Annotated in this window: 53 protein-coding genes (2 of these 53 only partly in view); 29 read left to right on the top strand and 24 right to left on the bottom strand. The window is 61.5% G+C overall.

Annotation, left to right across the window (positions count from 1 at the left end; translation table 11 throughout):
- Window positions 1-647 carry the 5' end (the start) of a long-chain-fatty-acid--CoA ligase FadD2 gene (gene fadD2, locus BLO97_RS16215; protein ID WP_063322625.1) on the bottom strand. 1,042 nt of this gene lie to the left of the window's left edge, so only the first 647 of its 1,689 coding nucleotides appear in the window; the start codon lies at window positions 645-647; its stop codon lies off the left edge, out of view.
- A gap of 224 nt (window positions 648-871) precedes the next feature.
- Here fadD2 and BLO97_RS16210 point away from each other — a divergent pair, with 224 nt between their 5' ends.
- Both BLO97_RS16210 and BLO97_RS16205 read left to right on the top strand, forming a co-directional pair.
- The gene (locus BLO97_RS16210; protein ID WP_092144256.1) at window positions 872-1,816 is read left to right on the top strand and encodes an alpha/beta hydrolase; all 945 of its coding nucleotides are present in this window, start codon (window positions 872-874) and stop codon (window positions 1,814-1,816) included.
- A 44-nt stretch (window positions 1,817-1,860) separates the two neighbouring features.
- A complete protein-coding gene (locus BLO97_RS16205) occupies window positions 1,861-2,331 on the top strand; it encodes a MaoC family dehydratase (protein ID WP_014336929.1) in 471 nt (156 codons plus the stop codon).
- A 160-nt stretch (window positions 2,332-2,491) separates the two neighbouring features.
- Here BLO97_RS16205 and BLO97_RS16200 read toward each other — a convergent pair whose 3' ends face one another.
- From BLO97_RS16200 to BLO97_RS16185, 4 genes are all read right to left on the bottom strand, one after another.
- On the bottom strand, window positions 2,492-3,355 hold the full coding sequence (locus BLO97_RS16200) for an efflux RND transporter periplasmic adaptor subunit (RefSeq protein ID WP_092144254.1): 864 nt from the start codon (window positions 3,353-3,355) through the stop codon (window positions 2,492-2,494).
- Window positions 3,356-3,364: 9 nt separating this feature from the next.
- The gene (locus BLO97_RS16195; RefSeq protein WP_003198565.1) at window positions 3,365-3,571 is read right to left on the bottom strand and encodes a DUF1656 domain-containing protein; all 207 of its coding nucleotides are present in this window, start codon (window positions 3,569-3,571) and stop codon (window positions 3,365-3,367) included.
- Window positions 3,558-5,558 carry an FUSC family protein gene (locus BLO97_RS16190; protein WP_092144252.1) on the bottom strand — a complete coding sequence of 667 codons (2,001 nt, stop codon included), beginning with the start codon at window positions 5,556-5,558 and terminating at the stop codon, window positions 3,558-3,560. Before BLO97_RS16190 ends, BLO97_RS16195 begins: the two co-directional genes overlap by 14 nt.
- A 406-nt stretch (window positions 5,559-5,964) precedes the next feature.
- The gene (locus BLO97_RS16185) at window positions 5,965-6,429 is read right to left on the bottom strand and encodes a PA2169 family four-helix-bundle protein (RefSeq protein WP_063322630.1); all 465 of its coding nucleotides are present in this window, start codon (window positions 6,427-6,429) and stop codon (window positions 5,965-5,967) included.
- A gap of 206 nt (window positions 6,430-6,635) precedes the next feature.
- Between BLO97_RS16185 and BLO97_RS16180 the strand changes: the two genes are divergently transcribed.
- Window positions 6,636-6,872: a DUF3820 family protein gene (locus BLO97_RS16180; RefSeq protein WP_014336924.1), complete on the top strand. Its 237-nt coding sequence runs from the start codon at window positions 6,636-6,638 to the stop codon at window positions 6,870-6,872.
- Window positions 6,873-6,889: 17 nt separating this feature from the next.
- Window positions 6,890-8,077: an aminotransferase class V-fold PLP-dependent enzyme gene (locus BLO97_RS16175; RefSeq protein ID WP_092144250.1), complete on the top strand. Its 1,188-nt coding sequence runs from the start codon at window positions 6,890-6,892 to the stop codon at window positions 8,075-8,077.
- A 250-nt stretch (window positions 8,078-8,327) separates the two neighbouring features.
- Here the strand turns inward: BLO97_RS16175 and BLO97_RS16170 are convergent, their stop codons facing one another.
- The 3 genes from BLO97_RS16170 to zwf are packed head-to-tail and all read right to left on the bottom strand — an operon-like array spanning window position 8,328 to window position 11,180.
- Entirely contained in the window at window positions 8,328-8,993 is a 666-nt protein-coding gene (locus BLO97_RS16170; RefSeq protein ID WP_013692437.1) for a bifunctional 4-hydroxy-2-oxoglutarate aldolase/2-dehydro-3-deoxy-phosphogluconate aldolase, read from the bottom strand.
- A gap of 17 nt (window positions 8,994-9,010) precedes the next feature.
- On the bottom strand, window positions 9,011-9,724 hold the full coding sequence (gene pgl / locus BLO97_RS16165) for a 6-phosphogluconolactonase (protein ID WP_092346775.1): 714 nt from the start codon (window positions 9,722-9,724) through the stop codon (window positions 9,011-9,013).
- Window positions 9,711-11,180, bottom strand: coding sequence for a glucose-6-phosphate dehydrogenase (gene zwf / locus BLO97_RS16160; protein ID WP_092346772.1), 1,470 nt, complete (start codon window positions 11,178-11,180; stop codon window positions 9,711-9,713). Before zwf ends, pgl begins: the two co-directional genes overlap by 14 nt.
- Before the next feature lie 196 nt (window positions 11,181-11,376).
- On the opposite strand from zwf, the gene BLO97_RS16155 reads away from it, so the two are divergent.
- Window positions 11,377-12,237 (top strand): MurR/RpiR family transcriptional regulator, encoded by an 861-nt coding sequence (locus BLO97_RS16155; RefSeq protein WP_170842276.1) that lies wholly within the window; start codon window positions 11,377-11,379, stop codon window positions 12,235-12,237.
- A gap of 58 nt (window positions 12,238-12,295) precedes the next feature.
- On the opposite strand, the gene BLO97_RS16150 is transcribed toward BLO97_RS16155, so the two are convergent.
- From BLO97_RS16150 to edd, 11 genes are all read right to left on the bottom strand, one after another.
- Window positions 12,296-13,150: a D-hexose-6-phosphate mutarotase gene (locus BLO97_RS16150; RefSeq protein ID WP_092223144.1), complete on the bottom strand. Its 855-nt coding sequence runs from the start codon at window positions 13,148-13,150 to the stop codon at window positions 12,296-12,298.
- A gap of 278 nt (window positions 13,151-13,428) precedes the next feature.
- Window positions 13,429-14,775: a carbohydrate porin gene (locus BLO97_RS16145; protein ID WP_092144244.1), complete on the bottom strand. Its 1,347-nt coding sequence runs from the start codon at window positions 14,773-14,775 to the stop codon at window positions 13,429-13,431.
- A 130-nt stretch (window positions 14,776-14,905) separates the two neighbouring features.
- Window positions 14,906-16,066: an ABC transporter ATP-binding protein gene (locus BLO97_RS16140; protein WP_072348860.1), complete on the bottom strand. Its 1,161-nt coding sequence runs from the start codon at window positions 16,064-16,066 to the stop codon at window positions 14,906-14,908.
- A 2-nt stretch (window positions 16,067-16,068) separates the two neighbouring features.
- A complete protein-coding gene (locus BLO97_RS16135) occupies window positions 16,069-16,914 on the bottom strand; it encodes a carbohydrate ABC transporter permease (RefSeq protein WP_003198539.1) in 846 nt (281 codons plus the stop codon).
- Window positions 16,907-17,815, bottom strand: coding sequence for a carbohydrate ABC transporter permease (locus BLO97_RS16130; RefSeq protein ID WP_003198535.1), 909 nt, complete (start codon window positions 17,813-17,815; stop codon window positions 16,907-16,909). Before BLO97_RS16130 ends, BLO97_RS16135 begins: the two co-directional genes overlap by 8 nt.
- Window positions 17,816-18,022: 207 nt before the next feature.
- Window positions 18,023-19,324 carry an ABC transporter substrate-binding protein gene (locus tag BLO97_RS16125; RefSeq protein WP_092346769.1) on the bottom strand — a complete coding sequence of 434 codons (1,302 nt, stop codon included), beginning with the start codon at window positions 19,322-19,324 and terminating at the stop codon, window positions 18,023-18,025.
- A 116-nt stretch (window positions 19,325-19,440) separates the two neighbouring features.
- Window positions 19,441-20,700, bottom strand: coding sequence for a D-mannose isomerase (locus BLO97_RS16120; RefSeq protein ID WP_092346766.1), 1,260 nt, complete (start codon window positions 20,698-20,700; stop codon window positions 19,441-19,443).
- A 210-nt stretch (window positions 20,701-20,910) separates the two neighbouring features.
- Complete coding sequence (locus BLO97_RS16115) at window positions 20,911-22,380, bottom strand: ATP-binding protein (protein WP_092144238.1); 1,470 nt, start codon at window positions 22,378-22,380, stop codon at window positions 20,911-20,913.
- On the bottom strand, window positions 22,370-23,101 hold the full coding sequence (locus BLO97_RS16110) for a response regulator (protein WP_003184616.1): 732 nt from the start codon (window positions 23,099-23,101) through the stop codon (window positions 22,370-22,372). The genes BLO97_RS16115 and BLO97_RS16110 overlap by 11 nt, the downstream gene beginning before the upstream one ends.
- Before the next feature lie 184 nt (window positions 23,102-23,285).
- Window positions 23,286-24,245 carry a glucokinase gene (locus BLO97_RS16105; RefSeq protein WP_092223150.1) on the bottom strand — a complete coding sequence of 320 codons (960 nt, stop codon included), beginning with the start codon at window positions 24,243-24,245 and terminating at the stop codon, window positions 23,286-23,288.
- The gene (gene edd, locus BLO97_RS16100) at window positions 24,242-26,068 is read right to left on the bottom strand and encodes a phosphogluconate dehydratase (protein WP_063322641.1); all 1,827 of its coding nucleotides are present in this window, start codon (window positions 26,066-26,068) and stop codon (window positions 24,242-24,244) included. Before edd ends, BLO97_RS16105 begins: the two co-directional genes overlap by 4 nt.
- A 218-nt stretch (window positions 26,069-26,286) precedes the next feature.
- Here edd and gap point away from each other — a divergent pair, with 218 nt between their 5' ends.
- From gap to BLO97_RS16065, 7 genes are all read left to right on the top strand, one after another.
- Window positions 26,287-27,288, top strand: a complete 1,002-nt coding sequence (gene gap, locus BLO97_RS16095) for a type I glyceraldehyde-3-phosphate dehydrogenase (RefSeq protein WP_092346763.1) — start codon at window positions 26,287-26,289, stop codon at window positions 27,286-27,288.
- A gap of 247 nt (window positions 27,289-27,535) precedes the next feature.
- Window positions 27,536-28,057: an RNA polymerase sigma factor gene (locus tag BLO97_RS16090; RefSeq protein ID WP_092223156.1), complete on the top strand. Its 522-nt coding sequence runs from the start codon at window positions 27,536-27,538 to the stop codon at window positions 28,055-28,057.
- A gap of 99 nt (window positions 28,058-28,156) precedes the next feature.
- Complete coding sequence (locus BLO97_RS16085; RefSeq protein WP_092223158.1) at window positions 28,157-29,119, top strand: FecR family protein; 963 nt, start codon at window positions 28,157-28,159, stop codon at window positions 29,117-29,119.
- Between the two features lie 119 nt (window positions 29,120-29,238).
- On the top strand, window positions 29,239-31,833 hold the full coding sequence (locus BLO97_RS16080) for a TonB-dependent receptor (protein ID WP_092346760.1): 2,595 nt from the start codon (window positions 29,239-29,241) through the stop codon (window positions 31,831-31,833).
- 140 nt (window positions 31,834-31,973) lie between these two features.
- Window positions 31,974-32,564, top strand: coding sequence for a biliverdin-producing heme oxygenase (locus BLO97_RS16075; RefSeq protein WP_092223162.1), 591 nt, complete (start codon window positions 31,974-31,976; stop codon window positions 32,562-32,564).
- A gap of 116 nt (window positions 32,565-32,680) precedes the next feature.
- On the top strand, window positions 32,681-33,121 hold the full coding sequence (locus BLO97_RS16070) for a YbaN family protein (RefSeq protein WP_092346757.1): 441 nt from the start codon (window positions 32,681-32,683) through the stop codon (window positions 33,119-33,121).
- Between the two features lie 34 nt (window positions 33,122-33,155).
- On the top strand, window positions 33,156-34,502 hold the full coding sequence (locus tag BLO97_RS16065) for a CoA transferase (RefSeq protein ID WP_092346754.1): 1,347 nt from the start codon (window positions 33,156-33,158) through the stop codon (window positions 34,500-34,502).
- Window positions 34,503-34,691: 189 nt separating this feature from the next.
- Here BLO97_RS16065 and arcD (BLO97_RS16060) read toward each other — a convergent pair whose 3' ends face one another.
- Window positions 34,692-36,119 carry an arginine-ornithine antiporter gene (gene arcD, locus BLO97_RS16060; protein ID WP_092223166.1) on the bottom strand — a complete coding sequence of 476 codons (1,428 nt, stop codon included), beginning with the start codon at window positions 36,117-36,119 and terminating at the stop codon, window positions 34,692-34,694.
- Window positions 36,120-36,514: 395 nt separating this feature from the next.
- On the opposite strand from arcD (BLO97_RS16060), the gene arcD (BLO97_RS16055) reads away from it, so the two are divergent.
- From arcD (BLO97_RS16055) to BLO97_RS31645, 6 genes are all read left to right on the top strand, one after another.
- The gene (gene arcD / locus BLO97_RS16055) at window positions 36,515-37,942 is read left to right on the top strand and encodes an arginine-ornithine antiporter (protein WP_092144219.1); all 1,428 of its coding nucleotides are present in this window, start codon (window positions 36,515-36,517) and stop codon (window positions 37,940-37,942) included.
- Between the two features lie 31 nt (window positions 37,943-37,973).
- Complete coding sequence (arcA, locus tag BLO97_RS16050) at window positions 37,974-39,230, top strand: arginine deiminase (RefSeq protein ID WP_092346751.1); 1,257 nt, start codon at window positions 37,974-37,976, stop codon at window positions 39,228-39,230.
- 71 nt (window positions 39,231-39,301) lie between these two features.
- Complete coding sequence (locus tag BLO97_RS16045) at window positions 39,302-40,312, top strand: ornithine carbamoyltransferase (protein ID WP_014336901.1); 1,011 nt, start codon at window positions 39,302-39,304, stop codon at window positions 40,310-40,312.
- Between the two features lie 148 nt (window positions 40,313-40,460).
- On the top strand, window positions 40,461-41,390 hold the full coding sequence (arcC, locus tag BLO97_RS16040) for a carbamate kinase (protein ID WP_063322652.1): 930 nt from the start codon (window positions 40,461-40,463) through the stop codon (window positions 41,388-41,390).
- 65 nt (window positions 41,391-41,455) lie between these two features.
- Window positions 41,456-41,815 carry a DUF5064 family protein gene (locus BLO97_RS16035; protein WP_072349103.1) on the top strand — a complete coding sequence of 120 codons (360 nt, stop codon included), beginning with the start codon at window positions 41,456-41,458 and terminating at the stop codon, window positions 41,813-41,815.
- Between the two features lie 290 nt (window positions 41,816-42,105).
- Window positions 42,106-42,282 (top strand): hypothetical protein, encoded by a 177-nt coding sequence (locus tag BLO97_RS31645; protein ID WP_162843733.1) that lies wholly within the window; start codon window positions 42,106-42,108, stop codon window positions 42,280-42,282.
- Between the two features lie 7 nt (window positions 42,283-42,289).
- On the opposite strand, the gene BLO97_RS16030 is transcribed toward BLO97_RS31645, so the two are convergent.
- Window positions 42,290-43,183, bottom strand: coding sequence for a helix-turn-helix domain-containing protein (locus tag BLO97_RS16030; RefSeq protein ID WP_063322654.1), 894 nt, complete (start codon window positions 43,181-43,183; stop codon window positions 42,290-42,292).
- Window positions 43,184-43,358: 175 nt separating this feature from the next.
- Here BLO97_RS16030 and pobA point away from each other — a divergent pair, with 175 nt between their 5' ends.
- Complete coding sequence (gene pobA, locus BLO97_RS16025) at window positions 43,359-44,549, top strand: 4-hydroxybenzoate 3-monooxygenase (protein ID WP_092346748.1); 1,191 nt, start codon at window positions 43,359-43,361, stop codon at window positions 44,547-44,549.
- Between the two features lie 51 nt (window positions 44,550-44,600).
- Window positions 44,601-46,136: an MDR family MFS transporter gene (locus BLO97_RS16020; protein ID WP_092346745.1), complete on the top strand. Its 1,536-nt coding sequence runs from the start codon at window positions 44,601-44,603 to the stop codon at window positions 46,134-46,136.
- A gap of 200 nt (window positions 46,137-46,336) precedes the next feature.
- On the opposite strand, the gene BLO97_RS16015 is transcribed toward BLO97_RS16020, so the two are convergent.
- Window positions 46,337-47,686: a spinster family MFS transporter gene (locus BLO97_RS16015; RefSeq protein WP_092346742.1), complete on the bottom strand. Its 1,350-nt coding sequence runs from the start codon at window positions 47,684-47,686 to the stop codon at window positions 46,337-46,339.
- Window positions 47,687-48,038: 352 nt separating this feature from the next.
- On the opposite strand from BLO97_RS16015, the gene BLO97_RS16010 reads away from it, so the two are divergent.
- Entirely contained in the window at window positions 48,039-50,216 is a 2,178-nt protein-coding gene (locus tag BLO97_RS16010; RefSeq protein ID WP_092144205.1) for a hypothetical protein, read from the top strand.
- Window positions 50,217-50,514: 298 nt separating this feature from the next.
- On the opposite strand, the gene BLO97_RS16005 is transcribed toward BLO97_RS16010, so the two are convergent.
- Window positions 50,515-50,820, bottom strand: a complete 306-nt coding sequence (locus BLO97_RS16005) for a DUF2288 domain-containing protein (protein ID WP_092223176.1) — start codon at window positions 50,818-50,820, stop codon at window positions 50,515-50,517.
- Complete coding sequence (locus tag BLO97_RS31640; protein ID WP_158265818.1) at window positions 50,817-50,978, bottom strand: hypothetical protein; 162 nt, start codon at window positions 50,976-50,978, stop codon at window positions 50,817-50,819. The genes BLO97_RS16005 and BLO97_RS31640 overlap by 4 nt, the downstream gene beginning before the upstream one ends.
- Window positions 50,979-51,159: 181 nt before the next feature.
- On the opposite strand from BLO97_RS31640, the gene BLO97_RS16000 reads away from it, so the two are divergent.
- The 8 genes from BLO97_RS16000 to BLO97_RS15965 all read left to right on the top strand — a co-directional run.
- The gene (locus BLO97_RS16000) at window positions 51,160-52,287 is read left to right on the top strand and encodes a branched-chain amino acid ABC transporter substrate-binding protein (RefSeq protein ID WP_092223178.1); all 1,128 of its coding nucleotides are present in this window, start codon (window positions 51,160-51,162) and stop codon (window positions 52,285-52,287) included.
- A gap of 229 nt (window positions 52,288-52,516) precedes the next feature.
- Window positions 52,517-53,440 carry a high-affinity branched-chain amino acid ABC transporter permease LivH gene (livH, locus tag BLO97_RS15995; RefSeq protein ID WP_014336891.1) on the top strand — a complete coding sequence of 308 codons (924 nt, stop codon included), beginning with the start codon at window positions 52,517-52,519 and terminating at the stop codon, window positions 53,438-53,440.
- Window positions 53,437-54,693: a high-affinity branched-chain amino acid ABC transporter permease LivM gene (locus BLO97_RS15990; RefSeq protein ID WP_063322661.1), complete on the top strand. Its 1,257-nt coding sequence runs from the start codon at window positions 53,437-53,439 to the stop codon at window positions 54,691-54,693. The genes livH and BLO97_RS15990 overlap by 4 nt, the downstream gene beginning before the upstream one ends.
- Complete coding sequence (livG, locus tag BLO97_RS15985; RefSeq protein ID WP_063322662.1) at window positions 54,690-55,457, top strand: high-affinity branched-chain amino acid ABC transporter ATP-binding protein LivG; 768 nt, start codon at window positions 54,690-54,692, stop codon at window positions 55,455-55,457. The genes BLO97_RS15990 and livG overlap by 4 nt, the downstream gene beginning before the upstream one ends.
- Window positions 55,458-56,159, top strand: a complete 702-nt coding sequence (locus BLO97_RS15980; RefSeq protein ID WP_063322663.1) for an ABC transporter ATP-binding protein — start codon at window positions 55,458-55,460, stop codon at window positions 56,157-56,159.
- A gap of 277 nt (window positions 56,160-56,436) precedes the next feature.
- The gene (locus BLO97_RS15975) at window positions 56,437-56,742 is read left to right on the top strand and encodes a BufA1 family periplasmic bufferin-type metallophore (protein ID WP_063322664.1); all 306 of its coding nucleotides are present in this window, start codon (window positions 56,437-56,439) and stop codon (window positions 56,740-56,742) included.
- Between the two features lie 27 nt (window positions 56,743-56,769).
- Entirely contained in the window at window positions 56,770-57,639 is an 870-nt protein-coding gene (locus tag BLO97_RS15970; RefSeq protein ID WP_092144203.1) for an MNIO family bufferin maturase, read from the top strand.
- Window positions 57,636-57,671: the 5' portion of an HvfC/BufC N-terminal domain-containing protein gene (locus BLO97_RS15965; RefSeq protein WP_092223180.1), read on the top strand. Its footprint extends 723 nt past the window's final position; the window shows 36 of its 759 coding nt (coding positions 1-36); it begins with the start codon at window positions 57,636-57,638; its stop codon lies beyond the right edge, outside the window. The genes BLO97_RS15970 and BLO97_RS15965 overlap by 4 nt, the downstream gene beginning before the upstream one ends.

Genomic DNA, 57,671 nt, shown 5'->3' with positions numbered 1-57,671 from the left:
CCGGTGTATTGCAACACCGCAATATCGTCGAGGCTGACTTTCAGCGGCTTGATGCCCTGGCCGCGTCCCAGGCGCAAGGCGCTCTTGAAGGAAATGGCCTGGGGCAGCGAATAGGCCGGGACCATTTTCTTGACCTTGCTCACCATCGTGTTGACCAGCCAGCCCTTGGCGGTGGGCATCAGGTCGCCCATCTTCGCTTCGATCAGGTACTGCAGGTCCGTATCGGGCAACACCTCCTGGACTTTCTGCCCGAACATGTTCAGGTACACCAGCGCCCGGGCACCGGAGTCCTTGAACTGATGACGCATTTCCCGCGCGGTGTACAAAGGGTTGGTGTTGACCACGATCAGCCCGGCGCGCAAGGCACCGAACACGGCGATCGGGTATTGCAGGATGTTGGGCATCTGCACCGCGATTCGATCACCTGGCGCCAGGTCGGTATGGGCTTGCAGGTAGCCGGCGAAAGCCGCGCTGTAGCGCTCCAGCTCGGCATAGGTGAGGGTCACCCCCATGTTGCTGAACGCCGGACGGTCGGCAAATTTCTTGCAGGAACGTTCGAACACCTCGATCACCGACTTGTAGGCCCCAAGGTCAACATCCAGGGGCACCCCGGCCGGGCGTTTGTCATTCCAGAAATCAGGCTGCATTGTTTTTGTCCTCTTTACCTGAGCATGTCCGGGCCGCCTCTGTATCGCTTGCAGAGGCGGAGCTCCTGGGACACTAGCAGCTATGGCCAATCAGGCAAATATGGCAACCTGCGTCATAGATTGTGTGAATCTTCTTGCCATGGCATAGCCTGATCAGGCGAGACGCAGCGGATGCGCTATACAATGCAGCGACGCTGCGTCTGACTTTGTGCAAAGGAATCGCCATGATCCACCAAACGTTCTGGCTGACCGCGACCGACCACAGCCGCCTGTTCGTCAACCAGTGGCTGCCCGAAACCGCCCCTTTGGCGGTGATCATGCTGGCTCACGGCATGGCCGAACACAGCGGCCGCTACGCCCGCCTGGCCCAGGCACTGTGCGACGAAGGCTATGGTGTCTGCGCTGTGGACCTGCGCGGCCATGGCAAGAGCGGCGAGGAAGCGATTCTCGGCCATTTTGCCGACGAGGACGGCTGGACCAAGGTCGTGGGCGACCTGGCCAGCCTCAACCACCATATCGTCCAGCAATATCCCGATACCCCCATCCTGCTGCTGGGTCACAGCATGGGCAGCTACATCGCCCAGGGTTACCTATTGCATCACAGCGCCAGCCTGCACGGGGCGATTCTCAGCGGCTCGAACTTTCAGCCGGTGACGCTCTACCGCAGCGCTCGCCTGATCGCCCGCTTCGAACGCTGGCGCCAGGGTGCCACGGGGCGCAGCGCGTTGATCGAGTGGCTGTCGTTCGGCAGCTTCAACAAGAAATTCAAACCCACGCGCACCCCCTTCGACTGGCTCAGCCGCGACCCGGTCGAAGTCGACAAGTACGTCCACGACCCGCTGTGTGGCTTTCGCTGCACCAATCAACTGTGGGTCGACCTGCTCGGCGGGTTGCAGCAAATCAGCAAAGCGTCCAATCTCGCCCAGATCGATCCGGGCCTGCCCCTGCTGGTGATCGGTGGCGAATGTGATCCGGTGAGCGAAGGCAAGCGTCTGAAGGATCTGGCCGACGCCTTGCGTGACGCCGGCATCCGGCACCTGCAATTGACGATTTATCCGCAGGCCCGACACGAACTGTTCAATGAAACCAACCGCGATGAAGTGACCGCCGACGTGCTGGCCTGGATTGCCCAGGCCCTGAGCCACAAGCGGCCGCCACGCAGCGAGTAGGCTTGCAGCATTTATCCTTTACTCCTTCACAGGATTTGAAACAAATGACCCAGGTTACCAACACCCCTTACGAAGCCCTCGAAATCGGCCAGACCGCCAGCTACAGCAAGACTGTCGAAGAGCGTGACATCCAGCTGTTCGCCGCGATGTCGGGCGATCACAACCCGGTGCACCTGGACGCCGAGTTCGCCGCCGCGAGCATGTTCAAGGAGCGCATCGCCCATGGCATGTTCAGCGGTGCGCTGATCAGCGCGGCGGTAGCCTGCGAGTTGCCTGGGCCGGGCACGATCTATATCGGCCAGCAGATGAGCTTCCAGAAACCGGTGAAAATCGGCGACACCCTGACCGTGCGCCTGGAGATCCTGGAAAAACTGCCGAAATTCCGTGTGCGCATCGCCACACGTGTGTTCAACCAGCGCGACGAGCTGGTGGTGGACGGCGAGGCCGAAATCCTCGCACCGCGCAAGCAGCAGACCGTGACCTTGCCGACGTTGCCGGCGATCACCGTCGGTTGATTCAAACTCACTTGTGGCGAGGGAGCTTGCTCCCGCTCGGCGGCGAAGCCGTCGTAAAAAAAGCGACCGCGTTTGAGCAGTTCAAATGCGGTGGCTTTTTTGGGGGGCTTCGCCCCCAGCGGGAGCAAGCTCCCTCGCCACAGGGAACGCGGCGCGGCAATTACTGATGGTCTTCACGCACCTGCACGCTCGCCGTCATCCCGGCGCTCAGGTTCACACCCTCCGGCACCTTGTCCAACTTGATCCGCACCGGTATCCGCTGGGCCAGGCGCACCCAGTTGAAGGTCGGCTCAACCTCCGCCAGCAACTGCGCATCGGGATTGGTGTTGCGGTCGGTAATGCCACGGCTGATGCTTTCGACATGGCCCTCCAGCGCATGGCCGGCGCTCATCAGCCAGATCTTGACCGGATCGCCTACGCGGATCCTCGGCAGCTTGGTTTCTTCGAAATAGGCCTGCACATAGAACGTCGAGTCGTCGATCAGCGCCATCACCGGCTGCCCGGCATTCACGTAGTTGCCTTCGGCCAGGCGCAGGTTGGTGATGTGGCCGTTGCGTGGGGCCAGGACCTGGCTGCGCGCCAGGTTCAGTTCGGCGACCTTGGCCTCGGCCTGGGCTTCGCGCAGTTCGCCTCGGGCGATGCCGGCGTTGATCTGGGCGTTTTCCCGCAGCTCGGCGCTGATGGCCTGAGGCCCAAGGGCGGCGCGGCGGCTGGCTTCGTGCTCGCGCAAGCTCAGTTGCTGCTGACGCGTCTGCACCACCGCCCGAGCCTTCTCCAGGGCCGCCTCGAAACGCTCACGGTCGATATTCAGCAACACATCGCCGGCCTTGACCTGCTGGTTATCCACCGCCTTGAGCTCGCGCACCCAACCCGACACGTCGGGTGCAATCACCACTACGTCGGCGCGGATCCGCGCATCGCGGGTCCAGGGTGTGAGCATGTAGTACTGCCACAAGTGAAACCCGGCGAAGATCGCCACGGCCACCATGCACAGCGTGACGGCGACACGTACGGATGTACGCATGTTCAACTCCTATAGCGGCCCGAGGACCACGGTAATAACGGTCAGGACACAGACATACAGGGCGCAGTCGAACAAGGCTTCATGCCAGATCCAGCGCCCGGCCGGCACCAGGCTGAGCAACAGGCGCAACGCACCGGTCACCAGCAACGCCAGCACCACATAAATCAGGAACGGGCTAAGCAACACCCCGCCAATCGACCACTCACGCAAGCCCATGGCTGTGCTCCCGTCGTTCAGGTTCGTGCTGGTGGCACCAGGCGCGCCAGCTGTTTTGCAATTGCACCACCGCGCCCTGGGCCAGCTTCAATGCATCACCGGGCGGCTGGGTCGACAAGACTTTCAGGAACTCGGCGCTCGCTGGGGCCAGCGCATCGGCCTGGTCACCGGTCGGGCCGTGTTCGAGCACCTGTTCCAGCGCTTCGAAATAACGACGCTGAGCCCGGGTATCAGGCACTTGGGCGACGGCCAGGCTCAGGCGCAAATGCAACAGTTCATCGCCAATGTCCAGGCCAAGCAAACCATCATCCCAGCGGCTGCGCGCCTGCACCGGCAATTCAGGGTAATGCCGCGCCAGTTGCAGCAGCCGGTCGGCCATGCGCCCGCCGAACCAGCTCTCGGCGCCACGCAGGCTGCGATGGGTCAGGCGCACCAGATCGTGGAGGGTCGCGGCCAGCAGGCGGCGGCTGTGCCAGGCCGGGTTGCGCAAAATCAGCAGATTGAAGGCCAGTACCGCAGCGCCCACGCCAATCATCATGGCCTGGGCGTTGTTGAAGAACGCCGCGACGTCGTACTTCATGGCATTGAGCGGTGAGATCAACACCACGAAATGCAGGCAGAACGACGTCGCCGTGGCGAATATCTGCGGCTTGGCCATACCCAGCGCGCCGAAAAACAACGGCACGCCCATGGCCATGCAGAGCATCGCGAAACTGCTCCATTGCGGGAGCAGGAGCTCACCGATCACGAACGCCGTCGGCACGGCCAACAGAATGCCCCGTAGAAAACTCATGCCGATCTGCGCGCCGTTTTCGCGACTGGCAAACAGGCTGCACACCACGCACGTCAGCACCAACGCGCCCGAAGCGGCGGGCCAGGCTGTCGCCAGCCAGAAACAGGCCACCGCCAGGAACGCCAGCGCGCTGCGAGCACCAAAGACCATGGCCAGGGACAGATCACGATGAGGCGCCAGGGTTCGCGGTGGATCCGCCGCCTCCCGGCCCTCCTGCACCGCCGTCAGGGCTGCGCAGGCGGCCAGGGCGGTATCGAGCAACAAGGCGAACCGCGCCAGGCAGTAGCTTTGCGCCGAGCTGATCTGCGAATCGTGAGACGCATTCCATACCCGGGGGCGCAAGGCTTGCAGGGTCGCACTGTCGGCGTCGAGGGCCTGCTGTACCTCGTTCATCCATGGCTGGAGAGCCTCGGCCTCCTCGGGATCGAGCTGTTTCCACTGCCGCCGCACCGAGCGCGAAAGGCGCAGCAGCATCAGCAATTTCTGGCTCAAGCCGCTGATGGCCCGGGCTCGCTGTCGGCCACGGCTGCCTTCGAACCAGGCATGTTCGCGCTGGGCATCCACCGCGACGATCCTGCCCAGAATTTCCAGCAACCCTTTTCGCGCCTGGACATCACCAGCCAGGGTCGCACGGGCGGCCTGCATGCCGCTCTGCCAGGCAGCAAGGGCCTGACCGGCCAGTTGCCGCTCGACCCGCAACGGCCAGAGCAAGGCACTGGCCGCCGTGGCGCAGACAATGCCCAGGCTGATCTCGGTGCAACGCGCCACCGCCTGGTCGAACACACCCAGCGGATGGGAAATGGCCGGCAAGGCAATGATCGCCACCGTGTAACCGGCCAGCACGAACGAATACGACCAGGCGCTGCGCAGCAACGTCGAACAGGCTGTGCACAACCCCAGCCAGAGCGCCAAGGCCAGCAGGAACAACCAGGGCGCCTGGGCAAACAGGCCCATGAACACCACCGACATGACGGTGCCTACCAGCGTGCCGACCAATCGTGCCAACCCCTTCTGCACCACCATCCCGGACAGTGGCTGGGCGACGATGATCGCGGTCATCAGCGCCCATGACGGCTGCTCCAGCCCCCAGCGCAGCGCCAGCCACAACGCCAGCCCAGCGCCAAGCACCGTCTTGATGGCGAACTGCAAAGCGAGACGGTCGGGGGCAAACAAGGCCTGGAAGGTAATGGGCACGTAAGAGGCTCTTCTGGGGGACGCAATAACGATAGATGCAATATGGGGTGGTTGGCAGGCGCCAATTATTAGCTAGCTAACTATGCGAGTCCAGAGGTGATTTCTGGCGAATTCAACAACACACTCTTTCAGGCCAGATACTCAGTTGAAGGGAATCATTGCAGCATCGACAGGGCTGAAGAGAACGCTTTTGTGGCGAGGGGATTTATCCCCGCTGGGCTGCGCAGCAGCCCCTAAAACCGACACCTCGGTATATCAGGTGTATTGAGTGGGGCTGGTTTGGGGCTGCTTCGCAGCCCCAACGGGGATAAATCCCCTCGCCACAACGGTGTTCACTTTCGATCTGAATAGCCTCCCATGAAAAAACGCCAGGCAAGCTGGCGTTTTTTCAGGTCAGGGCCCGTGTTTAGCTGGCGCGCGCCTGGTTACGCAGGGCCTTGACCTGGTCATGGTTGCGTTGAACGCCATGGTACTGACGCTCGACCAGGTCACGAATACCGACCAGGTTGTGCTTGGTGATTTTTTCCAGCGCCTCCTTGTAAGCCTTGAGCGCATGGTCTTCACCACGCTCGGCTTCGTTGAGCACGGCTTCTTCATCCTTGCCGGTGAACATGGATTTCACGTCGACCCAGCGACGGTGCAGGTCACCGGCAACGCTGGTGGAGGTTTCCGGATCGCCGCCCAAGGAACGTACGGCCGCTTGCAGCTCGGCTGCCGCAGTCGCGCAATCGGCGGCACGCTTGACGAACAGATCCTTGAGTTCTGGATGCTTGATGTCTTCAGCGCAGGTCTTGAAGCCTTCCTGGCCATCTTTGCTGGTCTCGATCAGGTCGTTCAAGACGGAGATGGATTCTTTGTTGATGTCAGTCATTTTTCAGTTCCTTTGCTTGGTGAATAAAAAACCTGCAAGGGATGTTGCATCGGCCATGCCAGTCAAAGAATCTCGTTAATTTCCTTTAAAATCAGTCAGTTGACAAAAAACAAGAAAACTGTATCCGCGTTATTTGCATGATCTGTCATTTGGCCTGCATGCAGAATGCCTGTATTTTCGAGGCAGATTTGAATCAGACGATTGCCATGAACCCGGAAAAGCTCGAATTGCTCATCACGCGTCAAATGCCGTTCGGCAAATACAAGGGTCGAATCCTGGCTGACCTGCCCGGTCAATACCTGAACTGGTTCGCCCGCGAGGGTTTTCCTCACGGTGAACTGGGGGGGTTGCTGGCACTGATGCAGGAAATCGATCACAACGGGCTGTCGGACCTGCTCGATCCCTTGCGTGCCAAACACGGCAAACCCAAGCCTCGCCCCTGACCAGTTGAGCCCCTGTCATGCCCGAAAACACGCTACGCGCCCATGATGAAGCCTTTTGGCAGACGTTTGTCGGCCGCTACGACATCGATCCCGCCGGGCCGCTCAACCTGGAAAACGGTTACTTCGGGCGTATGTCCCGCACCGTGGTGGAGGAGTACCAGCGCAACATCGAGTTCATCAACCGGGGCAACTCGGTGTACGTGCGCCAGCATTTCGACCGTGAACACGGCGAAGCCATTCGTCGACAGGTGGCCCGGCTGATCCACGCATCCCCCCAGAGCGTGGCATTGGCCGGTAGCGCGGTGGATGCCTTGCAGACGCTGATTCGCAACTACAACGGCCTCAAGCCAGGCGATCAAGTGCTGATCTGTGACCTGGAATATGCCTCGGTCAAGAGCGCAGTGCGCTGGCTGGCCCGCCAGCGTGGTGTGGAGGTAATCGAGATCGTCCACCAGCACCCTGCCAGTTTCGAAAGCCTGGTGGGCACTTATCGCGAAGCGTTCATTCGCTACCCTCGCATCAAGTTGATGGCGCTGACTTACGTCAACCACCTCACCGGACTGGTGATGCCGGTCCAGGCCATTGCCGAGAGTGCCCGCGAGTTCGCCGTCGATATCATCCTCGACGGTGCCCATGCCCTGGGCCAGATCGATTTCGACCTGAAGAAGCTCGGGATCGAATTCGCCGGTTTCAACCTGCAGAAGTGGATCGGCGGGCCCCTCTCCCAGGGGTTTCTGTACATCGCCCCGCAGCGCTTGGCCGACATCGACCCGGACATGGACGAAGACAGCTACCCCGCCACCGACGTCCGCTCGCGCACGCCCCACAGCACACCCAACATCCCTGCCTTGCTCACCCTGCCGCTGGTCTTCGAAGAACACCAGGCCCTGGGTGGCGCTTCGGCCAAAGGCGCGCGCCTCTGTTATCTGCGTGACCTGTGGGTGAGCGCCGTGCGCGATGTGCCGGGCATCGAAGTCATGACTCCGGATGACCGGCGTCTCTATTGCGGGATCACCGCGATGCGCTTCACCGCCCAGGCCGATCAACGGGCGATGGCCGATCGATTGCTCAACGACCATGGGATCTTCACCGTGGTACGCAATACCAGCGTCGGACCGTGCATCCGCATTACCCCAGGATTGATGACCTTGGCGAGTGATATCGAGCGGTTGACCCAGGCACTGATCCATCTGAGCCGAACATAGTTGAGCTTTTGAGCTTTTGTGGCGAGGGAGCTTGCTCCCGCTGGGCTGCGCAGCAGCCCCCTCTCAAGCTCACTCAATCAACCTGATCCACCGCGTCGCCGGACTCCAGGGCTGCTGCGCACCCCAGCGGGAGCAAGCTCCCTCGCCACCGGAATTTTGTGCTGCCATAAAAAACCGGGCAAAAAAAAACGGCGCGCCGACCAAGCGCACCGTAAAACCGTAGAACACCCAACGAGGTTCGGTAAAACAATCAGTCCAGCAGTGCCAAGGCCTCGGCAGTGCATTCCTGAATGCGGGCCCAGTCGCCGTTCTTGATCCATTCAGGATCAAGCATCCAGCTTCCGCCCACGCACATCACGTTTTTCAACGCCATGTAGCTCTTGATGTTGGCCGGGCTCACGCCGCCGGTCGGGCAGAATTTCACTTCGCCAAACGGGCCACCCAAGGCCTTGATGGCCGCGACGCCGCCGCTGACTTCGGCCGGGAACAGTTTGAAGCGACGATAGCCCAGGCTGTAGCCTTCCATGATGCCCGAGGCGTTGCTGATGCCGGGCAGCAGCGGGATAGGGCTGTAGACGCTGGCCTCGAGCAGATCACGGGTGATGCCCGGAGTGACGATGAACTGCGAACCGGCGGCCTCGGCGGCGTCCAGCATGTGACGGTCAAGCACCGTGCCGGCACCGGTCACCAGTTCCGGACGCTGCTCACGCAGCACCTGGATGGCCTTGAGGCCGTATTGGGAACGCAGTGTCACTTCCAGCGCCGTCAGGCCACCGGCAGCCAGGGCATCGGCCAGTGGCAGGATGTCCTGTTCACGGGCGATGGTGATCACCGGCAGGATCCGCGCCTTGGCGCAGAGGCTGTCGATCAGGGCAACTTTGTCCGCCATGGAAACGGTCGGGGATGGGTTTGTCATAGCGGCTGATCCTTGGTTCATGGGCACCAGTAAATCTCTAACGTAGGTTGCAAGAACGCGCGGATCGGCATTTTGGCGACATCGTCACCTGCCACCGCAGCGTTCAAGGTGGTCAATTTCGACTGACCGGAAATCGACAACACTTTGTGTTGCGCCGAAGCCAGCAAGGCGCGGCTCATGGTCAAGCGCTGGTGCGGCACGGTCGGCGCCAGCATCGGCCAGCAGCGACGTGTGCCATTGGCATCCAGTGCCTGGGCCAGGTTCGGGCTGCCAGGGAACAGCGAGGCGGTGTGTCCGTCATCGCCCATGCCCAAGACCAGCACGTCGATGGGCGGCAGCTCGGCCAGCAAGCGATCCGCCTGTTCGGCAGCCGCTTCCAGGTTGCTGCTGGCGCTGTAGAGGCTCAGGAACTGGGCCTTGGCCGCCGCGCCTTGCAGCAGGTAACGCTTGAGCAGGCCGGCGTTGCTGTCGGCGTGTTCAACCGGAACCCAGCGCTCATCGGCCAGGCTGACCACCACTTTGGACCAGTCCAGCGCCTGCTTGGCCAGGTGCTGGAAAAACGCCACCGGGCTGCGGCCACCGGAGACCACCAGGGTCGCCGCACCGCGTGCGTCGATTGCATTGCGCAATTGCTCGGCCACGTTCAGCGCCAGCCCTTCGGCCAGCACCACCGGGTTCTTGAACTCATGGGCGCTAACGCCCTGCGGCAGTTTCACTTCAGATATCGCCATACCATGACCTCCCATCCCGCGTGATCAGTGCAATGGAGCTCATCGGCCCCCAGGACCCAGCCGCATACGGCTTGGGCGCATCGCCGGATTTCTTCCATCCGGCGATCAACTGGTCACACCACGTCCACGCGGCTTCAATTTCATCTTTACGGACAAACAGGTTCTGATTGCCGTTCATGACTTCCAGCAACAACCGCTCGTAGGCATCGGGTATCCGCGCGCTGCGATAGGTATCGGAGAAGTTGAGTTGCAGCGGACCGCTGCGCAATTGCATGCCCTTGTCCAGGCCTTGCTCCTTGGTCATCACGCGCAAGGAAATCCCTTCGTCCGGTTGCAGGCGGATGATCAGCTTGTTGCTGATCTGCAAGCGCTGCTCGGGCGCGAAGATGTAGTGGGACGGTTCCTTGAAGTGAATGACGATCTGCGACAGCTTTTGCGGCATGCGCTTGCCGGTACGCAGGTAAAATGGCACCCCGGCCCAGCGCCAGTTGCGGATGTCGGCGCGCAGGGCGACGAACGTCTCGGTGTCGCTCTGGGTGTTGGAGTTGGGTTCTTCGAGGTAGCCAGGCACCGACTTGCCCTCGCTGTGGCCGGCGATGTACTGGCCGCGCACCACCTGGGTGGTCAGGCCTTCCGGGCTGATGGGCGCCAGTGCCTTGAGCACCTTGACCTTCTCGTCACGGATGCTGTCGGCAGACAAGTCGGCCGGTGGGTCCATGGCGATCAGGCACAGCAACTGCAACAGGTGGTTCTGGATCATGTCCCGCAGTTGGCCAGCCTTGTCGAAATAGCCCCAGCGGCCTTCGATACCGACCTTCTCGGCCACGGTGATTTCCACGTGGGAAATGTAATTCTGGTTCCACTGGGTTTCGAACAGGCTGTTGGCAAACCGCAGCGCGATCAGGTTCTGGACCGTCTCTTTGCCCAGGTAATGGTCGATGCGATAGGTACGGTTTTCCGGGAAGAACTGCGCCACGGCGTCGTTGACCTTGCGCGAAGACTCCAGGTCCGAGCCGATGGGCTTCTCCAGCACGACACGGGTGTTTTCGCTCAAGCCAACCTTCGCCAGGTTCTCGCAGATCGCCCCATACACCGCCGCTGGGGTGGCGAAATAGGCAATGACCTGTTGGGTCGAACCGGCTGCTTCGGCCAAGGCGACGTAATCGTCGGCCTTGAGGAAATCCACGTGCAGGTAGGTCAATCGTGCCAGGAAGCGCTCGAGTACGGCTTCGTCCAGGTCTTTTTCACCGACGTAGCGACGCAGTTCGGCGGCGATGAACGCCAGGTGCTGCTGCTCGCCGCCGGGTTCACGGGCCAGCGCCATGATTCGCGTGTCCTCGTGCAACAATTGGGCGCCATCGAGCTGATACAGGGCAGGAAAGAGCTTGCGCAAGGCCAGATCGCCCAACGCGCCGAACAAGGCAAAGGTGCACGGTTCAACCGTAATCGAAGGCATGATGTTTGTTCTTTTATCAAGTTAAACTACAAATACCTTTTTTCAAGGTATCACTCAAGGAAAAATGTAGTAATAACCACAACATTTTTCGAAAACACCGATTCCGAGTGGTGGTCCGTCGGAGCCATCAGTAGGATAGGCCACCGCAAAGGGTCGTATCAAAGACCCGTCTTCCTAGGAATCTTGTATGGACCGCGTGCGAAATTTACTGGAACAGATCCAGAGTCGCCTTGAAGACCTGAACAAGGCCGAACGCAAGGTGGCCGAGATCATCCTGCTCAACCCGCAGCAGGCGACCCGCTTCAGCATCGCCGCCCTCGCCCAGGCGGCCTCGGTCAGTGAACCGACCGTCAACCGTTTCTGCCGCTCGTTCGGCGTCAGCGGTTACCCGGAACTCAAGCTGCAACTGGCCCAAAGCCTGGCCAGTGGCGCTGCTTATGTGAGCCGTGCGGTGGAAGCCGACGACAACCCGGAAGCCTATACCCGGAAAATCTTTGGCAGTGCCATTGCCTCATTGGACAGCGCCTGCCAGGCCCTTGATCCCAATTTGATCAGTCGCGCCGTGGACCTGCTGATCCAGGCCCGGCAGATCCACTTCTTCGGTCTCGGCGCCTCCGCCCCGGTAGCGTTGGATGCCCAGCACAAGTTTTTCCGCTTCAACCTGGCAGTGACCGCGCACGCCGACGTACTGATGCAGCGCATGATCGCGTCCGTGGCCCATACAGGTGAACTGTTCGTGATCATTTCCTACACCGGTCGTACCCGTGAGCTGGTGGAAGTGGCGCGCATCGCCCGGGAAAACGGCGCGTCGGTGCTGGGCCTGACCGCCGAAGGCTCGCCACTGGCCAAGGCCAGCACCTTGAGCCTGAACATCCCCCTGCCCGAAGACACTGATATCTATATGCCGATGACCTCACGGATCATCCAGCTCACCGTACTGGACGTGCTCGCCACCGGCATGACCCTGCGTCGGGGCGTGGACTTCCAGCCGCATCTGCGCAAGATCAAGGAAAGTCTGAATGCCAGCCGGTATCCGGTGGGGGATGAGTTCAACTGAACCGATCCAGAAGCCTCGCTGCCTGATCGTTCCCACTCCGCGTGGGAACGATCCAGAGTTAAGCCCCCATCCGTGCCTGCAAACTCAGGTGCGCCCGCTCCCCCGGCGCCAGGCACAGGCTGTCGGTGCCGCCACTGGCCGCTTCGACGCAGACGAATTCACTGACCTCATCCCAACTCACCCCCAGCAACGGTCGCGCGCCGGGATGCCAGACCACGGTGTCGGCGCTGTCGCCGGTGTCGATGCGCAGTTCGCGCTGCCAGGCGTGGTCCTTGAGCTGCAATTCCCCCTCATGCTGGAACACCCGCTGGCAACCGCCCTCGACCCGCAACTCGCCTTCCTGCTGGCAAACCGCACGGTTCAACTGGTCGTAGCCCTGTGCGCCCTCCAGGCCAGACAGCGCTACCTCACCGACATCACCAATACGCCAATAGGCGTGCAAGGCCTGGCTCAACTGGCATGGCAGGCTGTCCTGGTGCTCGGTGCTCAAGCGCAGTTCCATCCTTTCACCCAGATCGGCATGCAGGTCCACCTGCCAGTCGCACAGTTGCAACTGCCAATGCAGGTGTACGCCCTCGTCATCACTGCGGCTGTCGAGCAGTTTCCAATCGATCAGCCGCGCCCAACCATGGGACGGCCAGGCATTTTCGCTGGGATGCCGACCATACCAAGGCCAGCACACCGGTACCCCGCCGCGTATCGCACCGACTTGCGGCCACTTGGCCGCGCACCACAACCAGGGCTTCTGGCCTTTGGGCTGAAAATGCAGCAACTGTGCGCCCTGGCGACTGAACACCGCCTGGCACAACGGGTGATCGATCACCAACACATCGCGCTGCCGATAGCGCTCCCACGCGAACACCGGGCGTTCGCGCAAGGATCTGAAAAAGCGTTGTAGCGGATGCTCATGCATGGGCCGCGGTCCTGGAGATCATTGAATACTCAACTATGTACGACACTATTTTGTGGCGAGGGAGCTTGCTCCCGCTCGACTGCGAAGCAGTCGTAAACGAGGCAAATGCGGTCTGGCTGACGCACCGCAGTGAATGGTTTTGGGGTCGCTTCGCAACCCAGCGGGAGCAAGCTCCCTCGCCACAGGCTTCGCACTGACCCTATGCTCCCCAAAAAAAAGCGGACAGCCATGGCCGTCCGCAAATATGCGCACATAGAGAGGAGCTTATCGCAACAGCGTTAGAACACCGACTGAATTTTCAGGCCGGCCACCAGCGCGTTGTCGACTTCATCCACACCGCCCGGGTGAGTGATGTATTGCAGGTTAGGACGCACAGTCAGCCAGTTGGTAACGTGGACACCGTAGTTGAGTTCGTAGTTGTACTCAGTGCTACGCAACGGTGCGAACAGCGGATCGTTGTAATCGGTGACACCATTGGCCGCGTTGGTCAGCTCGGCGTTTTTCTTCACGTCTTCGTTGACATGGATGCGGGAAAAACCGATGCCGATGTCATCTTTTGGACGCGCATCGAAGGGCCCCTTGTACACGAACATCAGCGACTGGTAGTTGTCGACGATGTTGGTGTCCTTATCGTGGAAGGTCGCGTTGGCGGCGATGTTCAGGCCGCGGGACGCGTCACCGTTGTGCGTGGTCAGTTGTTGCTGTGCCACGAACCAGTAGCCGTGCTTGCTATCGTGGCTGCGATAGGCGTTAAGGGTGGTCGCGGCATCGTCACCGTTGTCGTCTTCACGGACGTCATTGGCATCGGCCGTGCTCTTGTAGTAACCCACACGGTACTCACCCGGCAGGTTGTTGACCTTCGGCGACCAGACCAATTCGACCGGAATCACGGTGCCCTTGGTACCACTGCCGCTGAGTTTGAAGCCGTTGCCGTGTTCCAGTTGCGAGGGGTTCTGGTTGTATGCGCCGATCTGCGCATAGAACTCAGGCGTGAGGTTGTACTTCACGCGGATCGCGGCCTGGCTGACGGGCCAGTTGTACCAGATGCCGGTCGCCCAGTTACCCACTTGGGAACCGCAGAAGGCCAGGTTCTGGAATTCACAAGGGAAGGTGTTGAAGTCTTCGCCTTCGCCGAAGTAACCGGCCTTGACGTCCAGCTTGCCGTCGAGGAACTGGTGCTTGATCCACAACTGGGTCAGACGGACCATGTGGCCACGGCCGTAGACTTCCTGGGAAGAACTCAAGGTGCCGGCACGCGGGTCGCCGACACGGTCGTTGGAAATGTTTTCACCGTTACGGTTGGTGAGCTGGATCTTGGCCTGGGTGTTATCCCAACCCCACAGCTTTTCCAGGTCCAGCGCCACGCCCAGGCCAAACTGGTCGGAATAACGCGCGGTCTTGTCGTTGTTGTAGCCGCCATGCAGGTTGCCACCGACTTCACCGACGTAGTCGGCCTTGATGTCGATACCCTGCTCGATCAGCTCGGTACGCTTACCACCCCAGTCACCCGTCATCCACGGCGAATCGGCGCTGAAGGCGTCGGCAGCCTGTGCGCTACCGGCCAGCATCATCGCCGCAACGGCTGACAACTGGCAGATAAGCTGGGCGTTATTTTTCTTCTTCATCCCTACATCCTCGTCTTTATTGTTATTAACTGTTTTTATCTAACGCGGTTTACAACGATTGCGGCGGGTGGTCCCCCACTCACCGCATACTCCTTCTTTGTGGGAGCACGTTGACTCCCTCATTTGTTCTTCATCGGCCTTTGAACTGCGCCACGTTCGCCGACCGAGCATCGGCTTGCGGCTGGCCAGCCACGCCCAGGCGTTCACCGGACTGCGCGTCGAACAGCAGCACCTTCGACGGATCGAATTGCAGCGTCAGGGTTTCCCCCGGCTGCGGTGCCACGTCCGGCGCCAGGCGGCAGCAGACCTTGGTGTCGTTGAGATTGACGAACACCAGGGTGTCCGGCCCGGTGGGCTCGGTGACCTGGACTTCGGCGCGAATGGTCGGCAAACCGTTGGGCTCGCTGCCTGCCAGCATGATCTGCTCCGGACGCATGCCCAGGATCACTTCGCGGTCTTCCAGGCCGGCGTCCTGCATACCCATTGGCAACTCGCAACGGGCCTGGCCGCTGTCGAGCAGCGCCAGCAGGCGACCGTCCTTGCGTTGCAGGCGCAGCGGGATGAAGTTCATCGGTGGCGAACCGATGAAGCTCGCCACGAACAGGTTGGCCGGGTTGGTGTAGATGTCTTTCGGCGTACCGAACTGCTGGATGATCCCGTCCTTCATCACCGCCACTTTGTCGCCCAGGGTCATGGCTTCGATCTGGTCGTGGGTCACGTAGACCGTGGTGGTCTTCAGGCGCTGGTGCATCAGTTTCATTTCGGTGCGCATCTCGACCCGCAGCTTGGCGTCGAGGTTGGACAGTGGTTCGTCGAACAGGTAGATCTTCGGCCGCCGCGCCAGCGCCCGGCCCATGGCCACGCGCTGTTGCTGGCCGCCGGAAAGCTGGCCGGGCTTGCGATTGAGCAGGTGTTCGATCTGCAGCAGCTTGGCCACGCGGGTGACTTCTTCGTCGATGGCGGCCTGGTTCATCTTGCGGATTTTCAGGCCGAACTCGATGTTCTCGCGCACGCTCATGGTCGGGTACAGCGCGTAGGACTGGAACACCATGGCGATGTCGCGATCTTTCGGGCTCATGCCGCTGACATCCTGGTCGCCGATCATGATCGCGCCGCCAGTGATGGTCTCGAGGCCGGCGATGCAGTTCATCAGCGTCGACTTGCCACAGCCCGAAGGTCCGACCAGGATCAGGAACTCACCGTCCTTGATCGACAACTCGATGTTCTTCAGGGTGTCCGGCAGGCCGGCGCCATAAGTCTTGTTTACGTTGCGAAGTTCAAGCGTTGCCATGATTACCCCTTGACTGCGCCGGCCGTCAGGCCGCGCACGAAATACTTGCCTGCGACCACATAGACCAGCAGGGTCGGCAGCCCGGCGATCATCGCCGCCGCCATGTCCACGTTGTATTCCTTGGCCCCGGTACTGGTGTTGACCAAGTTGTTCAGCGCTACCGTGATGGGTTGCGAATCACCGCTGGAGAACACCACGCCGAACAGGAAGTCGTTCCAGATCTGCGTGAACTGCCAGATCAGGCAGACCATGATGATCGGGGTGGACATTGGCAGGATGATCCGCCGGAAAATGGTGAAGAACCCCGCACCGTCCAACCGCGCAGCCTTGACCAGCGCGTCGGGAATGCTGACGTAGTAGTTGCGGAAGAACAGCGTGGTGAATGCCAGGCCGTAGACCACGTGCACGAACACCAGGCCCGTGGTGGTGCTGGCCAGGCCCATCTTGCCGAGGGTGAACGAGGCCGGCAGCAGGACGGTCTGGAACGGCAGGAAGCACCCGAACAGCAACAGACCGAAGAACAACTGCGAACCGCGAAAACGCCACATCGACAACACGTAGCCGTTCAAGGCACCGATGGCGGTGGAGATCAGCACCGCCGGGACGGTGATCTTGATCGAGTTCCAGAAGTAGCCGTCCACCGTGGCCCAGGCCTTGACCCAGCCGATGCCGCTGACCACGGTCGGCCAGCTCAGCAGGTTGCCGGTGCTGATGTCTTCCGGCGTCTTGAAGCTGGTCAACAGCATGACCACCAACGGCACCAGGTAAAGCAATACGGCGAGGATCAGCACCGCGTAGATGGCGATGCGACTCAGGCTGATGGAAGGTTTGGCAGCGAGACTAGTCATGACGCTTGGTCCTCAGCTCGGAGTACAGGTAAGGCACGATGATTGCGAGGATCGCACCAAGCATCAGGATTGCACTGGCCGAGCCCATGCCCATCTGGCCGCGACTGAAGGTGAAGGAGTACATGAACATCGCTGGCAGGTCGGAGGAATAACCCGGGCCACCGGCCGTCATCGCGGCCACCAGGTCGAAGCTCTTGATCGCGATATGCGCCAGGATCATCACGGCACTGAAGAACACCGGGCGCAGGCTCGGTAGCACCACTTTCCAGTAGATGCGCGGCATGCTCGCGCCATCGATCTGCGCGGCACGGATGATCGATTGATCGACACCCCGCAGGCCGGCCAGGAACATCGCCATGATGAAGCCCGAGGCCTGCCACACCGCAGCGATCACCAGGCAGTACACCACGCGATCCGGGTCGATCAGCCAATCCAGGCGGAAGCCTTCCCAACCCCAGTCACGCAACAATTTGTCCAGGCCCATGCCCGGGTTGAGCAGCCATTTCCAGGCTGTACCGGTGACGATCATCGAGAGCGCCATCGGGTAAAGGTAAATCGTGCGGATAAAACCTTCGCGGCGAATGCGCTGGTCAAGGAACACCGCCAGCAACACGCCGATCACCAGGGTGATACCGATGAACAGGCCGCCGAACAATGCCAGGTTCTTGCTCGCCACCCACCAGCGATCGTTGTCCATCAGCCGGGCATATTGCGCCAGGCCTGCCCACTTGTAGTTCGGCAGGAACGTCGAAGTGGTGAACGACAGGACGAACGTCCACAAGATATAGCCATAGAAGCCCACCAGGACGATGAACATACTCGGCGCCAGCACCAGTTTTGGTAGCCAGCGCTGCAATGCATCGAACGGCGAGGCCTTGCTGAACACAGCAACAGAACTCATGGGAAGATCCAAAACAAGGTTACAAGGGCATCCCTTTGTGGGAGCGAGCTCTGTGGCGAGGGGATTTATCCCCGATCGGCTGCGAAGCAGCCGCAAAGCCATTGCATGCGGTGTTTCTGACACTCCGCCATTGCGACTTTTCGGGGCGGTGCGACGTTTCGCTAAATCCCCTCACCACAAAAGCTCCCACAAGGGAAGCGGCGCTAATTACTTCGCAGACTGAACCGCAGCGCCGAGTTTCTTGGCGGCATCGGCCGGGTCGGCTTTCGGGTCGTTGATGTAGTTGGTCACCACGTCAAAGAACGCACCCTGTACCGCCAACGTGGTCGCCATGTTGTGCGCCATGCTCGGTTGCAGGCCGCCAGACTTGGCGTCCGTCAGGAAGTCCTTGGCAGCGGTCTGGGCGCAGGAATCGAAACCGTACTTGGCCATGTCGGCCAGCATGTCGTTACGAACCGGGATCGAGCCTTTGTTGATGCTGAAAACTTTCTGGAAGTTCTCGCCCAATACGACCTTGGCGATATCCTGCTGACCGGCCGCAGTGCCTTTGTCTTTCTGCTTGAACACCGCCAGGGAGTCGATGTTGTAGGTGAAGGCCTTGTCGGTGCCCGGGAAGGCCACGCACTCGTAGTCCTTGCCGGCGACTTTCTTCGCCGCGGTCCACTCGCTCTTGGCCCAGTCACCCATGATCTGCATGCCGGCCTTGCCATTGATGACCTTGGCCGCTTCCAGGTTCCAGTCCTGGCCCTTGCCGTCGGCGTCCATGTAGGTCGCGACTTTCTTCAGCTCGGTCAGTGCCTTGATCATCTCCGGACCGGTCAGGGCCTTGTTGTCCAGGTCGACCAGGGCTTTCTTGTAGCCATCAGCGCCCATGACCGAGAGCACCACGGCTTCGAACACGGTGCTGTCCTGCCAAGGCTGGCCACCGTGGGCGAGCGGAATGAAGCCCGCGGCCTTGAGCTTGTCGCCGGCTGCATAGAATTCTTCGAGGGTGGTCGGGTTCTTGGTGATGCCGGCTTTCTTGAAGACCTCCGGGTTGATCCACAGCCAGTTGACGCGGTGGATGTTCACCGGCACGGCGACGTAGTCACCGTCGTACTTCACGGTATCGGAGACTTTCTTGTCGAGCAGGCTGTCCCACTTCTCGGCCTTGGCAACATCTTTCAGGATGTCGGTGTCGAGCAGCCCGGTGGACGCCCATTCCTGGATGTCCGGGCCCTTGATCTGGGCGACGCCAGGCGGGTTACCAGCCACGGCACGGCTCTTGAGCACGGTCATGGCAGTGGAACCGCCACCACCGGCGACAGCGCCGTCCTTCCAGGTAAAGCCGTCTTTTTCTACCTGGGCCTTGAGCACATCGACCGCGGCTTTTTCACCACCCGACGTCCACCAGTGGACGACTTCCACGGAACCTTTGGATTCGGCGGCAAGGGTAGTGACAGGGAAGGCTGCGACGGGAAGCAGGGAAGCAAGAGAAATGACAGTAGCGAGGCGAGAAATCGCATTCATCTAGAATTACCTTTCTTGTTGTTATGCATGCAAGTCTGGTGCTTGCGCTGCATGGATTCTAATCAGAGGGAATCCCTTCGCAGGTAACGAAGGGACGTGCAAATGTCACGACATGGTTACACAGGCGAAGGACTGGATAACCGCGCCAGGGCTGACGCCATGCTCGGGGCCAGGGGCAGGCGCGGGATCAAGACTGCCTGCCAGGCGTGATACAGGTCCGGCTTGCCCGGCCAGATGTCAGCGCTGGGGCGGTTTTGCGGATCGAGTTCGTGATGCCAGCTGCCGTTGCAGCGATCGATGAAATGTTTGTCACAGAACTCCCAGAAGCGCCGATACCAGGCTTCGTACTTCGCCTCGTCGGTGCGCTTGAGCAAGGCGCTGGCAGCGGCCGCCGCTTCGGCGTGGACCCAATGCAGTCGATGGCGAACCACCGCGCGGTTGTCCCAATCCAGGGTGTAGACAATGCCCGGCGCACCGTCGACGCCCCAACCGTGGCGGCAGTTCTGATCGAAGAGTTTTTGTGCGTCCTGGGCCAGCCAACCCGGGGTCAGCATGCCGATCTGGACGCGCGCCGCCTCAAGGTGCAGCAGCAGTCGCGCCCATTCGAAACCGTGGCCAGGGGTGGTGCCGTAGGGACGGAAACCATCGGCAGGATTGTCCTGGTTATATTCGCGCAGCGGCTGCCAGTGGCGATCGAAATGCTCCACCACCAGGTAGTCGTTGGCGGCGGCATGGCCGTGGATCACCCGTTCGACGATGTGCAGGGCGCGAGCCAGCCAGCGCGGGTCGTCGGTGGCATCGGCCAGGGCCAGGAACGCTTCGGTGGCGTGCATGTTGCTGTTGGCGCCGCGATAGGCCTCTTCCTCAGTCCAGTCGCGGTTGAAGGATTCGCGCAGTGCCCCCTCTTCTTCGCTCCAGAAATGCTCATCGATGATTCGCACCGCTTCGTCCAGCAACGCCGCAGCGCCGGGCCGCTGGGCCACCACCGCGGAACTGGCCGCCAGGGCAACGAATGCATGCAAGTAGGCCGCCTTGCCCGCGCCATCTTCATCAGGCCGTGTCGTGGCAAACCAGCCACCGTGCTCGGCGTCGCGCAAGGGGCCGCTCAACGCCTGGACACCGTGATCCACCAGCTTGGCAAACCCCGGCAGCCCCTGGATGTGGGCCATGGCAAAGCTGTGGGTCATGCGCGCGGTGTTCATGGTTTCGGCCCGTGCATTGGCCGGCAGGCGCCCCAGCTCGTCCAGGTTGCCAAAGCCGTCCGGCAGCTTCGATGCCTTGGCGAACGCCAGCAGCCGCAAGCCTTCGTCGGCAAGCCATTGCTGGTGGGCAGGGGCGTTCAGCCAACTGCTGAAGGCCGGTTGGAAGGTGTCCATTGGGTGGTACCTTTTTTGTTGTTTTGACGCAGGGAGTCTAAACAAGGGATGAGGAGTGGCAGGTAACGAAAGGCGCGAGTTATGTCACCGACTTGTGACATTGATGATCGTTCCCCCCGCGTGGGAATGCCGCCCGGGACGCTCTGCATCCCCTTTAAAGCCGAACGCAGAGCGTCCGTTGAGGCATCCCCACGCAGAGCGTGGGAACGATCAGTCAGTTGAACGAGGCAATTGCAGGGTCACCCGCAACCCCCCTTCACGCAGGTTCTGCAGGCTCACTTCGCCGCCATGGCTGTGGGCGATATTGCGGGCGATGCCCAGGCCCAAGCCATAGCCCTGCTGTTGCCCGGCCAGGCGAAAGTGCGGTTCGAAGACTTGCTCCAGGCGCTGCTCCGGCACGCCGGGGCCTTCATCGTCGACGTGCAGGATGAAGGCGGTTTCATCGTCATCGATGTGCAGGTGGGCGTTCTGTCCGTATTTCAAGGCATTGTCGATCAGGTTGCCGATGCAGCGCTTGAGCGCCAGTGGCTTGCCCGGATACGGCGCCAGCGCCCGGCCATCCTGGGTCACCCGACCGTTGCCGTTGGGCGCCAGGTAAGGTTCGACCAGGCAATCGAGCACATGATTGAGGTCCACCGGCTCGATGTTTTCGTGGATGTCGGTGTCCTTGACGCATTGCAGCGCGCCTTTGACCAACAACTCCAACTCATCCAGGTCACGACCAAACTTGGCCTGCAGGTTTTCGTCTTCCAACAGCTCGACCCGCAAGCGCAAGCGGGTGATCGGTGTGCGCAAGTCGTGGGAAATCGCGCTGAATAACTGGCTGCGTTCGGTCAGGTAACGGCTGATGCGTTCGCGCATGGCATTGAACGCCCGCCCCACTTCCACCACTTCGCTGCCGCCGCCCTCGGCCACCGGCTCCACTTCGGCACCCAGGGACATGTCCCGCGCGGCCCGGGCCAAACGCTTGAGCGGTCGGCTCTGCCAGTGCACCAGCAAGCCGATGAACAGCAATAACAAGCTGCTGGTAAGCACGATGAAACCCACCTGTTGCGTAGGCAGGTCCTGCTCTTCGAGGCTGGTGTAAGGTTCGGGCAGCAGCGAGGCGATGTACAACCACTCCCCCGGCGCCATCTGGATCTGCGTGACCAGCACCGGCGGGTTCACCGGTTCCAGGGTCAAGGCGTAGTGAGCCCACGAACGGGGCAGTTCATCGAGTTTGAGCCCAGCGTTGAAAATTCGCAGGTCGTCGGGGCTGACAAAATTCACCGATATGTCGGCGTTACTGCCCAACGACCGGCGCAACACATCGTCCACCGCCTTGAGCACCGCCAGTTTGCGCGGCGTGATCGGCAACACGTCCATGCCCAGGGGCTTGTCGTTGAGCGTGACGACAAATCGCGTACCGCCCATGCTGCGCAACTGATCCAGCACCAGCGGCCGGTAAGCCACCGGCAGCGAACGCAAATAACTGACGCTGGCGGTCATCGAATGGGCCAGGCTGCGGGCACTGGTGACCAGGCCTTCGAGCTGGGTGGCGCGCAACTGCGAGACCCAGATCAGGCTGGACAAGGTCTGGGCGAACAGCACCACCAGCAAGGTCAGCAGCAGCATCCGTCCCAGCAGCGAGCGCGGTACCGGCACCCGTCGGGCGACTTTTTTGATCCAGTCAATGACCATTGCTGGCAACCACACTGGCCGCCAGCTGATAACCGCTGCCACGCACCGTGCGAATCAGCCGCGGCGGCTTATCGGTGTCACGCAAGCGCTGACGCAGACGACTGACCGCCATGTCGACGATCCGGTCCAGGGGCATCAGCTCACGACCGCGGGTCGCATTGCCGATGGTGTCGCGGTCGAGGATTTCCTGGGGATGGTCGAGAAACAACTTGAGCAGGGCGAAGTCGGCGCCGGAGAGAATCACTTCTTCACCGTCGGTGTGGAACAGCCGATGGCTGACCATGTCCAGCCGCCATTCATCGAAGGCCAGCACTTCACCGCCGGAGCGTTCCTGGCCGAATTGCGCCCGGCGCAGCAGTGCCTTGATGCGCGCCTGCAATTCACGCGGGCTGAAAGGCTTGCCCAGGTAATCATCGGCGCCCAGCTCAAGGCCGATGACCCGGTCGGCTTCGTCGGAACTGGCGGTGAGCATGATGATGGGCACATGAGCCTGGCGTGGGTGTTGGCGAACCCAGCGGCATAGGCTGAAGCCGTCTTCATCGGGCAGCATCACATCAAGGATCACCAGGTCGCTCGGCGCATCGTTCAGCGCCTGGCGAAACCCGGCGCCGTCGGGCGTGGTCCGCACCTGGAACCCCGCACGGCTGAGGTAGGTGTCCAGCAGTTCGCGAATCTCCTGGTCGTCGTCGACCAACAAAATCGATTTGTTTACTGAACTCACGGGCCTCGTCCTTGTTGTTTGGATTGGGGCGATTATGCCTGATGGACAAGGCCTACAAATACACTGCAAAAACTCTGTGGGAGCGGGCTTGCTCGCGATAGCGGTGCAACAGCCAACCTCAATGGCGACTGACACTCCGTCATCGCGAGCAAGCTCGCTCCCACAGTACAGTACCTACCGAACCTTAAGCGGCGGCGGATTGCTCCAACGCCACACCCGCACCCATCAGGCCGGGGTACGGCGCGGTCACCAGCCAGACCGGAATGCCCTTGAAGTAATCGCTCATGCAGCCCTTGTCGGCGAAGCAACGGGCGAAACCGCTTTCGAGGAAGAAATCGGCAAACCGCGGGACCACGCCACCGACGATGTAGACACCGCCGCGCCCGCCCAACGTCAACACATTGTTGCCGGCCACGCGCCCCAGCCAGCGGCAGAACTGCTCGAGCACTTCCAGGGCAATGGGGTCGCCAGCCAGGCCGGCGGCGGTGATGGATTCGGGGGTGTCGAGCACCGGCACATGGCCGTCCACCGCGCAAATGGCCCGGTACACCCGAGGCAAACCGCTGCCGCTCAGGGCGGTTTCGGCGCTGACGTGGCCGATCTCGTTGTAGATGTGCTGCCACAGTTGGGTTTCCCGCGGGCTGCTCAGGGGCAGGTCGACATGACCGCCCTCCCCCGGCAACGCGGCGAAACGGCCTTCGCCCAAGTCCAGCAACGTACCAACGCCCAGCCCGGTACCCGGGCCGATCACCACTGCCGGGCGCAACGGCTCCGGAGTGCCTTCGCATACGACCCGGTACTCATCGAGACGCAAGCAAGTCATGCCCAGGGCCATGGCCGAGAAATCGTTGACCAGCAACAGCTTCTCCACCTGCAAGGTCTGGCAGAACGCCAGGTTGCTCAGGCGCCAGTGATTGTTGGTAAAGCGAAACTCATCGCCGCTCACGGGACCGGCCACCGACAGGCACACCGAACCGATGGCGCCCGGTTTCAGGCCCAGGCCACTCAGGTACACCTGGATGGCATCTTCCGGGCAGGCATAATCCGCTGTTGCCAGCACCTGGATGTTTTCCAGGGCGTGGTTTTTCCACAGCGCAAAGCGTGCGTTGGTCCCACCGATGTCACCGACCAAAGCCAGTTTCAATTAAGCGTCTCCAGGGCAGAAGTGAAGGCGCTGGCGCCCTGCTCCGCCGAGCTGAAGGCCATGCGCATGAAACCGAACAGCTCGCGGCCGGTGCCGATGTTGTTGCCCAACAGGCCCTTGGCCGGCGTGCGCGCGGCGAATTCCTCGGCGTCCACCTTCAATTCCAAGGTGCCTTTGACGCCATCGACGCGGATGATATCGCCCTCCTGCACCCGGGCCAACGCACCACCGACATAAGCTTCGGGGCTGACATGAATGGCCGCCGGGATTTTCCCCGACGCACCGGACATGCGCCCGTCGGTCACCAGCGCCACTTTGAAGCCACGGTCCTGCAATACGCCGAGGAACGGCGTCATCTTGTGCAGCTCGGGCATGCCGTTGGAGCGCGGGCCCTGGAAGCGCATCACCGCGACGAAGTCTTTCTCCAGCAGGCCGGCCTTGAATGCATCAGCCAGGTCCTGCTGATCCTGGAAGACCATGGCCGGGGCTTCGACGACCTGGTTTTCCAGGGCCACAGCCGAGACCTTCATCACGCCACGGCCCAGGTTGCCTTCCATCACCCGCAGGCCGCCTTCCGGCGAGAACGCGCGGGCCACCGGGCGCAGGATGTTTTCGTCGAGGCTTTCGATCGGGCCGTCGCGCCACACCAGCTCGCCGTCCTCGAGGAACGGCTCCTGGGTGTAACGGCTCAGGCCGTGACCGAGCACGGTGTTGACGTTTTCGTGGAGCAAACCGGCTTCCAGCAATTCACGGATCAGGAACGACATGCCGCCCGCCGCCTGGAAGTGGTTGATGTCGGCCTTGCCGTTCGGGTAGACATGACTCAGGGTCGGCACCACCTCGGAGAGGTCGGCCATGTCCTGCCAGGTCAGCTGGATACCCGCCGCCATGGCGATGGCCGGCATGTGCAGGGTGTGGTTGGTGGAGCCGCCGGTGGCGTGCAGCGCAACGATGGAGTTGACCAGCGAGCGTTCGTCGACGATCTCGCCGATGGGCATGAAGTTGCCGCTCTGCTTGGTCATGCGCGTGACCTGGAACGCCGCTTCACGGGTCAGGGCATCGCGCAGTGGAGTGTTCGGGTTGACGAACGAGGCGCCCGGCAAATGCAGGCCCATCACTTCCATCAGCAACTGGTTGGTATTGGCCGTGCCGTAGAAGGTGCAGGTGCCCGGGCTGTGGTAGGACTTCATCTCCGATTCCAGCAGCTCTTCGCGGGTGGCCTTGCCTTCGGCGTAGCGCTGGCGAACGTCGGCTTTTTCCTTGTTGGAGATGCCGGACACCATCGGTCCGCCGGGTACAAAGATCGTCGGCAAGTGACCGAAGCGCAGCGCGCCCATCATCAGGCCCGGGACGATCTTGTCGCAGATACCGAGCATCAGCGCGCCATCGAACATGTTGTGGGACAACGCCACCGCCGTGGACAGCGCGATCACTTCGCGACTCGGCAGGCTCAGTTCCATCCCCGCCTCGCCCTGGGTCACGCCGTCGCACATCGCTGGCGTACCACCGGCGAACTGGCCGACCGAGCCGATCTCGCGCAGGGCTTTCTTGATCTGTTCCGGGAAGGTTTCGTAAGGCTGGTGGGCCGAGAGCATGTCGTTATAGGAAGACACGATGGCGATGTTGGCGGCGTTCATCATCCGCAGGTGATGTTTGTCTTCGGTGCCGCAACCGGCCACGCCGTGGGCGAAGTTGGCGCATTGCAGCTTGCCGCGCGTCGGCCCGTCGCTGGCTGCACCACGGATCAATGCAAGGTAAGCCTGACGCGTGGCGCGGCTGCGGGCGATAAGCCGTTCGGTGACCTCAAGGACGCGGGGATGCATGTGTAGAACTCCAGGCTAACGGGTGTGGCGACCTGATTGTCTATGCTGGTCAAAAGCCCCCTGGCGTTGGGCGACAGGCGGTTTATTGACCATTCGGACCAGTTGATTCAGGTCACTCGTTGTAGATAAAACAAAATATTGCCACTAAAAAGGCTTGTTTTCTATTTTTATGCGAATAATCTTGTAATTCCAACAACAAATCGATGGCGGCGCCGTTAATGACTCTTCGAATCGCAATCAATGGTTTTGGCCGCATCGGCCGCAACGTTCTTCGTGCACTGTATACCCAAGGCTATCGTCGCGACCTGCAGATCGTCGCCATCAATGACCTGGGCGACAGTGCGATCAACGCTCATCTGCTCAAGTTCGACACGGTCCACGGCACCTTCGATGCCCACGTGCAACACGATCACGAAAGCCTGACGGTCAATGGCGACCGCATCTCGGTCAGCGCCATCCGCAACCCGGCCGAACTGCCTTGGGCCGCTGAAAAAATCGACGTCGTGTTCGAATGCACCGGCCTGTTCACCGACCGTGCCAAGGCAGCCGCGCATATCAGCGCCGGCGCCCGCAAGGTGATCATCTCGGCCCCGGCCAAGGGCGCCGACGCCACCGTGGTGTATGGCGTGAACCACGACATCCTGCGCCAGTCCCACCAGATCATCTCCAACGCTTCGTGCACCACCAACTGCCTGGCCCCGGTGGCCCAGGTGCTGCACCGTGAGCTGGGCATCGAAAGCGGCCTGATGACCACCATCCATGCCTACACCAACGACCAGAACCTGACCGACGTCTACCACAGCGATCCGTACCGCGCCCGCTCGGCCACCCAGAACATGATCCCGAGCAAGACCGGCGCCGCCGAAGCGGTGGGCCTGGTGCTGCCGGAACTGGCAGGCAAGCTGACCGGCATGGCGGTGCGCGTACCGGTGATCAACGTGTCCCTGGTGGACCTGACCGTGCAACTCAAGCGCGAAGCGTCGGCCGAAGAAGTCAACGAACTGCTGCGCCACGCCAGCCAGCATTCGAAGATCCTCGGCTACAACACCCTGCCGCTGGTCTCCAGCGATTTCAACCACAACCCGCTGTCGTCGATCTTCGACGCCAACCACACCAAGGCCAGCGGCAAGCTGCTCAAGGTGCTGGCCTGGTATGACAACGAATGGGGCTTCTCCAACCGTATGCTGGATAACTGCCTGGCGTTGTGTAACGCCGAGTAACTCATTGCTGGCCAATGTGGAGCGGGCCTGTAAGAGCAAACCTTGGGAGCAGGCCTGTGGGAGCAAAGCCTGCTCGCGATGACACCGTCGCATGCAGCACCTGTGCAGGCTTTGAGAACGCTATCGCGAGCAAGCTTTGCTCCCACAGGTTGCGCTCCCCGCATGGCTTGGCGTGATGAAATGAAGGCTTGACCCGCAACGTAGATGATAAGCATTATCATCAACTCGAACCGGATCGGGCCCTACCGTGAGTCAATCGCGCTTTCATCACGTTTTCCTCGCCCAACGCACACCGCTGCTGCGCACTCTCGAGCGCATGGTCAGCAACCCCAGTACCGCCGAAGACCTGCTCCAGGAAACCTACCTGCGTGTCACCCGTGCATTGGCCGAACGCACGGTCGAGCACCTCGAACCCTTTGTTTTCCAGACCGCCCGCAACCTGGCGCTGGACCATCTGCGTGCCCGGCGCATCCAGTCGCGGACCTTGCTGGATGACGTACCGCCGGAAGTCGTCCACAACGTCGTCGCCCCCCAGAGCAGTGCCGAGGACGCCGCCCATGCCCAGCAACTGCTCGAGCGCCTGAACGTCAGCCTCCAGGCCCTGACTTCGCGCCAACAGCAGATCTTCATTCTCAGCCGCCTGCATGGCCACAGTTACCAGCAGATCGCCGAACGCCTGGGCGTCTCCCTGAGCACCGTGCAAAAGGAACTGAAACTGATCATGGCGATCTGTGTGGGTGTGGCTGAACGTAGCCACGGCGAGCAGTGACCCGCCCCCACGCGTCAGGCCATAAGCTGCGTACACGCTTGCCACTTGCTGCGTACAGCTTGTAGCTTGAGCCCATGCCGCTAATACCGAGACCCCACTGTGACGGACAATCTCCGCTCTGCCGAGCCCACTGCGACGCCGGAAACCGCCCATGCCATGGAGCAGGCGCTGGACTGGCTGATCCTGCTGGACACCCCCAGCGAGGAACAGACGCGGCAGTTCCACGCCTGGCTGGCGGCCGATTCGCGCCACGGCGAGGCGTTCGCCCGAGCCCAGGCGATCTGGAACGGCCCGCAGGTGATGGAAAGTGCCCGCCAGCTTGAAGCCGCGCCCAAGGTTACCGCGCTGTCGCGCCTGCGCGCCCACTGGAAACCCCTGGCCACTGCCGCCGTGCTGTTTCTCGGTCTGTTCAACTTCAGCGACCTGCCCCTGCGCCTGCAGGCCGACCACCTGACCGTGGTCGGTGAGCGCCAGCGCCTGCAGTTGGAGGACGGCTCCAAGGTCTTGCTCAACACCGATTCGGCCTTCTCCAGCACGTTCAACGAGCAGCGACATGTGGCGCGCCTGTACAAGGGCGAGGCGTTTTTCGAAGTCCCGGGCAACCGTAACCTGCCGCTGGAAATCGATGCCGGCCCGGTCATGGCCAGCGTCAGCGACACCGCGTTCGCCGTGCGCTACCTCGACGGCGTGGCCCAGGTCCAGGTGCAGCGTGGCGACGTGGACCTGCGGGCCACCCGCAACGACACCCATGTGCGGCTGTCGGCTGGCGAAAGCATCCGCATCGGCCCCAACGGCTTCGACCGCCCGGCCCGGCTCGATGCCAACACCGACCTGGCCTGGGTCCAGGGTCGGCTGGTGTTCGAAAACCGGCCCCTGAGCCAGGTACTGGCCGAGCTGCGACGCTATTACCCCGGCTGGATCATCAACAGTAACGAACAATTGGCCAACGTGGCTGTGACCGGCAACTACCGCCTAGACCAGCCGCTGGACGTGGTCCGTTCGCTGGCCCATATCACCTCGGCGCGGCTTCAGGAGTTCCCGGCGCTGGTGATCCTGAACTAAATGAGAATTATTTTTACTCGATAGGCTCCGCTGATTCGTCTCGTTATAGCCAATGCAATTGATTCGCATCCAACGATGTGGATCTGCACCTATAACAGATGCGACACGGAGCGCTATCGATGTCCTCTCGCCTTACTTGCCGGTTTCTTGCCCCCTCTTGCACGCTGTCACTGCTCACCGCCGCCCTCCTGATGGCCGGCACAGCGCCGCTCGCCCTGGCCGCCACCGCCGTGCAACCCGCTGCACGCAACATGGGCGACTACACCTTTGCCATCGCCCGGCAGCCCCTGGTTTCGGCCCTGAATGCATTCACTGCGGTCACCGGCTGGCAAATCGGGATGCCCGCGGAACTGGCCGCAGGCGTCGCCTCGCCAGGGGTGAACGGCTCGCTGTCACCTGAAAAAGCCCTGGAGCGCCTGTTGGTGGGGACCCACCTGAGCTACCGCAAGCTGGGCGACAACAGCATCGTCCTGGAAAAACGCAGTGCCGGCGGCGCGCTGGAGTTGCAAAAAGTAACCATCAGCGCCACCCGCCAGGAACAGGACATCACCAGCGTACCGAGCACGGTCACGGTCCACGACCGCCAGGAACTGGATCGCAACAACGTCAATACCCTCAAGGATCTGGTGCGCTATGAACCAGGCGTATCGGTGGGCGGCGCGGGCCAGCGCGGCGATATCAGCGGCTACAACATCCGCGGCATCGACGGCAACCGGATCCTGACCCAGGTCGACGGCGTGGAAATTCCCGGCGGCTTCTTCAATGGCCCCTACGCCAAGACCCAGCGCAACTACGTCGACCCGGAAATCATCAAGCGCGCGGAAATCCTGCGCGGTCCGGCCTCGGTGTTGTACGGCAGCAATGCCATCGGCGGTGCCGTCAGCTACTTCACCCTGGATCCGGACGACATCATCAAGCCAGGCGAGGATGTTGGCGCCCGCCTGAAGACCGGCTACAGCTCCGCCGACGAGAGCTGGCTCAAGTCCGCCACCGTCGCTGGCCGTAGCGGGCAGTTCGACGGCCTGTTGCACTACAGCCAGCGCGACGGTCATGAAACCGAATCCTACGGCAACCACAACGGCACCGGCCTGGACCGCACCGCGGCCAACCCCCAAGACGTGCGCGCCAACAACGTGCTGGCCAAGCTCGGCTGGAACTACAGGGATGACGCACGCCTTGGCCTGGTCTACGAGAAGTACAAGGACGACCGCGACAGCGACCTGAAAAGCGCCTACGGCGGCCCCTACGCCAACGGCCAGCCGGCGATCCCCGACTTTGTACTGCCCGGCGGCATGTACCAGTGGCGCACCGGCAACGACACCATCAGCCGCGAGCGTTTCGGCCTGGAACACAGCTTCGCCCTCGACAGCCTGCTGGCCGATCACATGAAGTGGAGCCTGAATCACCAGGTCGCCAAGACCGACCAGAGCACCGCCGAATTCTACTTCCCCATCACCCGCCAGGTCCTGCGCACCCGGGAGACCCTCTATGAAGAGAAACAGTGGGTCTTCGACGCGCAACTGGAAAAGGCCTTCAGCGTCGCCGACACCGATCACGCGCTGACTTACGGCACCACCCTCAAGCAACAGAAAGTCACCGGCTCGCGCAGCGGCAATGGTGTGTGCCTGGCGGTTGGCGTCGGTTGCTCCGCGGTAGGCGCCATCAGCACCCGGGACGTGTTGGCAAAAGCCAGCGACTTCCCGGACCCGACCATCAACACCTACAGCCTGTTCGCCCAGGACCAGATCAGTTGGGACCGCTGGACCTTCATGCCAGGCCTGCGCTACGACTACACCCGGCTCAAGCCGCACCTGACCGAGGAATTCCTCAACACCGTGGACCCTACCGGCGGCGGTACAGTCAGCGGCAAGAACAAGACCTGGCATCGCGTCTCACCGAAGTTCGGCCTGACCTACGCCCTGAGCGATGAGTACACCTGGTACGGCCAGTACGCCGAAGGTTTCCGCACCCCGACCGCCAAGGCCCTGTACGGTCGTTTCGAGAACACCGACGCCGGCTATAGCGTAGAACCCAACCCCGATCTGGAACCGGAAAAAAGCAAGAGCTACGAGACCGGCCTGCGCGGCCGTTTCGATTCCGGCTCGTTCGACGTGGCGGTGTTCTACAACAAGTACCGCGACTTCATCAACGAAGACGCCATCACCCCTGGCGCCGATCAGTTGACCTTCCGGAGCAACAACATCAAGCACGCCACCATCAAGGGTGCCGAGGCCAGGGGACGCTTGGAGCTGGAGGTGTTTGGCGCACCGAAGGGCTTGTACACCCAAGGCTCGGTGGCCTACGCGTACGGTCGCAACAACGACACGGGCGAGCCGCTCAACAGCATCAACCCGCTGACCGGAGTGTTCGGCCTGGGCTACGACCAAGACCGCTACGGCACTTTGCTCAGTTGGACCTTGGTCAAGAAAAAGGACCGGGTCGACGACAGCAACTTCAACTCGCCTGATGGCGTGAGCAGCCAGTTCAAGACACCAGGCTTCGGCATCCTCGACCTGAGCGGTTTCTACAAGGTGACCGACGACGTCACCGTCAGTGGCGGCCTCTACAACCTCACCGACAAGAAGTACTGGCTGTGGGACGACGTGCGCGGCTACGACAGCGTCGGCGAAGCGGCGGTATTGAGCCCCGCCAACCTCGATCGTCTGACGGCGCCGGGGCGTAACTTCGCGGTGAACCTGATCTGGGATATCTGACCCAGGCCCAAGGATTTCCCCTGTGGCGAGGGAGCTTGCTCCCGCTGGGCTGCGCAGCAGGCCCATTTTTGTGAGTGCTTCGCACTCAAGCGGGAGCAAGCTCCCTCGCCACACAATGTGCTCACTCAAAGGACTTTTTCATGAATACCCTGCGCCCCACTTCACGCTCCCAACGCCTGAACCAGATCACCCACGAGCCTCACAGCAAGCTCGACGCCCTGGTCAAGGCCCACGCCCCGTTCGAAACCCCGGCCAGCTTCGCCCGTTTCGTCGTTGCCCAGTACCTGTTCCAGTCGGAACTGGTGGCGCTGTACAACGACGCCGAACTGTCCGCCCTGATTCCCGACCTCCCGGCCCGATGCAGGGCGGAAGCGGCCAAGGCGGATCTGGCAGACCTGGACACCGAAATCCCTGCGCCAGTGGCCGGTGCGGTGAAAAACCCGACCCGGGCCGAAGCCCTGGGCTGGCTGTTCGTCTCCGAAGGCTCCAAGCTCGGCGCCGCGTTCTTGATCAAGCGTGCCGTGGGCCTGGGGTTGAGCGAGACCTTCGGCGCCCGGCACCTGGCAGAACCTGCCGGTGGGCGCGCCGAAGGCTGGAAAACCTTCACCCGCACCCTCGACAGCCTGGCCTTTACCGAACAGCAGGAAGCCGAGGCGGACAAAGGTGCGCTGGATGCGTTCAACCGGTTTACGGTGTTGCTGGAACAAGCTTATGCAGCCGACCTGGCCTGACTCAAACCGCTCCCGCAGGAGATTTAGGGTGGATGCCTATCTTCAGCCCCCCAGAAACCAGTGTGGGAGCGGGCTTGCTCGCTCCCACAGAGATTGTGCATGACTGAAAAACGCTGATGAACCGCCCCTCGAAACTCACCCAACTGCTCTTCGCCCTGCTCGCCTACGCTAGCCTGGGCATTGGCCTGGTCGCCATCGTCGTGCCTGGCTTGCCGACGACCGAGTTCATCCTGCTGGCCGCCTGGGCCGCGACCCGCAGTTCGCCGCGCCTGAGCGCCTGGCTGGAGAACCATCGTCTGTTCGGGCCGATTCTGCACAACTGGCGCAACGGCAAGGTTATCCCGCGCCGGGCCAAGGTCGGTGCCACTACCAGCATGCTGCTCTGCGCAGGCTTGATGCTGGTGCTGCTCGACCACGCCTGGCCGCTTTACCTCGCGCTCGCCGGCATGGGCCTGGGCAATTTGTGGATCTGGTCGCGCCCGGAACAGGCACAGGGCTCTTGTGGCGAGGGAGCTTGTTCCCGCTGGGCCGCAAAGCGGCCCCCAACGGATTTTTGATCTATGATCGCCCTCTCGTACTGGAGGGCTTTCGATGTCAGATCTGCTCACGTCCATGCAAACCGCTCTCGGCTTGCCGACGCCCCCGATCACCTTCGCTGGCGATGGCGCGCTGCCCTCGGCCTTCGCCGTCACGGAGCTGGCCAGCGCCAGCATCGCCGTGGCCGGCCAGGCGACCGCCGAACTCATCCAGCAACAAACCACTCGCCTGCCACCTGTCGAGGTCGACCGACGCCTGGCGTCGTTCTGGTTCTCCACCTCCCTGCGCCCCATCGGCTGGAGCGTGCCGCCGATGTGGGACCCGGTGGCCGGCGACTACGCCAGCGCCGACGGCTGGATTCGCCTGCACACCAACGCACCGCATCATCGCCTTGCGGCGGAAAAAGTCCTCGGCACCTGCACCGACCGCGCCGACATGGCGGCCAGGGTGGCCCGATGGAACAAGGCCGAGCTGGAACAGGCCGTGGTCGACGCAGGCGGTTGTGCCGCCGAGATGCGTTCATGGCAAGCGTGGCAGGCCCATCCCCAAGGGCTGGCGGTGAACGCCGAGCCGCTGGTGCACCTGAGTGAAACGACTGGAGAGCAGCGCAAACCCTGGCTCGGCTCCGTGACCCAGCCACTGGCGGGCCTCAAGGTGCTGGATTTGACCCGCGTGCTGGCCGGCCCCGTCGCCAGCCGCTTCCTCGCCGGCCTGGGGGCCGACGTGCTGCGCATCGACCCGCCGACCTGGAACGAACCCGGCGTGGTGCCGGAAGTCACCCTGGGCAAACGCTGCGCCCGCCTCGACCTGCATCGGGCCGATGATCGCGCGGCATTCGAGGCACTGCTCAAGGACACCGACATCCTTTTGCACGGCTACCGTGCCGACGCCCTGGAACGCCTGGGCTACGGTGCCGAGCAGCGCCGGCAGATGGCCCCGGGCCTGATCGACGTCAGCCTCAATGCCTACGGCTGGAGCGGCCCGTGGCAGAACCGGCGCGGCTTCGACAGCCTGGTGCAAATGAGCAGCGGCATTGCCGAAGCCGGCATGGGCTGGAAACACACCGACAAACCGACACCGCTGCCGGTGCAGGCGCTGGATCATGGCACCGGCTATCTGCTGGCGGCCAGCGCCCTGGTGCTGTTGTCCCGGCGCCTGGCAAGCGGTCAGGGCGGCTCGGCACGCCTGTCACTGGCACGCACGGCGAAGCTGTTGATCGAACGTGGCGCAGGGGATTCGACCCTATTGCGAGCCGAGGCTGAGGATGATCAGGGCCTGGTGGTCGAACAGACGCCATGGGGACCGGCCCATCGCTTGCACGTGCCCTTGAAAATCACTGGGACGCCGCTGCAATGGACCTTGCCAGCGGCGGAACTGGGCGCGCATCGGGCACGGTGGTGACGCTCACTACCGGTTAAAAAATGCCCTTTGTGGCGAGGGAGCTTGCTCCCGCTGGGCTGCGCAGCAGCCCCCTCCAAAAGCCACTACAATCAGCTTGAAACACCGCGTCGTCGGGCCTCGGGGCCGCTGCGCGCCCCAGCGGGAGCAAGCTCCCTCGCCACAAGAGTCCGCCTCGACAACGTGGTAGCCTCACAACTCCAAAAACCCACTGTACAACCCATAAGCCGCGATGCCCGCCCCTGACATCACGCAAGCAAATATTCCCTTTTCCACATGGGTGAACAAGGGCTGCCCCTGCTCGCGCTTGGCCTGGGCAAACAGGATCACCCCGGGCGCATACAACAGCGCCGACAGCAGCAGGTATTTCACGCCTCCGGCATACAGCAGCCACACCGCGTAGCACAGCGCGACGCTACCGATGCACAGGTCTTTCATGCGCCGTGCCGAGCCCTGTTCGTAGGTTTCCCCCCGGGCGCAAAGCAGCACCGCATAAGCCGCCGACCACAGGTACGGCACCAGGATCATCGACGAGGCGAGGTAGATCAGGCTGGTGTAGGTGCCTGCGGAAAACAGAGTGATCAGCAAAAACAGCTGGATCATGCCATTGGTCAGCCACAGCGCGTTGACCGGCGCACGGTTGGCATTCTCCTTGGTCAGGAACGCCGGCATGGTCTTGTCCCGGGCGGTGGCGTAGAGGATTTCAGCGCACAACAGCGCCCAGGACAGCAGGGCTCCCAGCAGTGAAACCGCCAGCCCCAGGCTGATCAGCAACGCGCCCCAGGGCCCGACAATGTGCTCCAGCACACCGGCCAAGGATGGGTTCTGCAACTGTGCCAGTTCCCGCTGGCTCATGACCCCCAGGGACAACACATTCACCAGCACCAGCAGCGCCAATACCCCGAGAAACCCGATCACCGTCGCACGCCCTACGTCCGCACGTCTTTCTGCCCGTGCCGAATAGACGCTGGCGCCTTCGATGCCGATAAACACGAACACCGTCACCAGCATCATGTTGCGCACCTGGTCCATCACACTGCCCAGGTCCGGATTCATCGCGCCCCAGATATCGCGGGTGAAAACCTCGGCCTTGAAGGCCACGGCGGCCATGACGACGAACATCAACAGCGGCACGACCTTGGCCACGGTGGTCACTAGATTGATGAAGGCCGCCTCCTGGATCCCGCGCAGCACCAGGAAATGCACCGCCCACAGCAACAACGACGCACAGCCGATGGCCACCGGCGTATTGCCTTGGCCGAACACCGGGAAGAAGTAGCCCAAGGTACTGAACAGCAGCACGAAGTAACCGACATTGCCCAGCCAGGCACTGATCCAGTAGCCCCAGGCAGACGAGAAGCCCATATAGTCACCGAAGCCGGCCTTGGCATAGGCGTACACGCCCGAATTCAATTCCGGCTTGCGATTGGCCAGGGTCTGGAACACGAAGGCCAGGGTCAGCATGCCGATGGCGGTGATGGCCCAGCCGATCAGCACCGCTCCGACATCGGCCCGGGCCGCCATGTTTTGCGGCAGGGAAAAAATCCCGCCGCCGATCATTGACCCCACCACCAGTGCGATCAGTGCACCCAGTGGCAACTTTTCAATCGGCTGCGGCATCTTCTCTCACTATTAAATTAAGTAAATAAAGCGACATAACGTTTTTGAATAACGTCATCCACACAAAGTCCAAAGACTTATGACCCGGCCATTCTCCAAGGCCCTAATTAAAAAGACCATGACACCCCATCATTATTGTCACGAACGCAGCCTACAAAATAGTTGCGACTCAGTGGAAATCAACTAGCGTGAATAATCCTGCGGCAAGAAAACCTTCACAAAGCCTTTGCCAAAGGCCCTGAAACGGGCCTTTCGAGTAACTTCAAGACGCCAACGGACGGTGTTAACTCCTTCATTAACAATGGAATGTTGCCATGCACTGATCCAGATCAGCTATTCAACTTTCAAATCGACTTAGTCTGTTGGCTCTCTTCTCCTGCACTGGAGTCTCGCAAATGTCTGATACGCCCGGAAAACTTCGATTAGGTGCGTTGGTTGCACTGGTTGTCGGCTCCATGATCGGCGGCGGGATCTTTTCCCTGCCACAAAACATGGCCGCCAGCGCCGACGTCGGTGCGGTGCTGATCGGCTGGGCCATCACCGCCGTCGGCATGCTGACCCTCGCCTTCGTGTTCCAGACCCTGGCCAACCGCAAACCCGATCTGGACGGCGGGGTGTATGCCTACGCCAAGGCCGGCTTCGGCGACTACATGGGTTTCTCCTCTGCCTGGGGTTACTGGATCAGCGCCTGGCTGGGCAACGTCGGCTACTTCGTGCTGCTGTTCAGCACCCTGGGCTACTTCTTCCCAATCTTTGGTGAAGGCAACACCGTTGCGGCGGTAATCGGCGCCTCGGTGTTGTTGTGGGCAGTGCACTGGCTGGTGCTGCGCGGCATCAAGGAAGCCGCGTTCATCAACCTCGTCACCACCGTGGCCAAGGTCGTGCCGCTGGTGTTGTTCGTGCTGATCGCGGTGTTCGCCTTCAAGCTCGATATCTTCACCGCCGACATCTGGGGCTTGAAGAATCCGGACCTGGGCAGCGTGATGAACCAGGTGCGGCACATGATGCTGGTCACCGTGTGGGTGTTCATCGGCATCGAGGGCGCGAGTATTTTTTCCGCCCGCGCAGAGAAACGTACCGACGTGGGCAAGGCCACCGTCATCGGCTTCATCACCGTACTGCTGTTCCTGGTACTGGTGAACGTGCTGTCCCTGGGCATCATGACCCAGCCTGAACTGGCGAAGTTGCAAAACCCGTCCATGGCCGCCGTGCTGGAGCATGTCGTGGGGCACTGGGGCGCGGTGCTGATCAGCGTCGGCCTGATCATCTCGCTGCTCGGCGCCCTGCTGTCCTGGGTATTGCTGTGCGCCGAGATCATGTTCGCCGCTGCCAAAGATCACACCATGCCCGAGTTCCTGCGCCGGGAAAACGCCAACCACGTACCGGCCAACGCCCTGTGGCTGACCAACGCAATGGTCCAGCTGTTTTTGGTCATCACCCTGTTCTCGGCCAGCACCTACCTGTCACTGATCTACCTCGCCACTTCGATGATCCTGGTGCCGTACCTGTGGTCGGCGGCCTACGCCGTGCTGCTGGCGGTGCGCGGCGAGACCTACGAAGGCTTCGCGGCCGAGCGGCGCAAGGACCTGATCATCGGCGCTGTCGCCCTGATCTACGCCGTATGGCTGCTGTACGCCGGCGGGATCAAGTACCTGCTGCTCTCTGCCCTGCTCTATGCCCCCGGCGCGATCCTGTTCGCCAAGGCCAAGCGCGAGTTGGGCAAACCGATTTTCACCTCTGTCGAGAAGCTGATTTTCGCCGCAGTGATCGCAGGCGCCCTGGTGGCGGCCTACGGGCTCTACGACGGCTTCCTGACCTTGTAGTTGGCTGATTGTTCTAACTGGAGGATTTGTAATGACCACGGAAAAAGTGAAATACGGCGTGCATTCCGAAGCCGGCAAATTACGTAAAGTCATGGTGTGTTCCCCAGGCCTGGCCCACCAGCGGCTGACCCCGAACAACTGCGACGAGCTGCTGTTCGACGATGTGATCTGGGTCAACCAGGCCAAGCGCGATCATTTCGATTTCGTCACCAAGATGCGCGAGCGCGACATCGACGTGCTGGAAATGCACAACCTGCTGACCGACATCGTCGCCATCCCCGAAGCCCTGGACTGGATCCTGCAGCGCAAGATCACCGCCAACTCGGTGGGCCTGGGCCTGGTGAATGAAGTCGGTTCGTGGCTGCGCAGCCTGGAGCCACGCCATATCGCCGAATTCCTGATTGGCGGCGTCTCGGCCGATGACCTGCCGGACAGCTTCGGTGGCAAGACCATTCAGATGTTCCGCGACTTCCTCGGGCACTCCAGCTTCATCCTGCCGCCGTTGCCCAACACCCAGTTCACCCGCGACACCACCTGCTGGATCTACGGCGGCGTGACCCTGAACCCGATGTATTGGCCGGCGCGGCGCCAGGAAACCCTGCTGGCCAGCGCCATCTACAAATTCCATCCCGAGTTCACGAACGCCGACTTCCAGATCTGGTACGGCGACCCGGACCAGGATCACGGCAACGCCACCCTTGAAGGCGGCGACGTGATGCCCATCGGCAACGGCGTGGTGCTGATCGGCATGGGCGAACGTTCGTCCCGCCAGGCCATCGGCCAACTGGCGCTGAACCTGTTCAAGCACAAGGCCGTGGAACGGGTGATCGTCGCCGGCTTGCCGAAATCCCGCGCGGCCATGCACCTGGACACCGTGTTCAGCTTCTGCGACCGCGACCTGGTCACGATTTTCCCCGAAGTGGTGAGCCAGATCGTCGCCTTCTCCCTGCGCCCTGACGAGAGCAAGCCCGGCGGCATCGATGTGCGTCGCGAGGACGGCAGCTTCCTCGATACCGTGGCCGCGGCCCTCAAGCTGCCGGCGCTGCGGGTGGTGGAAACCGGCGGCAACAGCTTCGCCGCCGAGCGCGAACAATGGGACGACGGTAACAACGTAGTGGCCGTGGAGCCGGGCGTAGTGATCGGCTACGACCGGAACACCTACACCAACACCCTGCTGCGCAAGGCCGGTGTGGAAGTCATCACCATCAGTGCCAGCGAATTGGGCCGGGGCCGTGGCGGTGGTCACTGCATGACCTGCCCGATCATCCGCGACCCGATCGATTACTGACCTTTGAGCCTGGGCCGGTATCGATCCGATACCCGCCCAGGGGATAACCTACACCTGAGGAGATCCACATCATGGCGTTCAACATGCGCAACCGCAGCCTGCTGAGTCTGATGCACCACACCAACCGCGAGCTGCACTTTCTGCTGGACCTGTCCCGCGACCTCAAGCGTGCCAAGTACACCGGCACCGAACAACCGCACCTCAAGGGCAAGAACATCGCGCTGATCTTCGAAAAGACCTCGACCCGCACCCGCTGCGCCTTTGAAGTGGCAGCCCATGACCAGGGCGCCCACGTCACCTACATCGACCCGGTGTCATCGCAGATCGGTCACAAGGAAAGCATGAAAGACACCGCCCGGGTCCTGGGGCGGATGTTCGACGCCATCGAGTACCGGGGCTTCGAACAGGAGATCGTCGAGGAACTGGCCAAGTTCGCCGGCGTGCCGGTGTTCAACGGCCTGACCGCCGAATTCCACCCCACCCAGATGATCGCCGACACCCTGACCATGCGCGAACACAGTGACAAGCCGCTGCATGACATCAGCTATGCCTACCTGGGCGATGCCCGTTACAACATGGGCAATTCGCTGCTGATGATCGGCGCCAAGCTGGGCATGGACGTGCGCATCGGCGCGCCGAAAGCCTTGTGGCCGCATCAGGACTTCATCGACCAGTGCCAGGCCTTCGCCGCCGAAAGTGGCGCGCGCCTCACCATCACCGAAGACCCGAAGGAAGCCGTCAAGGGCGTGGACTTCATCCACACCGACATCTGGGTGTCCATGGGCGAGCCGGTGGAAGCCTGGGATGAGCGCATCGAGCAATTGCTGCCCTACCAGGTCAACGCGCAAATGATGAAAGCCTCGGGCAACCCGCGGGTGAAGTTCATGCACTGCCTGCCGGCGTTCCATAACAGCGAAACCAAGGTCGGCAAGGACATCGCCGCCCGTTACCCGAACCTGGCCAATGGCGTGGAAGTGACCGAGGAGGTCTTCGAATCGCCGGCCAACATCGCCTTCGAGCAAGCGGAAAACCGCATGCACACCATCAAGGCGATCCTGGTCTCGGCGTTGGCGGATATCTGAAACCAACGCAGTTCCCTTGTGGGAGCGAGCTTGCTCGCGATGGCGCAGGAACAGGCAACATTGATGTCGACTGACACACCGCTATCGCGAGCAAGCTCGCTCCCACAAGGGACCGCGTTGTTCGTCCATTTTCTAGAAGGACAACACCATGCGTATCGTCGTTGCCCTGGGCGGTAACGCCCTCCTGCGTCGGGGTGAACCCATGACCGCAGACAATCAACGCATCAACATCCGCACCGCGACCGAACAGATCGCGAAAATCCACCCCGGCAACCAACTGGTCATCGCCCACGGCAACGGCCCGCAGGTCGGCCTGCTGTCGTTGCAGGCAGCGGCCTACACCTCGGTGACGCCGTATCCGCTGGACGTGCTCGGCGCCGAAACCGAAGGCATGATCGGCTACATCATTGAACAGGAACTGGGCAATCTGCTGGACTTCGAAGTCCCCTTCGCCACGCTCCTGACCCAGGTTGAAGTGGACGGCAACGACCCGGCCTTCCAAAAACCCACCAAACCCATCGGCCCGGTCTACAGCCAGGAAGAGGCGCAGAAACTGGCCGCCGAAAAAGGCTGGGCCATCGCCCCGGACGGCGACAAGTTCCGTCGCGTGGTCGCAAGCCCCAGGCCCAAGCGCATCTTTGAAATCCGCCCGATCAAATGGCTGCTGGAAAAGGGCAGCATCGTGATCTGTGCCGGCGGTGGCGGCATCCCGACGATGTACGACGCCGACGGCAAGCTGCAAGGCGTGGAAGCGGTCATCGACAAGGACCTGTGCTCGGCGCTGCTGGCCGAACAGCTGGAAAGCGATCTGCTGGTGATCGCCACCGACGTCAACGCCGCGTTCATCGACTTCGGCAAGCCGACCCAGAAAGCCATCGCCCAGGCCCACCCCGACGAAATGGAAAAGCTCGGCTTCGCCGCCGGCTCCATGGGGCCGAAGGTGCAGGCCGCCTGCGAATTCGCGCGCAACACTGGCAAGGTCGCTGTGATCGGTTCACTCTCGGACATCGACGCGATCGTCCTGGGCAAGGCCGGCACCCGTATCAGCACGGCGACACCTGGCATCGCTTATCGATAACAGGAAACTTGCGGGGCGGATCCAGGGTCTGCCCTACTCCCCATGCCTTCAAAGGAGAGTTGCTTATGGCCATGTTCGAACCCGGACACCTGCACATGGAGCGCCATGCGCTGAACAAGGATGATTTCAGCTACAACCTGTGCATCGACTACAAGGTCGACCAGGACGGCAAGGAAGGCACGGGCATGTCGTTCCGGGTGCATGGCACCGTCGAAGACAAGTCACTGGACGAGACATTCTTCCTGGCCAAGGACCAGGCCTTCGACTTCGCCCGCCACGCCACGCGCATCGCCCAGAAGTATGGCTTGCCCAAGACAGCGAGCATCGGCTCGATGCACAAGTACTACGACGAAATGTTCGAAGACGTGCGCAAGCAACTGGACGTCAAGCCGGGCGATCCGATGAAGCCAGAACACCTGGAATAACAGGTTCAGAACACCTGTGATCCTGGAATGAAATGAACCTGTGGCGAGGGAGCTTGCTCCCGCTCGGTTGCGCAGCGACCGCAACATCTTGGGGCCGCTGCGCAGCCCAGCGGGAGCAAGCTCCCTCGCCACAAAAAAGCACTGCATTCATCCCCAAGGAACTGGGTTCCCACCGGGTTATCAGTGCTCTGAATATCGGGTTAAACATACTCGCTGCCTGACTGGCAACTCGCCACAGCTGACCTATTCTGAAAGTAGTACCCCCGGGTATTCGTTCAGAGGTCACCGCCATGAACATTAAAACAAGAAGACGCCTCGCCATTTTTGTCACCTGCGCCGCCACGCTCGCGCTGTACGGCACTGCGGCCTACCGGGTCGAGCAGGCCAGGCAACTGCCCCGTGAATACGCCAGTTGCAACTTCGAACGGTGCATCCCCCACAGCGCAACCCTGAACGCCCTGCGCTGAGGCGTGGTCAGTCGTCCTGTTGATCGGTCTTGAGCCGGTCCCGGAACGTCTTGGGCGAGATGCCGACGCGTCGGCGAAACAGCCGGGTGAAGTTGGTCGGATCGGAAAACCCGAGCATTTCGGAAATCTCGTAGATGGTCATGCCGGTGTAGGTCAGCAGGCGCTTGGCTTCCAGCAACTGGCGCTCATGCATGATCTGCAGCGCCGGTTGCCCCGCCAGTTCCCGGCAGGTGCCGTTGAGGTGCGACACGGAAATGCCCAAGCGGTGGGCCAGGTCTTCGACCTTGACGTGCTCGCGATAGGTTTCTTCCACCAACTGGATGAAGCCATTGAGGTATTCCCGGGCCCGTTGCGGGCGCTGGGCCTGGGTGTGTCGCTGCATCACCTGGCGGCTGACCCAGACCATGATCACGCTGACCAGCGCATGCATCAGCATTTCCCGCGCCGGTTGATGCCCCACGTATTCATTCTGCAAGGCGCTGAACAGGCTGTTGAGGTACTCGGCATTCTCGAGGGCGGGGTAGCTTTCGGCCTGGGCCAGGACGTTGACCGAATGCCCCAGTTGCGCTTGCAGGTGCGTGACCAGCGGCGCTGCCAGGGTCACCACGTAACCTTCCACATCCTCGGAAAAACGAAAACCATGGACCGACAGCGGCGGCAGGATCTGCACGGCTGGCTCGGTGAGTAGCGTACGCCGACCCTCGATTTCCAGTTCCGCCTGGCCCTTGAAGACAAACAACAACTGGCACAGATCGGCATGGCGATGGGGCTTGATTTCCCATTGATGCTCGCGGCTGCGCTTGGAGATGGTCTCGCAGTGCAACAAGTCCGGCGTCGGCCATTCCTGGCTCTCGCCATAGAGCTTGAACACCGGGATCGAAGGCAGGTCAGGTTTTTTCATAACGTGGATCCGGGCCTGGGGTTGCGGGCGATAATCGCACCAATTGGCAAAAAGAACAGGTATCGGCTCAGTTTTCCCCTTCAACTGACAGGTCCGCAAGCGAAAAATGTAGGCACTCGATTTCTAATAATCAACACCGACCCTGGTCGCGTGCTTCGTGCGAGTCATAACAACAATGAAAACCCTCAAGACCCAAGTCGCTATTATCGGTGCCGGCCCCTCTGGCCTGCTACTCGGCCAGTTGCTGCACAACGCCGGGATCGACACTGTCATCCTCGAACGCCAGCCCCCGGAATACGTACTGAGCCGCATCCGCGCCGGCGTGCTGGAGCAAGGTATGGTCGAACTGCTGCGCCAGGCCGGCGTTGGCCAGCGCATGGACGCCGAAGGCCTGCCCCATGATGGTTTTGAACTGGTGCTCAACGATCGACGGGTGCACATCGATCTCAAGGGCCTGACCGGTGGTAAAAACGTCATGGTCTACGGTCAGACCGAAGTGACCCGTGACTTGATGGCCGCCCGCGAAGCCGCCGGCGCCCGGACCCTGTACCTGGCCAGCAACGCCCAACCCCACGACATGCAAACCCAAACCCCTTTCGTGACCTTCGAGCATGAAGGAGAAACCTGGCGCCTGGACTGCGATTACATTGCCGGTTGCGACGGTTTCCACGGTGTGGCGCGACAGTCCATTCCTGCGGATAAACTCAAGGTCTTCGAACGCGTCTACCCGTTTGGCTGGCTCGGCGTGCTGGCCGATACCCCGCCGGTCCACGAAGAACTGGTCTACGCTCGCCACGCGCGCGGTTTTGCCTTGTGCAGCATGCGCTCCAAGACCCGCACCCGTTATTACCTGCAAGTGCCCGCCGAGGAACAAGTGACCGACTGGCCGGACGAGCGTTTCTGGGGCGAACTGAAAAACCGCCTGCCCGCCGACCTGGCCGCAGCCCTGGTGACCGGCCCGTCCATCGAGAAAAGCATCGCCCCGCTGCGCAGCTTCGTGGTCGAGCCGATGCAGTATGGGCGGATGTTCCTGGTGGGCGATGCGGCCCACATCGTCCCGCCCACTGGCGCCAAAGGGCTGAACCTGGCGGCCAGCGATGTCAGCACGCTGTTCAACATCCTGCTCAAGGTCTATCGCGACGGCCGTGTGGATCTGCTGCAGAAGTATTCGGCCATCTGCCTGCGGCGCGTCTGGAAAGCCGAACGGTTCTCCTGGTGGATGACCTCGATGCTGCACCGCTTTGACGACGACGCCTTCAACCAGCGTATCAGCGAAGCGGAGCTGGAGTATTTCGTCGACTCCGAGGCCGGCCGAAAAACCATCGCGGAAAATTACGTCGGACTTCCTTACGAGGCTATCGAATAGTCGCCTATCGACTTAAACTGCGGGTTTCGTCCATTTTGCCTCTCCGGCGCGATGCCCGCAGGTTCTGCCTTGACTCGGTTCAATACGCTCCAAGCCCCAAAACCGGCCATCCACAGCGTGCTGGTAGCCCTGATGCTGGCGATTTTCCTGGGGGCGCTGGACCAGACCATCGTCGCCGTCTCGATGCCGGCCATCTCCGCACAGTTTGCCGACGTCAGCCTGCTGGCCTGGGTGATTTCCGGCTACATGGTCGCCATGACCGTGGCGGTGCCGATCTACGGCAAGCTCGGTGACCTCTACGGTCGCCGGCCGCTGATGCTGTTCGGCATGGGCTTGTTCACCCTGGCCTCGCTGTTCTGCGGCCTGGCACAAGACATGGAGCAATTGGTGCTGGCGCGGATTTTCCAGGGCATCGGCGCCGGCGGGATGATTTCGGTGAGCCAGGCGATCATCGGCGACATCATCCCGCCCCGCGAACGCGGTCGCTACCAGGGTTATTTCAGCAGCATGTACGCGGTGGCCAGCGTGGCCGGGCCGGTGCTCGGCGGCTACATGACCGAGTACCTGTCGTGGCGCTGGGTGTTCTGGATCAACCTGCCGCTGGGCCTGGTGGCCTGGTGGGTCGCCCGACGCAGCCTGGTCGGGCTGCCGTTGCCGCAACGCACGCCGATCATTGATTACCTGGGCACCGTGTTGCTGATCATCGGCCTGACGGCGCTGCTGCTGGGGATTACCCAGGTCGGCCAGGGTCATGCCTGGCACAGCCGTGAAGTGTTGGGGTTGCTGGGTTGCGCAGGCGCAGCGCTGGGGGTGTTCGCCTGGCACGAGCGCCGGGCGCGGGAGCCGTTGTTGCCGATGCACCTGTTCGCCAACCGCGATGCGGTGCTGTGCTGGTGTACGGTGTTCTTCACCAGCTTCCAGGCGATTTCCCTGACGGTGCTGGTGCCGTTGCGCTTCCAGAGCGTGACCGGCGCCGGTGCCGACGGTGCGGCGTTGCACTTGTTGCCGCTGGCGATAGGGCTGCCGGTCGGCGCGTATTTCGCCGGACGCCGGACCTCGGTCACGGGGCGCTACAAGCCGATGATCCTGGGCGGCGCCCTGCTCTTCCCGTTCGCTATCCTCGGCATGGCCTTCACCCCGCCCGCCGCGCTCTGGCTGAGCAGCCTGTTCATGCTGCTCAGCGGCATCGCCTCCGGCATGCAGTTTCCCACGTCACTGGTGGGTGCGCAGAACGCCGTACACCAACAGGACATCGGCGTCGCCACCAGCACCACCAACCTGTTCCGCGCCCTTGGCGGCGCGGTGGGCGTGGCACTGATGTCAGCGTTGCTGCTGGCCTTGCTGCATAATTCCAGCTTCGCCCAGCTCGCCAGCTCGTCGTTGATCGGTGAAGGGCATTCCGGCAGCGTCTTGCTGGACGGCCTGAACGCCGCCCCGGGCGAGGCGCAGAACGCCTTGCGCCAGGAATTGCAGGCGACGTTCCGCCATTTGCTGGTGATCAGCGCGGCGGTGTCGTTGCTGGGGCTGGCGGCGGCGGTGGTGATGCCCAATCAACTGCTGCGTGGGCGAGAGGATAAGGTTCACTAGGCAGATAGAGCCGCAGCCCCACAGGCCTGTGATCGAACCAGCCCCGTGGTTCAACACAGAACCCTGTGGCGAGGGAGCTTGCTCCCGCTGGGCTGCGCAGCAGACCCAAAAATTCAGTGTCCGCCGGTACAGTAGAGGGCCGCTTCGCGCCCCAGCGGGAGCAAGCTCCCTCGCCACAGGGGAACGGTGTATGGCTTTAGTCAAACCGTCGCCGCCACACTTCCCGGCACCACCACCACACTCATCCCCTCCTTCATCCGCTTGGCATCGCGCACAAAACAACGTGACGCCAGGAACAGGAACACCATGGTCAGGAACAGCGCCACCGGGATCAGGTACATCGCGTCATGCAGGCCGATGGCCTTGAACGCTTCTGTCATCTGGTCGACTCCGGCTGCGGCCATGGCCGTGCGGGCGAAGTAGTCGGACAAGCCGCCCACCACCACCGGCCCCAGGCCGCCGCCAAGCAAATACAGCCCCGCAAAGTACAACGCCATCGCCGTGGCGCGCAGGCGCGGCTCCACCACGTCCTGGATCGCGGTGTAGACGCAGGTGTAGAAGTTATAGGCAAACAGCCAACCCACGCTGAACACCGCCACGAACACGCCGATTTCAATGCGCCCGGCATGCAGGGCCCATGCTGTGGTGACCGTCGAAATCGCCAGGCTGAACGCTGCAAACAGCAGGCGGCCGTTGGGCACGCGCTGGTGGATCTTGTCCGCGACCCAGCCGCCCAGGGTGAGCCCGAACAACCCCGTCACGCCCACCATGATCCCGGTGGCCACCGCCGCCTCGTGCAACGGCATCAGGAAATAGCGTTGCAGCATCGGCACCAGGAAGGAGTTGCAGGCATAGGTGGCGAAGTTGAAGCACAACCCAGCCAACACCAACCACAGGAACGTGGGAATCGCCAGCACCCGACGGATCGGCCGGTCGATCTTTTCCTGGGACACCTGCACGGTTTCCGCCGCGCCGCGCTTGGGTTCCTTGATGAAGAACATGAATAGCGCCAGCACCAAGCCTGGCACAGCCGCGATAAAGAACGGCGCGCGCCAACTGTCGAACGCCTTGACCATCGCCCCGATGGTGAAGAACGCCAGCAGCAAGCCAATCGGCAGGCCCAGCATGAAGATGCCCATGGCCCGCGCCCGGCGATGGGCCGGGAACAGATCGCCAATCAGTGAGTTGGCCGCTGGGGCATAACTCGCCTCGCCGATCCCGACGCCCATGCGCACCACCAGGAACGCCCAGAAACTGCCCACCAGGCCGTTGACCGCCGTCAGCGCGCTCCAGGTCGCCAGGCCCCAGCCCATCAACTTGCTGCGCGAACCGGTATCGGCCAAGCGTCCCAATGGCAACCCGGCAATGGCGTAGACGATGGTGAAAGCGGTGCCGATGATGCCGATCTGGAAGTCGCTGAGACTCCACTCCATGCGGATCGGCTCGATGATGATCGCCGGGATGGTGCGGTCGAAGAAGTTGAACAGGTTGGCCAAAAACAACAGGAACAGAATGCGCCAGGCATTCGCCGCTTGGGTCGAGTTCTGCATGGGTCCGTCTCTTTTATTGTTATGGAGCATTAGCGGAATCTGCAATCTAGACAGCGGCGCGCGGGCTGTCTCCAATCATTCGCAAGGCTGATACCCACCCATGGCAAGCGGCGCGTTTCTTGATAACGGTCAATTTCCTGTAACAATTGCCATCATTTCGCCCATTCTTGATTAAAGATCGTCTGCCGGTGGCCGATTCAACCTATCAGGAAAGAATCTCTCGAGCTGCCCCCCAGGCTATAGCCCTGGACGCTCGGGGCCGACCTTCGCGCCATCCAGGACGCGAGCTCCCATCCGCGATGGTTCGATGACAGCGCTCGTCGAGCCAACCAGTTCAGGCAAATGGCGCACAATGACTTCCAAAAAAACAGCCACTGCGGTATCCGATCTGACCCTGAGCCCAGCCGCCAATGGCCCTGAAGCCTCGAAACCATCGAGCAGCTCGCGTCCCCTGTCGACTCAGCAGTATCTGTATTTCACCGAAACCAACACCGACCGCATCCTCGACAACCTCGACGGCCTGCGCGACGCGGTGTTCCCACGACCGCCCCATCTGGTAGAGGACGAGAGCGACCGCACTCAGCAGGAGTTCCCCTCGGTCTGCCTGATCGGCCTGGGCCGCTGCGGCTCCAACATCGCCCTCGACGTGGCGGAGCTGGTGTACAACGCCCGCAAGTTCTACCTCAACGAATTCAATGCTGAAGACAAGGCCTACAGCGACAAGGGCTACAGCCCCGCGCAGTGGATCCGCAACAATCTGCGCCTGGGCACCAGCAAGGCCAGCAAACCGGTGTTCCTGGTGGAACCGCTGGTGATGCTCGGCGACCTGGACAAGGACATCGCCGGGCGCATCCGTTTCTCGCGCAAGGGTGAGAAAAGCGGCTTTTTGCGCGACTACAGCAAGATGAAAATCATGGACCTCTCGGAAGTCCACGCCGGTGGCGCCGGTAACGCGCCGATCCTGGGCCAATACCTGGCCAAGATCATCCTGAACAAGGACACCCAGCGCTTCTCCAGCCCCGACTGGAAAATGATCCACTCGTACCTGATCGACAGCTGCGGCATCAAGGCCAACCAGTCGCGCCTGTACTTCTCGATCTTCAGTGCCGGCGGCGGTACCGGCTCGGGCATGGCCTCGGAATTCGGCCTGGCCCAGCAGTACTCGTACATGAACAAGACGTTCGACACCAAGCCGATGGACGAACACGACAGCAAAAGCGGTCATTCCTTCGTCTTCGAGCCGATCTTCACCAGCGGCATCTGCGTGCTGCCGAACATCTCCGATCACCGTAGCGAAATGTCCGAGGCTTTGCACATCAACGCCGGGCGCCTGCTGTGCAAGTACCTGTCGGAAGAATGGGATTTCTCGTACAACTTCGCCAATGAAGACAGCAGCGAAGCCAGCGTGATGGGGCGTATCCGCCCCTGGAACGCGATGATGCTGATCTCCAACGACATCATGCGCTACGCCGAAGAAAGCGATGACGGCAACATCCAGAACATTGACGTCAATGCCATGGAGAAGCACGCCAACCAGTACATCTCCCAGCAGATCTTCAACATCCTGACGGCCCAGGCCGTGACCACCGACTACGACCAGAACTATTTCCGTCGTGCCGGCATCGACATCGGCGAAACCATTCGCCTGGACGCCAACGACCTGTTCATGAGCCTGGCCGGCCCGGTGGCGATTGCCTACGCCGAATCCGTCGTCCCGGAAACCCCGGCGCCCAGCGGCGACAAGTTCAAGGTGTTCGAGAAAGAACCGCCGCGCCTGAACATCGACGACCTGTTCTTCCGCTCCATCGACCTGCCGCACTTCAACAAAGTCACCCAGGCCATCGAAGGCATCAGCCTGCTGCCGATCGAATCCAAGCGCTACCGCGCCTCGCTGGAGCAGTACAAGAATTCCGGCTACGACGCCGCGGCCCTGCATGACCTGCACTTCTTCAAGAATTGCTCGTCGGTGGTGTCCATCGTCTCCCTGCCCAAGGACTACAAGCTGTCCTACATGGACCTGAACCGGCTCAAGACCCACCTCAACAGCCTGTTCCCCAACACCACCCTCAAGCGTTACGCGTTGGTGATCGGCGCGTCGGCCAACCTGTCGTTGACCACCCTGATCGCCAAGAGCCCGTGCCTGTCGGATGATTTCCTGACCCTGATCGTGGCCTTCATCAAACGTTGCTTCGCCCGCACGCCATACCGCTTCGACGACACCCTGGACAACTCGATCCTGGACTTCATCATCAATGAAGATTTCGACGAAGAACGGATCGACGACCTGCTCAACGAATTCGAAAACCCGGCGAAGATCCTCGACACCAACTGGTACGCGATCAAGCCGATGTACGAGAAGAAGTACCGCGAGCTGATCAGTGACAAGGACAAGTTCGTCTCGATCAACGATATCCGCCTGTCCCGCGACTGCGTGAAAAAGGCCATCAAGTACCTGCGCGAGATCTACCGTCACCGCATTGGCAAGACCAAGGTCATTTCCTTGAATAACCATACTGGCAGGACTTACTGAGGCCAGGCGCAGCACTGCGTCGCGCCTTTCGCGAGCAGGCTCGTTCCCACATGGAACCGCGTTTTTTCAGAAGGAATGCGGCCCACTGTGGGGGCGAGCCTGCTCGCGAAGGCGGCCTTGAACACACACTGGGACAACATCCAGAAACAATTGAGCAGCCCAAAGGCTGCTCTATGAACTGTTCCCGTTACGTATACGTCACCCTGCCATGTGGCGTTTCGCCACGGCAGGAAGCCATCACGCTACTCACCTACACACTTTATTGCTTACCCGAACACGAACCAACCTGGTGCATTGATCAGTTCGATGCCCTTTCCTGGATCATAATCCAGGGCGAAACCACCACCGCCCAAAGCTGCGGATCGCGTTCCAGAAAATCCAGCGCCCGCGTTTCAGACAGCTTGGCGAGCTGGTCGGCGGCCAGCCAGGCGGCGACTTTAGTACCTTCGTCCCGGGCGACGGCCTCGGCGGCGGCGATCAAATCCAGTGCCGGATCGACCCACAATAGGGCACCCTTGGCAAAGAACGGCTCCAGCTCTTTCCAGGTGATGGATGCGGTTTCACCAAGCAGCTTGGCATAGAGGGTGCTAGGTTCTTGATTCATGGGACCTGTCCGGAAAAGAAATCGGCGCGAATGATAACGTCGGTGGTCTGGCAGAAAAACCCGGTAGCAATTGCAGTACCGATTGAAAAGCGCAGGAAAGCCAAGGATTGCCGATATGACCGGACAAACCCCGCCGCCATTCTGTCTTTTTCTTTCAATTAAGCGACACCCTCAGGTTTTGCCCCCAAGCGCCAGCTTCCCTTGCCAACAATCGGCGCTCTACACTGTACCGGTACAGTTGCCGGGGGCATTTTCCGCGAGGGTATCCAAGATATCTGACCCGGTTCTGCTGCTACGGCGCCAGGACTATAAAAACTACAACAGCATGAGTGGAGCACTATGACTAAGGCTACTAAGCAGATTTCCAAACTGTTTGCCGCTATGGTTCTGGCCGGGGTTGCCAGCCATTCGTTCGCCGCCGACACCATCAAGATCGGCATCGCCGGCCCAAAAACCGGCCCTGTAGCCCAATACGGCGACATGCAATTCAGTGGCTCCAAAATGGCCATCGAGCAGATCAACGCCAAGGGTGGCGTCAACGGCAAGCAACTCGTCGCCGTTGAGTACGATGACGCCTGCGATCCAAAACAAGCGGTCGCGGTCGCGAACAAAGTCGTCAACGACGGCATCAAGTTCGTGGTCGGCCACCTGTGCTCCAGCTCCACCCAGCCGGCTTCGGACATCTATGAAGACGAAGGCGTGGTCATGATCACCCCGGCCGCTACCAGCCCGGACATCACCGCTCGCGGCTACAAGATGATCTTCCGCACCATCGGCCTGGACAGCGCCCAAGGCCCTGCGGCCGGCAACTACATCGCCGACCACGTCAAGCCGAAGATCGTTGCGGTCCTGCACGACAAGCAGCAGTACGGTGAAGGCATCGCCAGCGCCGTGAAGAAAACCCTCGAAGACAAAGGCGTGAAAGTGGCCGTCTTCGAAGGCGTGAACGCCGGCGACAAAGACTTCTCCTCGATGATCGCCAAGCTCAAGCAAGCCAACGTCGACTTCGTCTACTACGGCGGCTACCACCCGGAACTGGGCCTGATCCTGCGTCAATCCCAGGAAAAAGGCCTGAAAGCCAAGTTCATGGGTCCGGAAGGCGTGGGTAACGACTCCATCTCGCAGATCGCCAAGGAATCTTCCGAAGGCTTGCTGGTAACCCTGCCGAAATCTTTCGACCAGGACCCTGCCAACGTCGCCCTGGCTGACGCGTTCAAGGCCAAGAAAGAAGACCCAAGCGGTCCGTTCGTGTTCCCGTCCTACTCTGCAGTGACCGTGATCGCCGACGCCATCAAGGCCGCCAAGAGTGAAGACGCGGCCAAAGTGGCTGAAGCCATCCATGCCGGCACCTTCAAGACCCCAACCGGTGACCTGAGCTTCGACGCGAAGGGCGACCTGAAGGACTTCAAGTTCGTGGTCTACGAGTGGCATTTCGGCAAACCTAAAACCGAAGCTTCGCCTCAGTAAGGCCTGGCCTGACTGACTGCCAATAAAGCCCACGGCGTGCCGTGGGCTTTGTTTTAAATGTATTGGGCCGCGCTGGCGTGATCCGCCAGTCTCCCCACCTGAAAATCTCAAAACCGTCATCAGCGGTTCGCTGGCAAACCTCGTGCTCGAAGTGGATGCAGATCCACGGGGCCGGGCGGGAAAATGACTCCACCAGTGAAATGCGTATCAGGTTTTTAGGAGCGCTGTAATGCCTGACATCTATCACTTCTTCCAGCAGCTGGTTAACGGCCTGACCGTTGGCAGCACGTATGCCCTGATCGCCATCGGCTATACGATGGTCTACGGCATCATTGGAATGATCAACTTCGCCCACGGCGAGGTGTACATGATCGGCTCCTACGTGGCGTTCATCGCCATCGCCGGGCTGGCCATGATGGGACTCGACAGTGTCCCGCTGTTGATGACCGCGGCTTTCATCGCGAGCATCGTCGTCACCAGCTCCTATGGCTACAGCATCGAACGGATCGCCTACCGCCCCCTGCGCGGCAGCAACCGTCTGATCCCGTTGATTTCCGCCATCGGCATGTCGATCTTCCTGCAGAACACGGTACTGCTTTCGCAAGACTCCAAGGACAAATCCATACCCAACCTGATTCCCGGCAACTTTGCCATCGGGCCAGGTGGGGCACATGAAGTGCTGATTTCCTACATGCAAATCGTGGTGTTCGTGGTGACCCTGGTCGCCATGCTCGGCCTGACGCTGTTCATCTCCCGTTCCCGCCTGGGCCGCGCCTGTCGCGCCTGTGCCGAGGACATCAAGATGGCCAACCTGCTGGGCATCAACACCAACAACATCATCGCCCTGACCTTCGTCATCGGTGCGGCCCTGGCGGCCATCGCCGCGGTGCTGTTGAGCATGCAATACGGCGTGATCAACCCCAACGCCGGCTTCCTCGTCGGCCTGAAAGCCTTCACCGCCGCGGTACTGGGCGGCATCGGCAGCATTCCCGGCGCGATGCTCGGCGGGCTGGTACTGGGCGTGGCGGAAGCCTTTGGCGCCGACATCTTCGGCGACCAGTACAAGGACGTCGTGGCATTCGGCTTGTTGGTTCTGGTTCTGTTATTCCGGCCGACCGGCATCCTGGGCCGTCCGGAGGTTGAGAAAGTATGACTAGGCATCTCAAATCGGCGCTCTTCAGCGCCCTGCTGGTCTGGGCCGTGGCCTACCCGGTACTGGGTCTTAAACTGACCATCGTCGGTATCAACCTGGAAGTGCACGGCACCAGCCCGGCCATCCTGGCGACCATCGCCGTGTGTTCGCTGCTGATGTTCCTGCGGGTGCTGTTCAGCACACAGATCAGCGCCATGTGGAAGTCGTCGCCCGGCCTGCCGGTGATCCCGGCCAAGGCCAGCAACTTCCTGACCCTGCCGACCACCCAGCGCTGGATCGTCCTGGCCCTGATCGTTGGCGCACTGGTGTGGCCGTTCTTCGGCTCCCGTGGCGCGGTGGACATCGCCACGCTGATCCTGATCTACGTGATGCTCGGCCTTGGCCTGAACATCGTGGTAGGCCTGGCCGGCCTGCTGGACCTGGGTTATGTCGGCTTCTACGCCGTCGGTGCCTACAGCTATGCGCTGCTGTCCCACTACTTCGGCCTGAGCTTCTGGATCTGCCTGCCGATCGCCGGGATGATGGCCGCCACCTTCGGTTTCCTGCTGGGGTTCCCGGTCCTGCGCTTGCGCGGTGACTACCTGGCCATCGTGACCCTGGGTTTTGGCGAGATCATCCGTCTGTTCCTGCGCAACCTGACCGACATCACCGGTGGCCCGAACGGCATCAGCAACATCGAGAAACCGACGTTCTTCGGCCTGACCTTCGAACGTAAAGCCGCCGAAGGCCTGCAAACCTTCCACGAGTACTTCGGCCTGGAATACAACTCGATCAACAAGGTGATTTTCCTCTACCTGGTTGCCCTGTTGCTGGCCCTGGCCGCGCTGTTCGTCATCAACCGGCTGCTGCGCATGCCGATCGGTCGCGCCTGGGAGGCACTGCGTGAAGACGAAATCGCTTGCCGCGCCCTGGGTCTCAACCCAACCGTGATCAAACTGTCGGCGTTTACCCTCGGCGCTGCGTTCGCCGGTTTTGCCGGCAGTTTCTTCGCCGCCCGCCAGGGCCTGGTGACGCCGGAATCCTTCACCTTCATCGAGTCGGCGATCATCCTCGCCATCGTGGTGCTGGGTGGGATGGGCTCGCAGTTGGGCGTGATCCTGGCGGCCATCGTGATGATCCTGCTGCCTGAAATGATGCGTGAATTCAGCGAATACCGCATGTTGATGTTCGGTGCCCTGATGGTGCTGATGATGATCTGGCGTCCTCAAGGTCTGCTGCCTATGCAACGCCCCCACATGGAGCTGCGCAAATGAGCCGCGAGATCCTGAAAGTCGAAAACTTGAGCATGCGCTTCGGCGGTTTGCTGGCGGTCAACGGCGTGGCCCTGACCGTGAAAGAGAAGCAAGTGGTTGCCCTGATCGGGCCGAACGGCGCGGGCAAGACCACCGTGTTCAACTGCCTGACCGGCTTCTACCAGCCCACCGGCGGCACCATCCTGCTGGACGGCGAGCCGATCCAGGGCCTGCCCGGCCACCACATCGCCCGCAAGGGTGTGGTACGCACCTTCCAGAACGTGCGGCTGTTCAAGGACATGACGGCGGTCGAGAACCTACTGATCGCCCAACATCGTCATTTGAACACCAACTTCTTTGCCGGCCTGTTCAAGACCCCGGCGTTCCGCAAAAGCGAACGCGAGGCCATGGAGTACGCCGAGTACTGGCTGGACAAGGTCAACCTCACCGAGTTTGCCAACCGTCCCGCCGGCACCCTGGCCTACGGTCAGCAACGGCGCCTGGAAATCGCCCGCTGCATGATGACCCGTCCGCGGATCCTCATGCTCGACGAGCCGGCCGCCGGCCTGAACCCCAAGGAAACCGAAGACCTGAAAGCCCTGATCGGCGTGCTGCGTGAAGAGCACAACGTCACCGTGCTGCTGATCGAGCACGACATGAAGCTGGTCATGAGCATTTCCGACCACATCGTCGTGATCAACCAGGGCACGCCCCTGGCCGACGGTACGCCGGAACAGATCCGCGACAATCCTGAAGTGATCAAAGCCTACCTGGGGGAAGCGTAAATGCTGCAATTCGAAAACGTTTCCACCTTCTACGGCAAGATCCAGGCCTTGCACAGCGTCAACGTCGAAGTCCGCCAGGGCGAAATCGTCACGCTGATCGGTGCCAACGGTGCCGGCAAATCCACCCTGCTGATGACGCTCTGCGGTTCGCCCCAGGCCCACAGCGGCAGCATCCGCTACATGGGTGAGGAACTGGTGGGCCAGGACTCGTCGCACATCATGCGCAAGAGCATCGCGGTGGTGCCGGAAGGTCGTCGGGTATTTGCCCGGCTGACGGTGGAAGAAAACCTCGCCATGGGCGGATTCTTCACCGACAAGGGCGACTATCAGGAACAGATGGACAAGGTCCTGCACCTTTTCCCACGCCTGAAAGAACGCTTCACCCAGCGCGGCGGCACCATGTCCGGCGGTGAACAGCAAATGCTCGCCATCGGTCGTGCGCTGATGAGCAAACCCAAGCTGCTGCTGCTCGACGAACCGTCCCTGGGTCTGGCACCGATCATCATCCAGCAGATCTTCGACATCATCGAACAACTGCGCAAGGACGGCGTAACGGTGTTCCTGGTGGAGCAGAACGCCAACCAGGCGCTGAAAATCGCCGACCGGGCGTACGTGCTGGAAAACGGTCGCGTGGTGATGCAAGGCACCGGTGAGGCCCTGCTGACCGACCCGAAAGTGCGTGAGGCGTACCTGGGCGGTTGAGTCTGTCGCAGTAAAAAAACGGCCTTCGGGCCGTTTTTTTTCGCCCGGGCCAGCCGCAATCCCCTGTGGCGAGGGAGCTTGCTCCCGCTGGGTCGCGCAGCGGCCCCAAGATTTTACGGTCGCTGCGCAACCGAGCGGGAGCAAGCTCCCTCGCCACAGTTTTGGGGACAACCGAAAAAAATTCTACAGCCGCTGTAACACTCCCCCACCTCCCTTCTCTAGTACAGCAGACCGGCGCTGACGCCGGTTCATTTCCCTGAATGACTGGAGAATCATCATGACTGCTTCGACCCGCACCCTGTCCGCCACCGCCCTGATCCTGGCCCTGGGTTCTGCCCTGAGCATGACAGCCGTCTCGACCGTCCACGCAGCCGACGACACCATGGAAAAATGCTTCGGCGTTGCCCTCAAAGGCAAGAACGACTGCGCCGCCGGCGCCGGCACCACCTGCGCCGGTACGGCAAAAATGGACTATCAGGGCAACGCCTGGAAATCGGTCCCCAAAGGCACTTGCACCACCACCAAAAGCGAAACCTCCCCGACTGGTTTCGGCCAGCTTGAAGCGTTCAAAGCCAAGTCCTGATCGCATCTGCCTGAGGCCTCTGCCACCATGTTGAATACCCCATCCCTCGCCACTGATAACCGGCTGCCGCCAAGGGCAGGGCTGGGGCTCAAGAGCGAGCATTTTCGCGAGATACTCCAGGCCCGACCGGACCTGGGCTTTTTCGAAGTGCACGCGGAAAACTACATGGTGGCCGGCGGGCCGCTTCATCACTTCCTGGGGCGGATACGCGAACAGTACCCGCTGTCGCTGCACGGTGTCGGCCTGTCGATCGGTGGGGAGGGGCCGCTGGATATCGCGCATTTGCAGCGCCTGGCTGCATTGATCGACCGCTATCAGCCCCAATCCTTTTCCGAACACCTGGCCTGGTCCAGCCACGGCCCGGTGTTCCTCAATGACCTGCTCCCCCTGGCCTACGACGAAGCGACCCTCGACCGCGTCTGCGAACACGTCGACCAGGTGCAATCCAGCCTCAAACGTACGCTGCTGCTGGAGAATCCGGCGACCTATCTGGCATTCGAAGCCTCGACACTCGACGAGCCGCACTTCATGAGCGAAGTCATTCGTCGCACCGGCTGCGGCCTGCTGCTGGATGTGAACAACGTCTACGTTTCGTGCGTCAACCACTGCCGCGATCCACTGGCCTACCTCGACGCCCTGCCCCTGCAAGCGACCGGCGAAATCCACCTGGCCGGTTTTGCCGAAGACACCGACAGCCTTGGCGAGCGCCTGTTGATAGACGACCACGGCGCGCCAATCGATAACGCAGTCTGGCAACTGTACCTCAAGGTTCTGGCGCAGACCGGGCCGGTAGCCACCTTGATCGAGCGCGACAACCACATCCCCCCATGGGAAGTGCTGCTGGCCGAAGCGCGCCAGGCCGATCAGCTTTTAAATGCCGTTGGAGCCCGATCATGAGCGACCAGTGCACATTCGCCGCCGCCCTGCTC

The sequence above is a fragment of the Pseudomonas sp. NFACC05-1 genome (assembly GCF_900100135.1).
Classification (GTDB): Bacteria; Pseudomonadota; Gammaproteobacteria; order Pseudomonadales; family Pseudomonadaceae; genus Aquipseudomonas; species Aquipseudomonas fluorescens_Q.
Note: the sequence above shows the minus strand (reverse complement) of the source record. Positions and strands in the feature narration are given on the sequence as shown.

Coding starts and splice junctions, on each gene's coding strand:
- BLO97_RS16125 (WP_092346769.1), bottom strand. CDS start 19,324: ATGAATGCGATTTCTCGCCTCGCTACTGTCATTTCTCTTGCTTCCCTG.
- pgl (WP_092346775.1), bottom strand. CDS start 9,724: ATGGCGATATCTGAAGTGAAACTGCCGCAGGGCGTTAGCGCCCATGAG.
- BLO97_RS16170 (WP_013692437.1), bottom strand. CDS start 8,993: ATGACAAACCCATCCCCGACCGTTTCCATGGCGGACAAAGTTGCCCTG.
- BLO97_RS16015 (WP_092346742.1), bottom strand. CDS start 47,686: ATGCAGAACTCGACCCAAGCGGCGAATGCCTGGCGCATTCTGTTCCTG.
- BLO97_RS16195 (WP_003198565.1), bottom strand. CDS start 3,571: ATGGGCTTGCGTGAGTGGTCGATTGGCGGGGTGTTGCTTAGCCCGTTC.
- BLO97_RS16075 (WP_092223162.1), top strand. CDS start 31,974: ATGAATACCCTGCGCCCCACTTCACGCTCCCAACGCCTGAACCAGATC.
- BLO97_RS16065 (WP_092346754.1), top strand. CDS start 33,156: ATGTCAGATCTGCTCACGTCCATGCAAACCGCTCTCGGCTTGCCGACG.
- BLO97_RS16180 (WP_014336924.1), top strand. CDS start 6,636: ATGAACCCGGAAAAGCTCGAATTGCTCATCACGCGTCAAATGCCGTTC.
- livH (WP_014336891.1), top strand. CDS start 52,517: ATGCCTGACATCTATCACTTCTTCCAGCAGCTGGTTAACGGCCTGACC.
- arcA (WP_092346751.1), top strand. CDS start 37,974: ATGACCACGGAAAAAGTGAAATACGGCGTGCATTCCGAAGCCGGCAAA.
- BLO97_RS16200 (WP_092144254.1), bottom strand. CDS start 3,355: ATGCGTACATCCGTACGTGTCGCCGTCACGCTGTGCATGGTGGCCGTG.
- BLO97_RS16080 (WP_092346760.1), top strand. CDS start 29,239: ATGTCCTCTCGCCTTACTTGCCGGTTTCTTGCCCCCTCTTGCACGCTG.
- arcC (WP_063322652.1), top strand. CDS start 40,461: ATGCGTATCGTCGTTGCCCTGGGCGGTAACGCCCTCCTGCGTCGGGGT.
- gap (WP_092346763.1), top strand. CDS start 26,287: ATGACTCTTCGAATCGCAATCAATGGTTTTGGCCGCATCGGCCGCAAC.
- BLO97_RS15980 (WP_063322663.1), top strand. CDS start 55,458: ATGCTGCAATTCGAAAACGTTTCCACCTTCTACGGCAAGATCCAGGCC.
- BLO97_RS16005 (WP_092223176.1), bottom strand. CDS start 50,820: ATGAATCAAGAACCTAGCACCCTCTATGCCAAGCTGCTTGGTGAAACC.
- BLO97_RS16150 (WP_092223144.1), bottom strand. CDS start 13,150: ATGCATGAGCATCCGCTACAACGCTTTTTCAGATCCTTGCGCGAACGC.
- arcD (WP_092223166.1), bottom strand. CDS start 36,119: ATGCCGCAGCCGATTGAAAAGTTGCCACTGGGTGCACTGATCGCACTG.
- edd (WP_063322641.1), bottom strand. CDS start 26,068: ATGCATCCCCGCGTCCTTGAGGTCACCGAACGGCTTATCGCCCGCAGC.
- BLO97_RS16145 (WP_092144244.1), bottom strand. CDS start 14,775: ATGAAGAAGAAAAATAACGCCCAGCTTATCTGCCAGTTGTCAGCCGTT.
- BLO97_RS16070 (WP_092346757.1), top strand. CDS start 32,681: ATGAACCGCCCCTCGAAACTCACCCAACTGCTCTTCGCCCTGCTCGCC.
- BLO97_RS16135 (WP_003198539.1), bottom strand. CDS start 16,914: ATGACTAGTCTCGCTGCCAAACCTTCCATCAGCCTGAGTCGCATCGCC.
- BLO97_RS16185 (WP_063322630.1), bottom strand. CDS start 6,429: ATGACTGACATCAACAAAGAATCCATCTCCGTCTTGAACGACCTGATC.
- BLO97_RS16115 (WP_092144238.1), bottom strand. CDS start 22,380: ATGGTCATTGACTGGATCAAAAAAGTCGCCCGACGGGTGCCGGTACCG.
- BLO97_RS31645 (WP_162843733.1), top strand. CDS start 42,106: ATGAACATTAAAACAAGAAGACGCCTCGCCATTTTTGTCACCTGCGCC.
- BLO97_RS16175 (WP_092144250.1), top strand. CDS start 6,890: ATGCCCGAAAACACGCTACGCGCCCATGATGAAGCCTTTTGGCAGACG.
- BLO97_RS16045 (WP_014336901.1), top strand. CDS start 39,302: ATGGCGTTCAACATGCGCAACCGCAGCCTGCTGAGTCTGATGCACCAC.
- BLO97_RS16120 (WP_092346766.1), bottom strand. CDS start 20,700: ATGGACACCTTCCAACCGGCCTTCAGCAGTTGGCTGAACGCCCCTGCC.
- BLO97_RS16130 (WP_003198535.1), bottom strand. CDS start 17,815: ATGAGTTCTGTTGCTGTGTTCAGCAAGGCCTCGCCGTTCGATGCATTG.
- BLO97_RS16030 (WP_063322654.1), bottom strand. CDS start 43,183: ATGAAAAAACCTGACCTGCCTTCGATCCCGGTGTTCAAGCTCTATGGC.
- arcD (WP_092144219.1), top strand. CDS start 36,515: ATGTCTGATACGCCCGGAAAACTTCGATTAGGTGCGTTGGTTGCACTG.
- BLO97_RS16210 (WP_092144256.1), top strand. CDS start 872: ATGATCCACCAAACGTTCTGGCTGACCGCGACCGACCACAGCCGCCTG.
- BLO97_RS16140 (WP_072348860.1), bottom strand. CDS start 16,066: ATGGCAACGCTTGAACTTCGCAACGTAAACAAGACTTATGGCGCCGGC.
- BLO97_RS16035 (WP_072349103.1), top strand. CDS start 41,456: ATGGCCATGTTCGAACCCGGACACCTGCACATGGAGCGCCATGCGCTG.
- BLO97_RS16000 (WP_092223178.1), top strand. CDS start 51,160: ATGACTAAGGCTACTAAGCAGATTTCCAAACTGTTTGCCGCTATGGTT.
- pobA (WP_092346748.1), top strand. CDS start 43,359: ATGAAAACCCTCAAGACCCAAGTCGCTATTATCGGTGCCGGCCCCTCT.
- BLO97_RS16010 (WP_092144205.1), top strand. CDS start 48,039: ATGACTTCCAAAAAAACAGCCACTGCGGTATCCGATCTGACCCTGAGC.
- BLO97_RS15990 (WP_063322661.1), top strand. CDS start 53,437: ATGACTAGGCATCTCAAATCGGCGCTCTTCAGCGCCCTGCTGGTCTGG.
- zwf (WP_092346772.1), bottom strand. CDS start 11,180: ATGCCTTCGATTACGGTTGAACCGTGCACCTTTGCCTTGTTCGGCGCG.
- BLO97_RS15970 (WP_092144203.1), top strand. CDS start 56,770: ATGTTGAATACCCCATCCCTCGCCACTGATAACCGGCTGCCGCCAAGG.
- BLO97_RS16020 (WP_092346745.1), top strand. CDS start 44,601: ATGCCCGCAGGTTCTGCCTTGACTCGGTTCAATACGCTCCAAGCCCCA.
- livG (WP_063322662.1), top strand. CDS start 54,690: ATGAGCCGCGAGATCCTGAAAGTCGAAAACTTGAGCATGCGCTTCGGC.
- BLO97_RS15975 (WP_063322664.1), top strand. CDS start 56,437: ATGACTGCTTCGACCCGCACCCTGTCCGCCACCGCCCTGATCCTGGCC.
- BLO97_RS16205 (WP_014336929.1), top strand. CDS start 1,861: ATGACCCAGGTTACCAACACCCCTTACGAAGCCCTCGAAATCGGCCAG.